This is a genomic window from Shewanella sp. 10N.286.52.B9, from assembly GCF_002873635.1.
GTDB lineage: Bacteria > Pseudomonadota > Gammaproteobacteria > Enterobacterales > Shewanellaceae > Shewanella.
On the sequence record NZ_MCTY01000136.1, the window covers coordinates 1 to 44,521 of the forward strand.

The following is a 44,521-nucleotide window of genomic DNA, read 5'->3' on the forward strand; positions in this document are numbered from 1 at the left end:
TCGCCCTAGTTTTATTTAATTATGTTAGTTGCTGTTTGATTATAAAAAATTAGTTAGTTACCAATCATTTTTTGTTGAGAATAAACTCGCTCGCCCAAGGTGTTAAGCACTGTGCACTCACCATCAAGCACGGCAATAATCGACTTACCCTCTCGAAACTCATCGGGCAATATTACCCTTCCAGCGGCACTGACATGCAACCCTTTCAGTACAGTGTTATTCATAGATAGACCTGCCGGAGCATCATAAAATAATACCGTTACTGTCGCTTTATTATCTTTATCAACTGTGGCTAACGGCTGCGTTACTTCTGTCATAAGTTCACTCTCATCCTTATAAAGCGGCTAACATGACTATTAGTTCCCTTATGATAAGTCTAGTCATGAATTATTGATTTATCGAGAAACTGAACAACATATTACTTACAAAGGTATTGTTAATTTGACCTAGCTCACTGCTTAATGATGATTTTGTTCAAAAATTAGGGGGAATTTTAATATCTACAGCGGTCATTTTTGTGCTGCTGGCAAGAAAATGAGCAAAAACCAGTAAAATTAACATTGAAACAGATACAGCCCCTAAACAGTTGCGATAATTTTTGCTAGAATCATCGACAATTTTTCGATATAAGACTGAGATTAAGATGGGAAGAGCATACCAAAACCGCAAAGAATCTATGGCTAAAACCGCTGGCCAAAAAACGCGTTTATACTCGCGCTACGGTAAAGAGATATATGTTTCAGCTAAAAATGGTGGTGTTGATCCTGACGGTAACTTAGCATTACGCAGCTTAATTGCACGAGCGAAAAAAGACCAAGTACCGACTCATGTTATCGAACGTGCCATTGAAAAAGCCAAAGGCGGTGGCGGTGAAGATTATGATACCGCGCGTTATGAAGGTTTTGGCCCTGGTGGATGTTCAGTCATCGTAGATTGCTTAACTGACAATGTGAAACGTACTTTCACTGAAGTGCGTCAAGCTTTCGTTAAAAATGATGCTAAGTTAGGTGGACCTGGTACTGTTGCTCACAGTTTTGACCACCAAGCCGTATTTGTATTTCCTGGTGATGACGATGAAGCCGTTTTAGAATTGCTGATGATGGCTGATGTGGACGTGACTGATGTTGAGTTAGAAGATGGCATGATCAGCGTTTTCTCACCAATCACTGAATACAATAAAGTCCGTGTGGCATTAACTGAAGATAATGCACACATCGAATTTGAAGTTGAACATATCACATTTGTACCTCAGGCCATGACCGAAGTGACCGGTGAAGATGTTGAAACCTTCGATAAATTTATTGCTGCTTTAGAAGACTGTGATGACGTACAAAACGTTTATCACAATGCTGAGATTAACGACTAACAGCAACAGCTCTTACGCCAGCCCTAAAGCGGATGAGCCCAATAAAAACGCAGTCAATAGACTGCGTTTTTTTATGGCTTACCTTTGTAGCTAAAATAAGGGCAAGTCGCTTATTTTAATTCCATTTCTTGAACTTTTTCATAAGCTATTTCAGGTGCTGTAACCTCGGGCTTCTGATGTAAATCTGCTTTTAATTGTCCTTTTCGATGCTTGAGTGCGGCATCAAGTTTTTTACCTGCTTGGGTAAGTGCTGGGTACATAACGGGATCTGACGCTTTGGCAGCGATTCGGCTACCTTCATAGTTCGTGGTAATTTCTACTTCAAACTCGCCGTGCTCTTTTGAAATAATAATATCGAGTGATATTAGCGTTGGGAAATGACTGGCTATTTTAGTGAATTTTTGATTGACGTGTTCTTTTACAGTATCAGTAACATCGACATGGTGACCCGAAAGATTTATTTTCATAGATAAATATCCTTTAATAATATAGCGACGCTATATACTTCACTTTCTTTAAGCAATTTTATTCTTACACCAGTATATTTGAGGACTTGTGTCCTAGAACTCAAGGGAAGTTGGATAAATTTTTGTTAACATTACAAAAATTTCTCACTACCACCTCATACTAGTGTTAATTATTTTGTTTGCAGCGATTCATTTGTCTTACAACTTCAGTATAGACATAAAATTAAAACAAAATCTGCAACTTTTGTCGTGTTTGCACTTTATTTGTGCATTTAGCTGTTTTTTAAGAAAATTAACCTTCAAAACAGTTTAAAAATCAGCCAAAAAAGCTAAATTAAGGCACAGTTCAAGCGTCCATGGCCTCAAGTTAATCTATGACTAAAAGTGATAATTCACGCTTTACACTCACTTTTAAGCACTGGAGTGGATTTCATAAAAAACCCAGCATAAGCTGGGTTTTGTTATATCGGTCATTTGAGATAAGTTTATCGTTAAAGTCAGTTAACTTTGGTTACCGACAAGGTGGGAGAGCTCACACTGGGGCCAGTTACCGTAAATCGATATGTGCCAGCATCTGCAGCATTAAAATTCTTATTAGCCCCTTTGGATGCCAATGACTTCATTTCACCTTCTAACACCGTTTCTTCGCCAGCAATAGCACCAAAATCAACAGTAGACCAATCTGCAGTAGCAATCTTAAATTCATGATTGCCCGCCTCTAAAGCGATATCAACATGGTAAACCGAAGAACCTTGGTAAGTTAGTGCATCAACTTCACCCCAGCCATTCATTCCGCCACGAATATACACAGTATTAGTGCCAAACATTTCTGTTTTATTGACAGTTAGCATTGGCTCTAAACGATTACTCATATTAAAAGTAAAAGTGTACATTTCTTCAGTTTCAAAGTTGAGACTCATATTCGTCCCTGCAACCGCTAACGCTTTGGCAGTATCTAAGGTCACTGCACCATTATCATCTAAACTGCCGTAATCAACTGTAGACCAATCACTTGAGGCAACTTTAAATTCATGGTTTGCTGCTGATACCAATATTTCTGCTTGGTAAATACTGCCACCCATGTAAACCAATTCATTGGTTTCGCCCCAACCATTCATGCCGCCACGAACATAAACACTAGTGCCAACGAAAGGCTCTTCGTTGTATACGGTTAGCACTGGGTTATCTTTATCTGCTGCATTAAGTGAGAACACATAAGTCCCATCAAGTGTTGCGGTAAAGCTTAAATTTGCGCCCGCTCTAGCAAGTGGCTCAGCTACGTCTTCATCAACTCCCGCTTCGGCATCTGACACGCCGCCAAAGTCCACAGTGCTCCAATCACTGGATGCCACTTTAAAGTCATAGCCACCCGCGGCTAAAGTAATTGCAACGCGATATTCACCACTACCAATATAGGTAAAGCTATCCACTTCACCCCAGCCATTCATGCCACCACGAACAAATACTTCAGTGCTGCCATATGGCACAACATCTGGCGCTCCCGCTGTAGCATTAGCACTTAAACCTGCACCTTGTGTATCACCTTGGTTTTTCACAAACACTGCTGTGGTATAAGCCGGTACAGTAAACGTGCCCTCTTCAGTCCCCTCACTAAAGTTGGCACTTTGCACTGTGGTGTCAATCGACATAGATAAACTTGGATGCAAACTAAACCCAGATGCAGTCGGCACTGTATGAGACTGCTCACTTTCACTGCCGTTGATCATCACCACCATGGCATCAACTGAAGGGTCTATATCAGTTAAATCAGCACCATCATCAATACTCATCACAATTACGCCCTGAGTTTGATTCTTGCCAATATTATGGAAACCAACACGGTCAATAATGTCTTGCTCAGTCGTTAAACGCAGTAGTGGGCTCGTTTTACGTATAGATAAAAACTCATTAAAGACGTTAGAAGCAAACTCAATTTCAGACATAGAGGCAGCTGAATTAGGATTACCCGCAAGCGCAATAATTTGCTCCATTTTGGCAGCATTATCTTGCTCTAACGGTAAGCCGACATTCCAGTTATTACTGCCTTTAGTAAAGTCGACCCAGTTAAACCAATCGCCGGAATCATAAGTATTTCGGTCTAATGATTTCGAGCGCAACATGTCGCCACCCATTTGTAAAAATGGAATACCTTGGCTCATTAATGGAATCGTAGCAGCAATATTTTGCACTCGTACGCGGCTATCTAACGATAAACCAATATCATTTGAATACTGTAAAATATCCCATAAGGTTTCGTTATCATGCTTTGATACATAGTTAATACTGTCTGCAGGATCTAAGGTGTAAGCTGTTGGCTGTGAGTTCCAGCTAAAGCTACTCCCTGTGGCAGTATTGCCGTTAAAGTCTTTTAAGACGTAGTTTTGTAAGTTACCTGCCATTGATAAGCGCAGCGTATCTTGGTCACGCAAATAATCATCTTTTTGCTCAGAAGCAAATAAAGCCCCCCCTCGAACGGCCTCACGAATACGGTCATTAAAGGTACCGACTTCACTGCCTGCCATATTGGCTTGAGTGGCCTGTTCAAACAATCGATTATCGGCGACTTCACCAAAGTTCCAACCTTCACCATAGAAGTAGTTATCAGCATCAACCGCTTGAACGGCATCACGGGCAGCTAAAATACTGCTCTTAGGCATATGACCCATCACGTCGAATCGGAAACCATCAAAACCATATTGCTCAGCTAAAATCACCATTGAATCAGAGACAAACTTATCCATCATTCGATGTTCAGTGGCGGTATTATCACAACAGGTGGATGATTCAATGTTACCGCTAATTTCGTTATAACGGTGGTAATAACCTGGCACGACTTTATCGAGCACTGAGTTATCCCAAAGCCCAGATGAACTGGTATGGTTATACACCACATCTAACACGACTCTTAGCCCTAACTCATGTAAAGCTAAGTTCATTTCACGCAGCTCTTTTACACGAGCAATGCCATCAGCGTCACTGGCATAGCTGCCTTCAGGTGCAATAAAGTGCTGTGGATCATAACCCCAGTTGAAGCTGTCGTAGCTGCGCATGGCATTAACCAATGCTTGTGCATCTTTAGAGCCGGGTTGACTGTTTTGAAGAATACTTTCAATAGTTGCTGACTGTTCTTGGGTTTGACAGGCATCAGCATTGTCTTCAATCTTGCTACAAAGCTTGCCTAAGGTATCAGTGATATCGATGAGTTCAGCGGCATCCTCATTGATAGTGGCAATATCTGTTGTTGGCAGCATATGAAAGTGGGTAACACCACTTTCTGCTAATTTACGCAGATGCTCAACAGGTGCACTACCCTCTTCAGTGAAGGCTAAATATTTACCGCGATTAGCAGCAGATGTGCTTTCATCGCGGGCACTAAAATCACGAACATGACCTTCGTAAATCACAGCATTTTCTGGGTTAACAACCCTTGCTACATCATGGTCGTCCCAACCTTCAGGCTTAAGATCATCATCTCCTAAATTAATAAACTGACTGTATCGACCGTTGGTTGATACGTTAAGTGAATAAGGGTCGGTTGATTCAAGGGTTTCAATGGCTTTAGTGACAGGATGAAATACCGTTAACTCATAACGGTAATACAGGCGGTCTAAGCTCATATCACCACTAAATGACCAGATACCTGTTGCGGTATCTAATGTCATTGCTTCAGTGCTAATGAGGGTTTTTGCAGCATCATAAACCTTGAGGTTTAATGACTGCGCTGTGGGTGCCCATACCTTTGCAACTATGTTACTGCCATCATAGATAATGCCTAAATCAGCTTCATCGGCGTCATTGTCACCTGCGGTATAAAGCGCATCAAGCACTTTGGCAGCCTGCACATGGGTTGCTGCTACCGGTTTATTGTCACTGTCGTATGCCACTAACACGAGCTGGTTTTTAGCCACCATTTTAGCTTCATCGGCGCTGAAGTTAGCTTCATAAGCAGGCCAATCAGCCAAATGAGGTACTAATGCTTTGTGCGCATCAGTTAACTCGGAATCTGCCAATTCTACCTGTGTGCCGTCTACGTTACTGTCGTTATCGGCAGCAATACCTGCTGTAGCGGAATGATGTAACACAATTTTAGCAATGCCATCTGGCGACTCATTCCACACAAAGGTGTTTTGATCTAACCAATGGGCACTGGCGCCCGCTATTGAAAAGCCAACATCTAGAATAGGATAGTCATAAACATCACTTTCACCATGAATGGTAAAGTTTGCTCGATTAAAGCTAGCTTCTGCTGCGGCGTCATCTTCAAACGGTTTAAGGTTTAAACTTAAGTCACCATCACCTAGCGCCTTACCTGAGCCTTCAGTACCAACATGAACAATAAAATTTGCACACTCGCCATAACCTTCTTTAAGATTAATAATCCAGTAAGCGCCATAATTTGGATCAATACCATCAAATGAATGTCCGTTTGCCCAATCGGTAGAATCGAATGGCGGCGCGTAGCTGTCACAGGTATCGTTATTCCACGTATGCAATTTATAACCAGGGTATTCGGTATTCGAATCTGTATTGTTATTATCTTTAATACGGTTGTAGTAGAGCACCGCTTGGTTTTCAGCAGCATAAACCACTGGTTCAGGTAAATCAGGGTTGTAACCTACAATACAACTTTCATTGTTAGCATCAGGGAACTTAGGTGCTGGACAACTTAACGGCGGTGGTGGAACACATTCAGTGCCTGCGGCATTAGGTATATTGGGTACATTACATGTCAGTAAAACGTCACCGGGCTCAGATGAATCACCACCACAGCCCGCAAGCGTTGCTAAACTAACTGCAACGGCAGATAATTTCATTATTCTAGAAATACTCATCATGAGTGACTTCTCCCCATTGAAGATTGATTTAATTGCGCCATCAGTTTTTTATTATTAATTTGATGACCCATCACAGGAAATAACTGGTTATTATTTTGATTACAGGGCATAAGTGAACCCCAAGTAATATTCACGGCCAAAGTATTGAATGGTGCCGGTCTTGCTTTCGGTGCCGAAGTAACTTTTAGTCGGCTCATCGGTTAAGTTATTCACTTGGAATAACACCCCTAGGCCATCGGTTACCTGGTATGACGCTTGGTAATCAACCACAGTTTCACCATCAAAGTTGACCACTTGCTCATTAATCGCCACTTGCTCTGAGACGAAATCATCACGGAAACGGCCGCTTAAACGGGTTTCAAAACCTTCATAGGAATAAAATAGCGTTGCACTTACGACGTTATTAGATAAACCAGGTAAGTCTTGAGTTGAGGTATCGCCACCTAAGTTGGTAATCGATTCAACTTCTGATTCGGTATAAGAGTAACTGGCGTTAAAGCCTAGGCCTGACCAACCCGCTGGCAGCGATGCAAATACATGGGTGTAAGCTAACTCTAAGCCACGAATATATCCGCCCTCAGCATTATTGACTGCTGTGGTATAAGTGCCGTTAGTGGTTTCAATCTGCTCACCGCTTTCTTCATCGATAATGTAATCTGGCACGTTGAAGCCATTGCCTTTAAAGTCAAAGTTCTCAATTGCCACAGTATCAATAAACGAGTCGATATTTTTGTAGAAAAGCGCTGCTACTATTGCGCCCTCATCAAAATAATACTCATATGATAAGTCGTATTGGTCTGCATAAAACGGCATTAGGAAGGGGTTATTGGAACTTGAACCATTTATCTCACCGTCATCAGAAACTGATGCACTGATGTCGCCAGCAAGGCGATTAATTGGAGGACGAGACATTACCTTGGCAGCGGCAAAACGCACTTGTGAATCGTCAGTCACTTTAAAGTTTAAGTTGATGGAAGGCAGGTAATCGGTGTAATCAACCCCCTGCACTATTGGGGCATAATTTTGGTTAATGATACCGATGTCATCAGTAATGTTTTGCGCGCCTAACTCTGGATTACCTTCGACATTTTGTAGCATGGTGGCTGATTGGTCGGTATTGACTACACGGACACCAAAGTTACCCGTGATAGGCAGACCACCAATTTCAGTATCAATATTAGCCATCACATAGCCAGATATTACTTCTTCGTAGACTTCACCACTTTGCAGTACAGACCATGAATAGTTAGTGGTATAGCCTTTTGAATCAATCACGCCACCAGCATTACCCCAGGTTTGTACTGGCTGCGGAGTGCCGTCAGGAAACCAAGCATTAAGAGCTTTATCTAAATCAATCGCAAGGTAAGACGGGAAATATGAGAAGTCTCCTTCCCAATCCACCACGGTGGTCATATCATCAGTTAATTGTAGCGGTGGCTCTGATTTTGAAAATGCACCATCGTTACCATATTCAAATACCGAGCGGTCATTGGAATAGGTGCGATCAGAATAACGGGCACCAAACTCAACGCTAGAGATAAAATCATTATCTAGCTCATAGGTAAAATCGAGTCTATACGCTTTAACTTCGTCTTCATTCTCAAACGGATAAATACCGTATTTACTGACCATGACTCTATCAATATCAGCAAAAGCATCAGCTTGATTAAAGCCCACATCGGGTAAATCTAAGCCATTTAATAAATAACTCATCGACACGTTTTCATCAAAGATAGGCGTATCGGCATTGGCATCAACTGCGACATTTGACCAAAGTAGGCCGTTTCTAAAGTCACTTTTAGCCGCAGATAAAGACACATCCACATTGACGTTTAATCTGTCAGTCACTTGCCAATCAGCATTGACACCGAAACTATCAACTTCATCAAAATCTTGGTTATCATCGTTAACGATTTCAACACGGGTATAACTCTTAGAGGTGCGGTTAAACGTGCCACCTACAACCGAATTACCATCAAAGCTTGGGTTAGAGACACTGGCGTCACGGCCGCCAAATTTTGCTCTAAATCCTCGCGCAAATGATTCGCTATCAAATCGCGACATAAACGCATCCGCTTTTAAAACAAAATTATCAACGGGCGCCCATTCAATTGCGGCCATATAGCCATTACGAATTTCGACGCCGCCCAGGTGCTGAACTTCAAAACCTTCACTGATGTATTCGTTTGCGGGGTTGTCTTCTGGGCCATTAATATCACCATCGATGCCATCGACATCTTTGGAGTCATTGTATGCAAGACCAATAAATTGCGTTGCTACACTGGGTTGCTCTAAACGGGCATAACCCACTGCAACACCCAAGGTGTCTTCAAGAAACTTACCTTGATATGAAAAGCTTAGACGAGAGCCAAAATCTTCAGCGCCGAACACTTCGTCAGCGCGGTCGTTATACATGCCACGTACATTGGCGGTAAAGCTATGTTGCTTATCTTTGCTTAATGGGCTCACTGTTGTAAGTTCAACCGTACCCGCTACACCACCTTCGATAAGTGATGCTTTTGGTGATTTATAAACGGCTGCTGAACTGATTAACTCTGAAGGGTATTGGTCAAACTCAATACTACGTGAACCGCTTGTCGATACCTGCTCTCGCCCATTTAAAGTTGAAAATACAAAGCCTCCAGACATACCACGAATATTGATTTCTGCCGCTTGGCCACCGGTACGTACCGCTGAAATACCCGGTAAACGGGTTAATGCATCCGCCATAGACACATCAGGTAATGCGCCTAAATCATCGGCAGACAATTGCTCAGAAACGGTATCCCCATAGCGTTTTGAGTTAAGAGAATCGATCAAACTACGGCTGTAGCCAGTAACACTGATCACTTCAATGTCAGTATCTTCTGCGACACTGTTTGCTTCAGCATTATCTGCAATAGCATTGCTAGCAATGCTGGTGTTATTTTTATTATTGACCGCATCAGCGACCTGGTTTTTTTCTGTATTGATTTCATCGGCAGCAAACGCAATATCGGATGAAAAAGCTAATCCGACCCCCGCAGCAGCTAGCGCTAGCGATAAAACACTAGGTTTACAATTGAACATTGAGTTTCCCTCACCATAGTGGCTTTTTAGTCACCCAACATTCAGTTATACCACTCAGACTAATGGAATATCAGGCATTATTATCCCGATATACTAGTCATGGATTTGCGCTAGCCTCAATTTACTGCATACGTATTCACAACATATTATTAACATACCAATTATTACAATAGTCGCTAAGTTGATGTAATCAAATGCTAAAATCGGTTTGCTAATTATGATTAATATTTACACTATCCGCGGCAATCCACTTTTGGCTATAGGCTAGTCATTAAATATCTAAGGGGAGGTAGATTTCGTCACTCACTCAGGTAGAATACTTTTCAGCAAAACCATTTGAGTAATGCTTCTAATCACAGTTTTAACCAGATTACTCACTAAGTGTTTGAAATTGTAAACAAAGGATAAATGATGGGTTTTAAGTTAACGGTAAAATGGCAAGCAGATCATTTTGATCATCAAGCGCCAGAGTTTAACCGGGATCACCAAATCGAATTTGGTACAGGCCAAGTTGTTCACGCCTCTTCTGCGCCTGAATATAAAGGTAATGAAGCCAAGGTTAATCCTGAAGAAAGTTTGCTTGCGGCCTTATCCTCTTGCCACATGCTAACCTTTTTAGCCATTGCCCATTTAAAACGCCTAACAGTTGAAACCTATGTTGATAATGCCAAAGCAGAACTAGGCAAAAATGATAACGGTAAGCTGTCAGTCACCAAAATGACCTTAAATCCAGTGGTAACTTTTGCAGAAGGCATTGAAGTCAGTCAGGAAGTGATAAATAAAATCCATGACAAAGCCCACGCCAATTGCTTTATCGCCAATAGTGTTAATTCTGAAGTAGCAATTAACGGCTGATAAATACCTACTAAAGGCTGTATTTACAAATAAAAAAACCGATATCAACTTGACTTGATATCGGTTTTTTTACACTTATTTACCAAGCTTAACTCAAGTTAGCGCCTTTAAAATTGCGCTTTAGTATCTGCCGCAAATCCGCTTGCAGGAATTGGCTTAGCTTTTAACGGCGCGATTGGCTTTTGGATCAGCTCATCTTTTAAATAACGAATGGCGGTTTCAAGTTGGGCATCTTGGCCCGAGAATGTGGCAAAAGGTAAGTTATCTACCTCAATATCCGGTTCAACTCCGTGGCCTTCAACAATCCAACTGCCATCAATAGCGTATTGTGGATACTCCGCCACTCTTGCCATACCTTTATCCGTTAGGCTGTTGCGCCCTGAAAGCCAAACCCCTGCACCCGCAGTTTGCTTACCAATTAACGGCGCTAACCCTAAGGCTTTAATGCCTGCTGAAAAGGTCTCGCCATCTGAATAAGTCATTTGATCCGCGAGCACCACTAAGTGACCCCTAAAGGTTTGCTGCATATTGGTATTAGCAGTGCCATGGGTGGGCTGCCAAAAAGCCCACGCACGGCGCAGTAACTTTTCAATAATCCAGCTATCGATATTACCGCCACGATTACGACGCACATCAATGATTAAACCGTCTTTGTCATAATTGGTATAAAACTCACGGGCAAAGCTTTCAATATCCCCAGCCCCCATGGCATACAAATGTAAATAACCAATGTTGCCTTTACTGGCACTGCTGACTTTAGCGGCATTATTGGTGACCCAGTCTAAATAACGCAGCTTGGCATCGGTGCGGTTATCATGGGGCACAACAATCGTTTGATGGCTTTTTTTACCACGAGTTAACTCCAACAACACTTGTTTATTGGTTTGATTACGCAGTAGTTGACTAACCTGAGCAAGACTGCTGACAGGCTTACCATTAATGGCTTTGATGATGTCGCCCTCTGCGGCGTCAACGTCAATACGGGCCAGCGGTGATGCCTGCGTTGGTAGCTCTGGGTCGTTACGATAAATATGGTTAATCAGCACCCCTTTTGAGGTTTGCGCTAACCGTGCCCCTAAACTTGCCCCTGTGGCAGTGTCGTTTTTAGCTATATCACCACCGCGCACTTGCGAGTGCAATGAATCAAGCTCGCCCATCATTTGCTTGAACAAATCATTAAGCTCATTTCTATCGGTTAAGCGGGCTAATAACGGCTGATATTTTTGCTTCACCTGCTGCCAATTAACCCCGCGCATATTCTTGTCGAAAAAGGAGTCACGGTGCATTAACCAGGCATCTTCAAATATCTGCTGCCACTCTTGCATTGGCGCTATAGATAACTGCCACTGGGCGGTATCAACCTGAGTGTTTTTAAGCTCTGTGGCTATTTTATCGCCAGCATCAACAATATGCAGCTCACTTGGATTAGCCTGTTTTCTTAGCAGTAATTTTTCACCATCATCTGAAAGTTGATAGTCGCTGATATCAGCGGAAAACTCGGTTACCTCAGGCGACAAGTTATCAAACTTCACCAGTTTTAAGCTGCTTTTATCTGCCACTGTATCGAGCAAATATAGCTTATCTTTACTGGCAGTTAAGCTGGAATAATTGCCTGATGCCACCGGAACTTGCCAGAGTCTTTGACTGATATTATCCCAATCCACTTTGACTTTTTGATTACTATCAGCCTGACTTCTAGCCTCTTTGGCATCAGCAATGATACTGCTATTGAGCTCGGTTGGTTTTACGAAGGGAAATACCGACTTTTCAGTTAAGGCGATGGCAAAGATTTCAGTGCGTTTATCAAAAACCGGCCCCATATTTCTATCACCCCAAGGCGAACCAGGAGTCGCTTTAAAGTGCCGCGCTGATAAAAAATATAACCATTGTCCGTCAGGGCTAAAGCTAGGTGAATGTGACTCGTATTTATCACTGGTAATGGATTGGGCTTTATTATCATTAACCGAATACAGCACGATTTGCGGGCGCTGTTGACCCATTTCCAATTTGGTTAAGGCAATAAATTGGCTATCACCAGACCAAACGATATCCGGATATTCTCCTAACCCTTCACCATGGGTGATGATTTTAGTATTTTTACCTTTGTTTAAATCCAGTAACCACACATTGCCATCGTAGTCATCATGGGCAATATAGCGGCCATTGGGTGATAAATGCAGACTGGTTCTTAAGCTACTGCCATCTTTAGTGAGTTGTTTTGCCCCTGCACTGCCATCAGCGGGGAATTGCCAGATCTCTTGCTCGCCTGATGCATCACTGATGCCATAAACCCAATCACCATCCGTACTTAATAACGCATTTCTAATGCGGGCGTTAGCGGGTGATTGCACTTGGATTAAGCGGCGGCCATCATGACTTGCTATGGCTACATGGCTTCTAGCGGTGATCACCGCTTTATCGCCACTGGCGGCTAACTCCACTGAGGTAGCAAATGCCATTGGATCTTTTAACCAATGTTCACGGCGATGGGGAAAATCTGAAGTCAGGCTAATATCGACTAAGGATGAACTGCCATCATTAATGCTAAAGACTTTAATATCTGCCCCATGCTGAAACACAACTCGACCATCATTTAACTGTGCATCTCTGACTTGCCAAGCACTAAATTGGGTATGTTGCTTAGCATCTTGACCATCAAGCGTCATCGACCAAATATTATCATTGCCAGATTGGTCGCTAATAAAATAAAGCCGATTTTGCCACAGCATGGGTTGTCTTACTGAGCCTTGATGAGCTGCTGTCAGCTTTTGCGCCTCTTGATTACTGCCCAATTTAAATCGCCAAATTTCACCTAAAGCGCCGCCACGATAAACTTTGGCGTTATCACCACTGGTTTGCAGGCCAAACTGAGTAAAATAAACATACTCGCCCGCATCATCAATGGTGCCTTCAATCGCATCTGCTAGGGGTAAATCCGTTAATTGCAGCGTCTGTGGATCTACCGTTTTAAGAACCCAGTAATTTGCCGGTCCATTAGCATTATCGGTGGCATACAAAATCTCCCCGCTGGCTGTCCAGCCTTGCAATCTGACGCGACTATTTTCAAAGCTTACTCGCTTGGCAACGCCGCCTTTGATCGGCATGACATACACTTCAGTAGCGCCATCATAGTTCGCGCTATAGGCAAGCCAATTACCATCTTTTGAAATCACAGCATCGATTTCTTCTGCTGCTTGGGTGGTTAATCGTGTTGCTGAAGTTTGATTTAACTGACTAAGCCAAAGATCGCCTTCGGCGGTAAATACCAAGGTTTGATCATGTAGCGCTGGCGCGCGGTAATAGCCTTGATTGTCTGAATTAACCGCAAGAGCGGATGTGCTTAACAGCCCAAGAGCTAATAAACAGGCGCTAACAGAATGGCGAAGTTTCATAGTCAGAAAAGTCCTTGTTAATATTATTATTTTCAAGCAATCAAACTAGCAAACTTGAGCTCATTTAGCAGTATAAAATCTGGTAATTGTCTCGGTAAAAGCTTAGCAAATTGTAACAACCAATTTACTTGCAAAAAAAAGGGTAACAACTTTTGTTGTTACCCTAAGTTCTCTGCTCGACTTGCTCGTCAACGCCCGCGTAAACGGAAAAATATCGCTGGCTCTATTGTTAAGCAGATTTAACTAATGTTGAACGGAGTGAAAACTGGCCGCTGTTTTCCGATTGAAACGTTTAATAGTGCTTAGTTCGCATAAAATACTCGTACTGATCGTGACCCGTAATAGAAAACCCGAGACGCTGATATAACCTGAAAGCGGGGTTGTCTTTCAATACTGTTAGCTCTACAAACTTAAACTTTGCCTCAGTCAATACTTGCTCTACAACCTGACGACCTAGTCCTTTGCCTTGAAAGTTAGGATGTATTTGCAGCTGCATTATTTCAATGCGGTCTTCAAACTCTCGGTACTTTAACGTGCCGATTAATTCGCTATTATGAATAATTAAATTTGAACAGCCATACGCATCGTTGAGCCTGAATTCATGCTCGTCATCAGATAAAAATTGCCCTGAGTTTTCTAAGTGCTCAACCATGGTTAATTTACGTAAATCTAACAGATAAGGTTTATCTTTTTCTAAAGCTTGAATGAACTCAAAACGCATCTTTACCTCGTTGGATCACTAATCAGTCGAATCTACTGCTCTCGTCAACAAATGTTGTCAACAATAGAGTCTATTTTTACTCTTGGTTTATGACTGCCATTATTGAATCGATTGTTGCGACCTTAAGCGCAGTTTTAATTGTTGGTATTGCTGATATTGAGGATGCTTTTCCTGAATAATCTCAGGAAATTGCTGCTCAATAACCTTCGAATATGCCTGCGCTTGTTCCAGTTGATGAGTATCTATCAGCTCGGCTAAATGTTTGATTGCATTGATGGAGTCAGTTGCCTTAGTTACCTTAGCAGCGTTAGTCGCGTTAGCAGCGTTAGTCGCGTTAGTCGCATTAGCTGCGTTAGTCGCGCTAGCACCATTAATGTCGTCAGCTAAATTAGGCGTAACGGCTAACCGAGTTTGGGCTGGCGTTGGTAATTTAACTTGAGACTGTGTTTGAGGCATAACTTTAGTTGTCACAGTTGGGACCACATCAGCGGCAGACTCAACTGTCGTTGCCGTCATTGGCGTTGGCGTTGCTGAAATAGTTGTTGGCGTTACTGTTGCTGAAATAGGCGTTTCAGTGGCTTTCGTTGCCATTGGCACACTGTCACCCGCATCTATATTGGCATGTTGGGTAAAGTTTGGATTAACTAATATCACGCTGGCAATGATCATTACAGATGCCGCGGTTGACAGCCCTAAACGATGCTTATGCCAAAAACTCACTTGCATGACATTTGTGGCTGCTGAATCACCTTGAGATGCTCTTGCCTGCTCAACAGGAGCGGCGCTCAATTTAGCTTGGGCTAAGATAGCCTTATCCATCGTTTTGGGGGGCGTTTCTAAATCCTGCTGATACAGGGTTTTAATTTCTTGCTGCAAAGCCACAAACTGTTCATCAGTCTTATCGTTGACTGAGCTTTTATCTTTAGAATCACTCATGATCCGCCCCTTGCCATTTCAGCGCTACACATTGCTTAATACTTTGATAGGCATAGCGAATGCGGCTTTTGGTGGCCTCTAAGGTTACATCGGCAATCTCACTGATTGCCGTAGCTGTTAAGCCCAATTCAATATTCAGCAAAAAAGCCTCTCGTTGTAATTGAGGCAATTTACTAATACAGGTCTTTAATAATTGCTCTTTTTGGCTATCAAGCAGTTGCTCATCAGGACGACTGCGATGAGAACTATCCAGTGTGCTGGCATCAAAGCTATACATGCCCTCTTCTGCGGTTTCAGCAAGCTTATCGAGTGGTTTCACCGCCCGCACATGATCGATCAGTAAGTTATGGGCAATGCGATAAATCCAAGTGGTAAACTTGGCTGTGACTTGATAACTGCTGGCGGCTTTTATCACCTTGCCCCACGTGTCTTGGTATAGATCTTCTGCTAATTGCTTATCGTTGATTTGGCGCACAAAATAGCGATACAAAGGCCCTTTATGTTTGCTATACAGCTGCTCAAAAGCAAGCGAGTCCCCTTGCTGATAATTCAACATTAATTGCTCATCTGATAATGCAGTTATTTTATCCTTCACCGCCGGCAACCTTGGTTTATAGACTGTTTTTAATCACTTTAAACAGTTTGCCCAGCGTAAATGCGATTGTCTATTAATACTCTGCAATTGAGCGATATTATTCACAGCACCTTATCATTAATACTCCTGTCGACAATGAGCTCGTTAATAATAGCCGAGTTAATAATAGGCTAGTTAAAAATAGCCTTGCCAATAATGCTGCCCTGCTTTGGCGGAGTATCATAAATAGGCTGCGGCATCGGATAAGCTTGTCGTTGATGGGGCTTTTTTATCCCGACATTGTTTGTAACAGAAACTAGCATCGCCTGCTTAACAAGGGCAATAAACTCGCTGCGCTCACCTTGGCTATCAGCTCCTTTAGCATCAAGGGCGATATTGATTAACTCAGGGTAATCAAAACGATGAACATAATTACTTTGATTAATTAATTGCCCTAAACCCGCCACCGCTGCAGCAAAACGAAACTCATCACTGGCTTGTTGAAAGAATTTGTTTTGTTGAGTAATGTCAATATCAAACTGGCCAAGCAAAGCTTGTTGGCTTGTTATACGCATGTCATGCAATGACAATGTGGCGAGGTTATCGGCACTAAAGCGCTGCTGAGCACTTGGTTTATGGGCTGGTGATTTATAAGCAGCTGAATCATCGATGCGCAACTCATACAAGGCACTATATTGGCCACTTGATTGAGCCTCCAATCGAGCATGGCCTTTGGACATTTGTTTATTAACGGGGTTGCCAAAATTTCGCTCAAAACCAATTAGTCGGTATTCCGTAATCAACCTTGGATTGAAGCTTAACTTGGCTTGTAAATAAGCTAAGCCTTGCTTTGCAGGCTCTGTGGCCTTGTCACTCTGTTTGATATTAATCAACAGCAGCAAGGTGTCATTATTATAAGGCGATGGCGCCAGTTCAGTATGTATCTGATAGTTTTCAGATAATGGCTGATATTGACTAAAGTCATATTGAAATGCGTTGAGTAAATTCTGGCTTTGGATGGTATTTTTTTCAGGCCAGATTTGCTGGCTTAGTAAGTGCTTTAGCCTGTTATAGTCGCTGATACAGCCGCTGCTATCCGTATTAAATGTCAGCAGGGATAATGGCGTTTCACCACTAACCATGTTGCCGCCATGACTCACAACAGCCTGCTGATCAGCCACGTAGTTTGGCTGTAATGTTAGAGTTTCAGCAACCCCATTAACGCTTACAAGCAGCAATAGGCTTAGTTTGCACGCCTGATAAATTGTACATTTACTCATCTATGACTCCGTAATAACCACAATACTATTATTAACGTGCTCAGATTAAAAAAGGGTTATTTATCTTTCACATTTAATCACCTCCAAAACAAAACAATATAAATCAATACCATAAACCAAAAAGCACATTAATTATGCGTAACGTTAACGGGTTAATTTTTACCTTATCAATAACCCAAAACTTGCAGTACACGATTGCTGTTCGATGTTTACCAAAAGCCAGTATAAGCATTCGTAATCACAAACTGAGTTTCAGCCCCAAAAAACACTGAAATGCAGCGAAATGTGAGCCAACATGATATTATCTAGCCCCTTTTTTATAGGCGCAAAAATGCAGCCTATAATGCCTGTACCCTATGCAGGTATAAGTAAAATTATTCTAATATAATAAGTGTGTTAAGGAGTTATCATGCAAGCCCTTGTTGCCGTAGTTATGGGATCTAAGAGTGATTGGCCGACCATGGAAGCCGCCGCAGAAATTATGGATAAGCTGCAGGTGCCATATCACGTTGAAGTTGTCTCAGCGCATCGTACTCCTGACAAACTCATGGACTTTGCTAGCACTGCTGCTGGTAAAGGCTTTAAAGTCATTATCGGCGGCGCCGGTGGTGCAGCACATTTACCCGGTATGATTGCCTCAAAAACCCGCCTTCCAGTGCTGGGTGTGCCTGTGCAAAGCAAAGCGTTATCAGGCATGGACAGCTTACTGTCTATCGTACAAATGCCTAAAGGTATTGCAGTTGGTACCCTTGCTATTGGTACTGCTGGGGCGTTTAATGCCGGCTTACTTGCTAGCCAAATTCTTGCGGTTGAAGACAGTGAACTTGCAGCGCGTTTGGATGCTTTTCGTGAAGAGCAAACTAATTCAATCCTTGAAAATCCAGATCCGAGGGAAGCTTAATGGCTAAGCAGGACGGTGAGCAAAAAAATCAAACCCACGCTACACAGCACAATGTATGGGTTTTAGGTGATGGTCAATTAGGCGCTATGTTGTCCCATGCTGGGCAGCCTTTAGCGATTAATGTTCGTCCGGTTGATATTATGACCCCATCAGATGAGCGTTTACCTCTTAACGATACTGACGTCATCACCGCAGAACGAGAGCAATGGCCTGAATCAAACTTAAGCTTGCAACTTAGCAAGCATAAGCATTTCATTAATGGCCCGGTTTTTGGCCTGCTGGCAGACCGTTTTACCCAAAAAAGCTTATTGGATGAGTTAGCTGTACCAACGTCACCTTGGGAGCTGGTTGACGATAATACTCAAACGGCGCAGTTGCATCAGCAATATGGCGAGCGAGTATTATTAAAGCGCCGCACCGGTGGCTACGACGGCAAAGGTCAACACTGGTTAAAACAAGCTGAATCAACCACCATCCCTGTTGATTGGCGTAATGAAGCCATTGCTGAGCAAGCGATTAATTTTGATGAAGAAGTGTCATTAGTGGGCGTACGAACCCAAACCGGCGAATGCTTATTTTACCCGCTAGCGTTAAATCTCCATCAAGACGGTATTTTAATGGCATCGATTGCGCCATTATCGCGCTTAAACCACTTACAAGCCCAAGCTGAAGCCATGCTAAGTAAAATTATGCATAAGCTTGAGTATGTTGGAGTGATGGCGATGGAATGTTTCCGGGTTGGTGATGAATTACTGATTAATGAGTTAGCCCCTCGGGTTCATAACTCTGGTCACTGGACTCAATCAGGTTGTCATATCAATCAGTTTGAATTGCACCTGCGTGCCTTGTGCGGATTACCTTTACATACCCCACAAGTGAATCATCAATGTGTGATGGTGAACTTAATTGGTGTTGATAAAGATGACCGCTGGTTAAGCTTACCCAACGCTGAGTTATTCTGGTACAACAAAGAAGTTCGCGTCGGTCGTAAAGTGGGTCACTTAAACTTATCGGTTCATAATAGCGCGATGCTAACCGACAGTATTGGTCAGCTACAACAATGGATGCCGCAGCTGTATCAAGCGCCATTAGCCTGGGTTTTAGATGAATTTAGCGCTGATTAAGATCAATGGCACTTAATCGTAACCCATAAAAAAGGAGCTAAGGCTCCTTTTTTATGGACTATTGATTTGCAAGTAATGATTTAGCTAGGGTTTAAATACACACTCGAGTGAGTACTTTCTCAAGATGCTCAGAGCTGGTTTGTTGCCTATAAGCGCGGTCTGAAATCGCTTTTAAGCTCTGCTGCACTTCATGACTCAAACGGGTAATTTCCAGCGCTCGACTACTGATACTGTTAGTGGAAGATTGCTGCCCTTGAATGCTGTAGGTCATATTACTGGCAACACTATCAAGTTGCTCAAATGCGCCGCCAATATCAGTAAATGCTTGGGTGACCCGCAGGCATTGTTGCACGCTTTCATTAGTCACTCTTTGACTGTCGCTAATAGCATTAACAGCATTACCCGCTTTGGCTTGCAGCTCTAAAACAATAGTTTGAATTTCTACCGTCGACTCCTGAGTGCGATGAGCTAATGCGCGAACCTCATCAGCCACAACCGCAAAACCGCGGCCTTGCTCACCGGCTCTAGCGGCCTCAATGGCAGCGTTTAGCGCCAATAGGTTGGTTTGCTCGGCAATACTTTTAATCACTTCTAAAACATTACCAATTTTCTGGCTGTCGCTGTTTAATAAATCTAAATCAGATACCAAACTTTCAATGCCATTGGCAAAGGTGGTCATGGCAGTTTGATTACTTAACGCATCATTATTACCGAGCTCAAGTAATTGCTTCACTTCCGTAGAGGTTGATTTAAATTCGTCGGCATTGATTGATAACTCATCTGCCGTTTTCACTATGTCTGCTAATGAGCTTGAAATAAGCTCGGTTTCAGCAGTGCTTTTGGCAACGGATGATTCAGCCGAATTCATTTGCTGCGCCAACTCCTGCGAGCCATGGTGAAAATTATTGGCATCTTGCTTAATGTCATCTAAAACCAATTTCAGTTCTTCAATAAAACCACTAAGGTCGTTGGTAATTTTCGCCAGTAAATCATTACCACTATCGATTAGCGGCTTTTTAGGGGCGGCTTTCGTACTAATAACTAAACTTAGATACTCAGCCAGTTGACTCAAGCGTGTGTGTAAAAACTGCTTAAATAAATACAGACCTACTATCGTTTGCGCCGCACCTAATAGCGCGACAATGAGTAACAGCGTGGTTTTATCAATTTGAGAAGGTAAAAATGCAATGATGACCAATGCCACCAGCACCAACGAGATTAACGGATAAAGCAGTGTTGCCTGTAATTTATTATTATTGTGAGATTGCATATACAGTTCCGAAAGTAGTGATTATATTTTTCTAGCAACTCGTCATGAGCTTTTAGCGCTAGCGGTGCTTAACATTGCTCCCCCCAAAAAGCCATATAGCCTCAAGGGTTACAAATTGTCACAAGCGGTTTTATTACTATCGGAATAAGCTGCAAAAAGTTTAGCGTTAATTGTTAAATATTTATGAACAAGGTTAAGTATAAAAACTGATCTAACCAAGAGAAAGTAAAAGCCCCGCGAATGCGAGGCTGATGAGAATGACAATAACTAATGCGTATTAACCGAAAAATAACCGCCATAACCAGGAAGAGTCGAGATCTTCTTTACAGGTATGATACTGAGCAGCGTAATTTCTGGCGCGAGCATCAACACGATTAGCAACAGGTCCAAGCCATGCTTTAGCTTTATAGCTGCCACGTTTATAGCCGCCCCAACCTTCGTGATAATTCAAATACTGATTTTTCGCATCCCATTTTGACACCCCATTAATGGCATGGGTTTTATAGATAAACCAGCCCATAAAATCCATCGCATCATCAAAATTACTGCGACTTGACCATGAATTACCGGTTTCACGTACATAGTCATCCCATGTCATGGTTTTTGCTTGAGCATAGCCATAGGCATCACTGGCGCGGCCAATAGGAATAAAGCCCCAAAAGTATTCCATTGGTGGCGCGGCATTATGTTTAAACGAGCTTTCTTGGAACATCATAGCTAAAGGCACATGTACTGGTACGCCCCACTTTTCGCGCGTTTTTACCGCCGATTTATACCAAGAGCGATTTTCTTGAAATATTGAGCATAAATTATCAGGCTCTTTAGGTGGCGGAGTTGCACAGCCCGTAAGCTGTAAAAGAAACATTGCGCCCAAAGCACGAAAAAACCACGTCATAAATGCCCTTAAAGTAATCAATATCAGGAGTTAACTAAAGCGATTCGATTTTCACATCAAAATAAACTAGATGCAAACCACGGCGTTAAAAAATAGAACTTAATCTGTCGCTAGAATGCGACCATTGGTATTAGTCAAAAAATACTTGAACTCAAGTCTGACAATAAAGCTGGGCTAGAGGGAGGTTCAGCGGCTAAGGTTTTCTAAAAAGACTATCAAGGTAACATTTAATATCGGAATAAATGAGTAACTAAACCATTAAATTATTGCCTAATTGGGGACACTTATCGCGCCTAAGCGGCACATTAATTATCGGGGTTGGCAAACTCACATTCATGGGGCTCTTGCTGCCATATGACGGGTTGCCAGTAATCGGTATTCTCGCCAGTATAAATTCTATCTTGATTAAATTCAGCCGCTAAATGAAGCTGCAGGTGCGCTTTCACATCAACATCAATATTTTTAGGCTTACGGGCAGCAAGCTTAACTTTTAACTCAGGCGACTCAATGAGCTCTGCCACGGTAAACTCATGTTTTCCAGCGGTTAATTTATAATAAGGCCTTGAGATAACAGGCTTACCATCAAGATGAGTCACCACCACGCGATAAAGACTCTGCGAGGTCGGTGGGGTTATATAACTCGCCACCGAGCCACAGATAGCTTGCTCATCCACTGATGATGCACAGCCTTGTAATAGACCCAGCACCACCACAGATAAAGCTAGCCTTTTCATTAACGACACGCTGCGGCAGGTTTGGATAAGTCAGCAAAATAATCAGCTAAAAACTCATCAAAGCCGACACTCGGTAACGCTTCCGCCATATGCTGTTGAGCAAGTGATAGTGCCGCCTCTTCAACATAGCCAGCTTCCACCTCAGCGGATAATGGGTAGTCAGATAAATATTGCTGATAATCTAGCGCCAGTTTTTTCACCCAACTGCTATGATCTTGACCTTGATTAACCACATCGTCCAGCACGCGACCCGATAGGGTTAAACTTGGATCGTCGATAGCGGCTTGCCATTGCGATAATGCCTGTTGGTATGCATTACCAGAATCACCATCTAACAACTTAGCGAGGCGAGACAGAGGTTCAAATATGTCATTCAGCCATTGAGTGCGGCTAATTGACTGACCATTTTTAATTAGCTCAAGCCCAGGCTTTCGACCTTCAACTACCACAGCTTGCAAGTTAGCGGCGATTTCCTGCTCTGCAGCGCAATCACTTTTTTCTGATGACGACAGCAAGCAGTACAGCAAGAATAAGTCTAAAAATCTTACCTGACTGGCATCAATACCAATTGGGCTATAAGGGTTTACATCTAATGCACGCACTTCAATGTATTCAACTCCAGCGCGAGACAATGCCTCTGAAGGTTTCTCACCTGCTTTGGTGACTCGCTTGGCACGAATTGGCGAGTAAAACTCATTCTCAATTTGCAGCACATTGCTATTGAGCTGACGATATTCACCATCGACTTTAACGCCGATTTTCTCAAAACTGGCAGAAGGCATGCGAATGGCTTCGCCCACCCCTTGTAAATATTCAGGCAGTGAGTTGTAACTGATGTTTAAGCGTTCTTGCTCTTTATTGGTGTAACCTAAATCGCTCATACGAAGTGAAGTCGCATATGGCAGGTATAAGGTGCCCTTACCGGTTTTCTTAAAATCAAATCCGACGTTTTTATCTTTAATGAACGAGCCACACAGCGCAGGAGATGAACCAAAGAAATACGGTAATACCCAAACTAAACGGCGATAATTACGGATCATGCCAAAGTAAGACTCTGAGATGAACTCACAGCGCGACACTGACTTATCAGTGCGTTCATATAAGCTATCCCACAATTGTTCAGAGACTGAAAAATTGAAATGCACCCCTGCAATAATTTGCATGAGTGCGCCGTATCTATGGGTTAAGCCTTTACGGTATAAGGTTTTCATTTGACCGTTATTAGAACTGCCATAACGGGCAATAGGAATATCTTTTTCATCGCCGACATAACACGGCATGCTCACAGGCCATAGCGTCTGGCCATTCATGTTTTTAACACTGTAGGCGTGAGTTTGAGTTAACCCTTCAAGTAAGGTGTCAATATTAGTATTCACCGGGGTAATGAACTCAAGTAAAGACTCACTATAATCAGTGGTAATACGAGAATGCGTTAAGGCTGAGCCGAGCTTTTGCGGATGGCTATCCATCGCGAGGTGGCCAGTGCTTTCGATGCGCAGCGCTTCGCGCTCAATGCCTCGTACCATGCCGAGTAAAGATTCACGCCCTTGGGCATTTGATAGATAATCGACTGTTTCATTGAATGAATTCAATTTGCTGTTCTCTTGTAGTGACTCGCTTATGCGACATTCAAACTGCTAGACCTGATATTTAGCACTAACATTTCTTTAAACCAATTAAAAGCATGTTATTAAACACATATGAGCTCACAGTAAAAAGCATTTTCAGCCATTCTACACTCACTATGTTTTACAAATAAAAAACGGTAACAGTTAACCTGTCACCGTTAATTACTAAATTCTAGCATTTTTAAATGGCTATCAAACCCTATATCTGATCTATATAAGGTTTTTTATCCTAAAAACAACTGCGATGCTTATTTTATTTCAACTATAGGATAGTCCAAAGCTTGCAACTTAGGCAGAATAGCAGCTTTATCGCCCACAATCAGCATCACCATCTGTGATAAGTCTAATTGCGTGGCAGCTAACTCATTTAGCTCAGCACGCGAAACTTGTTGAACAATATTTGCCTGCTGCTCAGTAAAGTTGTCATCAAGTTGGTAACGCTGAATCATCCGCATGAAGCCCGCTTTTTGATAAGGCGTTTCGTAGTCTAATGCTTTACCTTGTGAAATTGAGCTACGTAAAAAAGTTAACTCCTCTTCGCTCATACCTTGCTGCTGATATAGATTAATCTCGTTAATAAACTCAATAAGTGACTCTGCAGTCACATCAGTGCGGACACTGGCTGAAGCCATAAATCGCCCCACTAAGCTATCACCATTAAAACCACTGCGAGCACCATAGGTATAACCTTTGTCTTCCCGCAAATTGAGGTTTATCCGACTGTTAAATGCGCCACCTAATGGGTAATTCATTAAGTAAGACTTAAAGTAGTCGCCTGTTGCATCATAGGTTAACGCCCGCTTACCAATATTAATAACCGACTGCGCCGCATCTGGTTTATCAATAATGTAAATGGTGCCACCAGCAAGCTCTGGTAATTGCGGTAATACAAATGGCGAGCTGGCACTGCCTTGCCAAGCTGCAAACGGGCTTAATAACGGCAGCACTTGTTGCTTGCTTAAATCAGATACCAGCACCATTTTGGCATTACCCGCTCGATACTGCTGCTGATAAAACTGTTTAACATCCTCAAGGGTTAATCCGGCAACACTTTCTAAGGTGCCAGAAGCATTGACGCTTAACGGGCTGTTTTCACCATAAAGTAACGATGAAAAGCCTTGGCGCGCTAAAAAGTTAGGATCTGACTCTTGATGCTGTAAACCTTGTAATTGCTGCTGTTTAAGGCGCTGAAAGTCAGCCTCAACAAAACCTGGGGTAAATAGCTTCTCTTGTAATATCGCTAAAGTCGGCGCGAGATTTTCAGTCAAACTTGAAAGCTGAATATAGCTTTGTGAGCCCGATGCACCAAAGGACACACTACTGCCAAGCATTTCTAATGCGCCAGCTAGTTCTTCAGTTGAACGTTTAGCGCTTGATTCATTGAGCATAGATGCCGTTAATGACGCCACGCCCGCTTTACCTTGGGGCGCAACGCGGTGGCCGCCTTCAAGATAAATCAGTAATTCAACGGTTGGAGTTTCATGGCTCTCAGTACCCATGACTTCAATACCATTGGTCAGTGAAGCATTCCATAACTCAGGCACTTTTAGTACTGGCGCATCACCCACCTTTGGCATAATAGTACGATCAAAGTTTGAGGTAATTTGTCTGACGTTATCGACGCCGCTCACGGCTTCTGGCGCTACCGGCATCATGGTTGGGGTAAAGTTATCTTCAGCGGCAATTAATTGTTTTGCCCCTTCAGGTACAACGCTCATGACCACCATAGGTTTGTCTTTGATATACGTATTAAACACCCGCATTACATCATCTTTGGTGACACTGGCATAACGGGCCAAGTCACTGGCTACCATGTCAGGGTTGTCAAAAAAGGTTTGATTGTAGGCCAGAGTTGATACCTTACCTTTTACACTTTGCATGCCAAAAATAGTATCGGCTTCAAACTGTACTTTAACCTTTTGTAAGTCATCATCTGTCACGCCACGCTGCTCAAACTCCTTAATAGAGTCATTAATTTTCTGCTCAAGCGTCGCAAGCGTTGCCCCCGAAGCGGGATTAGCCAGTGCATACAAGGTTAAGCTACAAGCTAACTCTTGGCATGGATGACCTACCGAGGCTTGTACTGCATAACCATCTTTGACTAAGTTTTTGTATAGCAGTGAGGTTTTACCGCCACCGAGAATATTGGCTAATAAATCCAGCGCGGCCTCATCTTTATGTCGAGCGTATACTGTGGGGAAACCCATATAAATCAGCGGCAAATGAACTTTATCTTCCATTGAAATATAACGGGTTTTATCTAAGACTACTGGGGTTTTAGGATCTGCTGACACCTCTGGACCACGTTTTAGCTCACCAAAATACTTATTCACCATGGCTAGTGTTTGCATTTCATCGAAATCACCACCAATGGTTAAGGTAGCGTTATTAGGGCCATACCAGCGCTTAAAGAAATTACGCACATCATCAACACTGGCACGTTCTAAATCTTCTGGCCAACCTATCACTGGCCACGAATACGGATGCCCAGCAGGATACATTGCTTGGTTAAAGCGCTCATTCAAACGGCCATAAGGTTGATTATCAATTCGCTGAGCGCGTTCATTTTTAACTGTCTCACGCTGGACTTCAAATTTTTCACTGGTCAATGCTGGCAATAAAAAGCCCATACGATCAGATTCAAGCCAGAGCATTTTTTCCAGCTGGTTGCTGGGTACAGTCTCAAAATAATTGGTTCTATCGGTATTGGTGGTGCCATTTAAGGTGCCACCAGCCTCAGTAACGACTTTGAAATGCTGCTCATCGCCGACATTTTGCGAGCCCTGAAACATCATGTGCTCAAATAAATGGGCAAAGCCACTGCGCCCCGCCACTTCACGAGCTGAGCCCACATGATAAGTGACGTCAACATGAACGAGAGGGTCTGAGGTATCTTGATGTAAAATCACCGTAAGACCATTTTCTAGCTGATATTTCTTATAAGGAATACCCACAGAGTCACTTTGAGCGACGGTTTCAACTAATGTGACCCCTTGAGGTAACGCAGGGGAAATTGTTGCTTCATGTGCGCAGCCACTAATGGCGATAGAGATCGCTGCTGCCAAGATCCATTTCTTCACTTATATACTCCTTGAAATCTAGCCAATGAAATCAGTCAATGTGATGCTATGAGTCGTTTTATACCTTGTTGGTTCAATCGCATATAAAAATATCCTCTCCAATCAGATAGCTAACAACAGTGATCACGATAGGGTTTTATAAAAAAAACCAATAACAGTTGTTTTACCATGCCAACATAAAGGCAGCCACTATTAATGAGTAACGAATCGTTTTACCGATTAACATCATGACAGTAGACGGGATAATAGGTAGCTTTAACCAGCCAGCGAGTAAACATAGAATATCGCCAATTAATGGCAACCAAGAAAGCAGCAACGCCCAATAGCCATATTTTTCAATTAATTTTAATCCATGTTGGTATTTCTTACTCGCTAGATCCTCTGGCGTCTTAGCAAAGCGACCTAAATAGCCTAAATAGTAACTGCTTATTGCTCCTAAGGTGTTACCAACACTGGCAGCCACCAGCAGCGCAAGCCAGGTTTCTGGTTGATCCGTAAGTAAGGCTACAAGTAAAACTTCTGAACCTCCTGGTAACAAAGTTGCCGCTAAAAAAGCCCCGCTGAACATTAACCACAATGCAGTCATTTACTTTACCTAATGATATCTATAGTGTTTTAGCAGTTAAACTCGTAATATAAAAACGAGTTAACAAGCTGTTGAATTTCAATATGTAATTAACAAATTGAAAAAATGATATAAGTTATATTAAAAACGGTTTGTCCCGACGATATTCGCTGAATACAATTCGAAAAATATTACCTAAAAGACTCTAATTAGGCTGGCTTAAAATAGCCTGAAGTCAATGGCTAAACTCAGTTTATACCGCTAACGTAATACATAGCTACAATGACTATTCAATGGCCTTTTGTGTGATTGTATAAGGTTATTGAAATAATAATCCTCTTGCTGGTAACGACTGGCAAGCATAATAAATAGTTGGAACCTTGATGATTTTTCAAACCTTGAAACGCATTCCTTTTTGGCAAAAAGTACTCGCAGGCTTTGCCTTAGGTATCCTTGCAGGTGTAGCTTTAGGCGAAAGTGCAGTAATACTAAAACCTTTAGGTGATTTATTTATTAGCGCCATCAAAATGTTGGTTGCACCTTTAGTTTTTTGCGCCATCGTTGTCAGTATTACCTCATTAGGCTCACAAGCTAATTTAAAGCGCTTAAGCTTTAAAACCTTAGGCATGTTCATGTTTACTGGCACCATGGCATCGTTTATTGGTTTAGCCATTGGTAGCTCATTTGATATGGGCGGCAGTTTAGAACTAGCGACCTCAGAAGTGCGCGACCGTGATATCCCAGGGTTTGCCCAAGTGTTACTTAATATGATCCCAGTAAACCCTTTTGCATCATTAGCTGAAGGTAAAGTCCTGCAAATTATTGTGTTTGCAGCGCTCGTTGGTATTGCAATTAACGCCGTTGGTGAAAAGGCAGAGCCACTTAAGCGCACCATTGAAGCAGGTTCAGAAGTAATGTTTGAACTAACCCGTATGGTATTAAAGCTTACCCCTATCGGCGTGTTCGGCTTGATGGCATGGGTTGTTGGTGAATACGGCCTGTCAACTTTACTGCCATTAGGTAAGTTTATTGTGGCTATTTATGTGGCTGCATTAATTCATATTATTTTTGTTTATGGTGGTTTAGTGAAGTTTGCTGCCGGCCTAAGCCCTGTACAATTTTTCCGTAAAGCAATGCCTGCTCAACTAGTGGCATTTAGCACCGCATCAAGTTTTGGCACCTTACCAGCAAGTAGTAAATGTACTGAGTCTATGGGTGTATCAAAGCGCTATAGCGCCTTTGTATTGCCGTTAGGCGCTACCATGAACATGGATGGCTGTGGCGGTATTTACCCTGCTATTGCGGCGATATTTATTGCGCAAATTTACGGTATTCCACTGGATATGACCGACTACATGCTCATTGCGGTAACGGCAACTGTGGCGTCAGTAGGTACAGCAGGTGTTCCAGGTAGTGCGATGGTGATGCTAACAGTGACCTTGGGCGTGGTTGGTTTACCCCTTGAAGGCATTGCCTTTATCGCCGCCATTGACCGCGTTATTGATATGATCCGCACCGCAACCAATGTCACTGGTGACATGATGACAGCTGTGGTTGTTGGCAAAAGCGAAGGCCAATTCGATGAGCAACAGTTTTATTCAGATGAAAAAGCGCTAAATCAAGCGGCTTAAATCGAGTCGCTCAGCAGCGAAAATTTATTAAAAAACGGCTAACTCAAACTGAGTTAGCCGTTTTTATTTAAGCGTTAACTGTTCAGACCAACTGCTTAAAAGCTACGGCTAGAACTTAGCATTAGCCCATAACCACAGTTTATCAGTATCGACTTTACCTGCAGCAGTATCGCCTTTTGAATACGCGGCGTATTTAACCCCTAAGGTATAATTTTTTGTCACCGGCACGCTGAAGACTGCATTAATTTCAGACCCTAAATCATCCACTAAAGCCGATGATTCATCAGCCTCAAAATCGTGATATACCAGCGCCCATTTACCGCCAATCACCTTACCGCCAATTGAGGCGTAAAGATCGGCTAAGCCTTGTTTAGGGGTTGATAAAAACTGATCTGACCAACCATTAAAGCCATGCAAGGTCGCTAAAGGTGTTTGGAAACCATAGTCGCCGCCGTCTGATCCCAATACTTCATAACCCACTTTAATAGTAATCGCCGAAAAACCGACTCCAGCCTCAACGCTCATATAATCAGCTGAATAGGACAAGTCTGCGTTATCAGAATCCTGGGTGGCATACTCTGCTGAATACAATACTTTGATATCACCCACATCGGTATTACCAGCAAAGCGTAAACCATAGGTATCAAGGCCGTTATCAATGGCGCTATCTTCTTCTAGTAAATACCCATAACCACTTAAGGTACCAAAATCGGTTTTTAGTGAAGCATTTATCAGGTTATCTTTTGAATCGATATCTTTTTCCTGTGCAAAGATACGATTACGCTGGCTGATATAGCCGTAGTCAATTTTAAATACATCGTTAAATTTGTACTCTAACATCACCCCATCGAAGGTCTGTCTATCTTGACGCCAGCCCACATGACCCACAAAGCGTTGGTTATCAAAGGTAATGACTTGGCGACCACCTTTAACGGTAAAGCCTTCATAGTTATATTTTAAAAAGAATTGATCAAACTCGGTGGTTTCTGGATCGGCAATCACTGAATATTGCGGATTTTTACCTAAGGTATTGTTGTAATCATCAACGCCGGCAACCACACGTGAATCTTCAAACTCAAGGGTGGACGAAAAACCATAGTAATCAGCTGTGGCATAAGTCAGACGAGTGCGAAGGGTTAAACCATCAGCATCTTTTAAGGCATTATCTTGATCAACCATTTCATAACGCAAATTCAAGTCGACCTTAACGCTGCCTTGGGTGACCGCATCAGCAACGGACTGGGTCGTTTCAGCATGAGCCGAGCCCATGGCCAACAAGGTTAATGATAGCGGCGCCGCAAGGCTTACTATCGATTTGGTTAATTTGCTATTAATCAGTGCAGCGAGTTGCTTCTGTTTCATCATCTTTCCTTTTATATTTATAACTAAACTGTTCCATGCATCAGTGTTAAACCGCTTCAGCCTGTTCATCTGATGTAGTTAATGACTTACTAATATTAATAGGCTCAACTTTGCGCTGTTTCTCATAAAGAAACTTCAGTACTTCGGCCCGCAAACGGTTGTATTCAGGATCTTCTGCTAGCGCCAGACGATCTCTTGGGCGGGGTAAATCAACTGCAAGAATTTCACCCACGGTTGCTTCTGGGCCATTGGTCATCATCACAATGTTGTCTGACAGCAATACCGCTTCATCCACGTCATGGGTGATCATGATGACGGTATTATTAAGCTCCAGTTGAATTTCCATCAGCGAGTCTTGCATATGGGCTCGGGTCAAAGCATCGAGCGCCCCAAAAGGCTCATCCATCAATAGCACTTCAGGTTCCATTGCCAAGGCTCTGGCGATGCCCACTCGTTGTTTCATGCCGCCTGATATTTCACTGGGCAGTTTGTGCATCGCATGATCCATATGCACTAGGCTCAGGTTGTATTCAATCCATTGCTTCATTTCAGCTTTTGACTTAGTGCCTTTAAACACCTGCTTTACTGCTAATTCCACATTTTGATATGAGGTTAACCAAGGCAATAAAGAGTGGTTTTGAAACACCACAGCTCGCTCAGGGCCGGGCTCTGAGACTTCAGTACTATTTAAAATCACCCCACCTTTAGTGGCTTGATATAGCCCCGCCACAATATTGAGTACGGTTGATTTACCACACCCCGAGTGACCAATAAGCGAGACAAACTCGCCTTTATTAATTTTTAAATTGACTTCCTTTAGCGCCTTAAACGGCCCATTTGGGGTTGGGAAGTCCATGTCGATATTACTAATATCTAAAAATACACTCATAAGATTTATCCTTATTCCTCAACGAACTCTTCAACCAGTTAGTGACTTTTATCCCAAGAGAACCAACGCTGTAGTGCCAGTACGCCACGGTCTAACAAAAAGCCAATAAAGCCAATCACAATCACTGCCGCCATTATTCGTGACAGAGATTCTGAACTGCCGTTTTGGAACTCATCCCAAACAAACTTTCCAAGCCCAGGGTTTTGCGCCAACATTTCTGCGGCAATTAACACCATCCATGCCACTCCTAGGGATAAACGCATGCCAGTAAAAATCAGTGGTATTGATGCTGGTAGCACGATTTTTTGTACGTGGGTTAACGGTGATAAGCGCAGCACCCGGCTGACATTGAGTAAGTCAGAATCAATGGATGCCACCCCTATTGAGGTATTGATGACCATCGGCCACAGACTACAGAGGGTGACGGTTAACATGGAGTTGATAAATGATTTAGAGAACATAGGATCTGGTGACACATATAACGCGCTCACCACCATGGTCACCAACGGCAACCATGCCAGTGGTGACACAGGTTTGAATATTTGCACTATCGGATTAACCGCTGCATTAACGGTTTTACTTAACCCCATCCAGATCCCCATGGGGATAGCAATAATGGCGGCTAGTATAAACCCAGACATAACCGTGATAAGTGAGGTCACTATCTGATCGAAGAAGGTTTCCTTACCGGTATACGTTCTGGTTTTCGCTTGATAACTGGGATCGGCAGCCAGCCTTGCATTATTGCGAACTTGTTGGCGCTCATAAAAAGCCACCGCCTTTTCTCGCTCGGCATTATGCTCTTGGTAAAGCCCATCGAACTGACCTATAACAGCCACAGGACCAGGAAACTTACCTAGGGATGTATTAATATTATTGGCTGTAATTGACCAAATAACCAAAAACACGGTAATACCGATGAGCGGTAATAATAATGCTTTGCTCATTGCCGCTGATTTGGCTAACAACGAAGTTACAGCCGACTTATCCATAGGGAGTCTCTGCGCTAATCTTGCAATGGTTGTCATAGGTCTATCCTCACTTCGATAGCTCTTACTTGCATAAAATCTGAATCAAACTCGACATAAAACTCGAGATAAAGTACTTAAGCTCAGGCTTACAGTTTGTCGCCTTGTTTTAATCCGATACTGAACTTGTTGATATAGGCATTCGGTGCACTACCGTCATACACAATGTCATCAATAAAATGTTGCTGCGGCTTTTTAAAGCCCGTTTCAGTAGCAAAGTCAGGGAAGTGTTTGGCATCAATACTTTTATCATCAATTAACGATTGCGCCGCTTTGGCATAGATATCTGGACGGTAAACCTTGGCAGCTATCTCTTTGTACCAAGTATCAGGCTTATCATCTGAAATCTGTCCCCAACGACGCATTTGGGTTAAGTACCAAATCGCATCTGAGTAATATGGGTAGGTTGCGTTATAACGAAAGAACACGTTGAAATCAGGCACCGCGCGCTTATCACCTTTCTCATATTCAAAGGTGCCCGTCATGCTATTGGCAATCACATCGTAATCAGCGCCAACATAGTTAGATTGAGATAAGATTTTCACAGCTGCTGGGCGGTTAGCATTGTTGTTTTCGTCTAACCATTTAGCCGCTTTAATTAATGCTCTAGTTAAGCGAATAGTGGTGTTTGGATACTTTTCAGCAAATTCTGCAGTAATACCAAATACTTTTTCAGGGTTATCTTTCCAAATTTCATAATCGGTAACCACTGGCACCCCGATGCCTTTAAATACCGCTTGTTGGTTCCAAGGCTCACCAACGCAGTAGCCATAGATAGTGCCAGCTTCAAGGGTTGATGGCATTTGTGGTGGCGGCGTAACAGATAAGTAAGCTTCAGCGTCAAGTTGCCCTGAAGTATCACCTTTGTGAGGCGCATAAAAACCGGGGTGAATACCACCAGCGGCTAACCAATAACGTAGTTCATAGTTGTGGGTAGAGACTGGAAATACCATGCCCATTTTAAAGGGCTTACCTTGCTCGTTATATTTATCTACCACAGGTTTGAGCGAGTCTGCTTTAATGGGATGAACCGGTTTACCATCAGCATTTTTAGCGATGTTAGGCTTCATTTGCGCCCAAATATCATTGGATACAGTAATAGCATTACCATTTAAATCCATTGAAAAAGGCGTAATGATATGGGCTTTGGTACCATAACCAATCGTGGCTGCAATAGGCTGACCTGCTAGCATATGCGCCCCATCTAAGCGGCCATCAATCACGCCGTCCAGTAACACTTTCCAGTTAGCTTGAGCTTCGATGGTGACGTATAAGCCTTCTTCTTCGAAATAACCATTTTCATAAGCGATAGCGATAGGCGCCATATCGGTCAGTTTAATAAAACCAAATGTCAGCTCTTCTTTTTCAGGAAAGCCTACTTCTGCAGTGGCAACATTAACTTGCATCGCTGCACCAATACTTAGCGCGACCGCAAGCTGTTTAAAAGACGTTTTCCAGTTCATCGTTTATCCCTTTTAAGTTTAAAATGACTTAAAACAAAAAAGGCGCTTTAATTATCCCTAAGGAATAATTAAAGCGCCTTTGCTTTATCGTTAATGTGTTCCATCTTGTCGCTCTGCATAAATATTCAACAAACTGCAGATTAAACCAATAAATAGTCTCAATGACGAGTATTGTTGTCATAGTCCATTCAGTAACCATGCCATAAATGTAAACCTCTGTTATAAATGATTAAATGTGTTTGCAACTGAAAAACCTATTGCCCCTAAGCGTCCATAACGGTGCAAGATAAAATACTGTTGCACTTTTTTGGGCAGCATTTAACTTTAGACTAGCACCGGAACTTGGGGTTTAGTTGCTGACTGTGTAGGTGATTGCGTATGTGATTGTGATTGTGATTGTGATTGTGATTGTGTTAGTCGCAGAGTAAATGATTAAGTCATGGCTGTGTCGATAACTAAACCGATAGATAAGCAAATGAAATTGAGCTACCGATATAAAAAAGCCACTTAATCTGGTGATTAAGTGGCTTTTATTTAGCAACTAATGCGAGTAACTAATCTGAATCACTAACTTAAGCTAATTGAGACGCATTAGCTGATGGTTACTCTTGTTGAAACAACTCTGGTTAGCCTAATACCGCAAGTAGTACACCTGCAGCAACAGCACTACCTAATACACCAGCCACGTTTGGCCCCATAGCATGCATCAGCAAGAAGTTTTGGTTATTAGCTTCAAGACCTACCTTGTTAACAACGCGCGCCGCCATCGGCACTGCAGAAACTCCTGCTGCGCCAATCAATGGGTTAACTTTGCCACCAGATAGCTTAGACATGAACTTCGCCATTAATACCCCTGAAGCAGTACCAATACTAAATGCCACGGCACCTAAAATAAGAATACCCAAGGTTTCAATGCGTAAGAACTGTTCTGCCTGTAATTTAGAGCCTACAGCTAAACCTAAAAAGATAGTCACAATATTGATAAGCTCGTTTTGCGCGGTAGAAGATAGTCTATCAACCACGCCAGACTCACGCATTAAGTTACCTAAACAGAACATGCCCACTAAAGGCGACGCCGCTGGTAGGAACAAAATCGTTAGACCGACAACCATCAAGGGAAAGATAATTTTCTCTTTCTTACTGACTTCACGTAGCTGCTCCATTTTGATGCTACGCTCTGACTCATTGGTTAATAGACGCATAATTGGCGGCTGAATTAACGGCACTAATGCCATGTATGAATAAGCTGCAACAGCAATCGCACCTAATAAATCAGGGGCTAGTTTTGAGGCTAAGAAAATCGCAGTTGGACCATCTGCACCACCAATAATCGCAATGGCTGCGGCGTCAGTCATGCTGAACTCAAAACCCGGCACCACATTAAGAGCAATTGCACCTAATAAAGTCGCAAATATCCCGAATTGGGCTGCAGCGCCCAACAATAAGGTTTTTGGGTTAGCGATTAATGCACCAAAATCGGTTAATGCCCCCACGCCCATGAAAATCAGTAATGGAAATATGCCGGTCTCAATGCCCACATGGTAGGCGTACCAAAGTAAGCCGCCTTCTTCAGTGAAACCCGCATTTGGAATATTCGCCAGTATGGCACCAAACCCAATAGGCAATAATAGTAATGGCTCGAAGCCTTTTGCTATTGCGAGATACAGTAATAAACCGCCTATTGCCATCATAAATAATTGATCAAGAGCGAAGTTAGCAATGCCTGTCTCAGACCAAAAGGCCAGTAATCCTTCCATGCTATCTCCTACGCTAATGCTAACAATGGTGAACCAACCGAAACGGCATCACCTTGCTTAACTGAAATATTTTTGATGAAACCTGTTATTGCTGCGCGCACTTCAGTTTCCATTTTCATTGCTTCAAGGATTAACACCACATCACCTTCATTGACGTGATCGCCATCGTTTACCAATACTTTAAAAATATTACCCGACAGCGGTGCATTCATGGTGGCTTTCACTTCATCGCTCACAGGTGCAGCAGCAACAGTTGGAGCAACGGCAGCAGGTGCTGCTGATGTCGGCACGATCTGGCTGATATCGCCTCCTTCGCTTACCTCAACCACAAAGCTTTGTCCTTGCACATTAACAGTGTAGGTTTCAGCGCCTTTTTCAGCTTTAGCCGCAGGCACGGCCATATCATCAGCACTTGGCACTGGCTCAAAGGCATCTGGGTTACCGCGATTAGTCAGGAACTTAAGACCAATTTGATTAAATAGGGCATAGGTCATTACATCATCATCAGTTTCTGCGGCTAATGTAATACCGTCTTTCTTAGCGATGTCAGCAAGCTCGCTGCGAAGCTTATCTAATTCAGGTTCAATTAAATCTGCAGGGCGACAAGTAATAGCCTCTGCGCCATTTAATACCCGTGCTTGCAGCTCGGCATTAACCGGAGCCGGCGTTGCACCGTATTCGCCTTTCAGTACACCTTCGGTTTCTTTAGCTAAGGTTTTATAACGCTCGCCCATTAAGACATTAATCACTGACTGGGTGCCGACAATTTGCGAGGTTGGTGTAACCAATGGCAAAAAGCCAAGATCTTCACGCACACGAGGGATCTCTTCTAACACCTCATCCATTTTATCTGCAGCGCCCTGCTCTTTGAGCTGGTTTTCCATGTTAGTTAACATGCCACCTGGCACTTGTGCACGAAGAATACGTGAATCAATGCCTTTAAGCGCCCCTTCAAAACGGGCATATTTCTTACGTACTTCTCTAAAGTAAGCGGCAATTTCTTCTAATGCTGCCATGTCGTAACCCGTGGCGCGGCCCGAGTCTTCTGCCATAGCAACTAATGTTTCAGTAGCTGAATGGCCATAGGTTTGGCTCATGGTTGAAATCGCGGTATCAAGAATATCAACACCAGCCTCAATGGCTTTTTGATAGGTTGCAGTACTTAAACCCGTTGTAGCATGACAATGCATAGAAACGGTTAAGTCAGTTTGAGATTTTAAACGGCTGATAAGGTCATAAGCTTGCATTGGCTTAAGTAAGCCTGCCATATCCTTGATGCACAGTGAGTCACAGCCCATGTCTTCTAGGTTTTTAGCCATATCAACCCAAGTATCCACGTTATGAACTGGGCTACTAGTAAATGAAATCGTACCTTGTGCATGACCGCCGACTTGCTTAACTGCTTTAACCGCAGTTTCTAAGTTACGCACATCATTCATGGCATCGAAAATTCTGAAAACATCAACACCATTGGTATGGGCACGCTCAACAAAGCGGGTCACCACATCATCGGCGTAATGACGATAGCCTAATAAATTCTGACCACGCAATAGCATTTGCTGTGGTGTATTTGGCATCGCCTTTTTCAGCTCTCTGATACGATCCCAAGGGTCTTCGCCTAAATAACGAATACAAGAATCAAACGTAGCACCGCCCCAAGACTCTAAAGACCAAAAACCAATTTTATCCAGTAAAGGTGCAATAGGTAACATATCGTCTAAACGTAACCGCGTGGCTAAAATAGATTGATGGGCGTCTCGTAATACTACATCTGTTAACGCTAAAGGCTTGCTCATGATAACTCCTAAACGATTTAATCTTTGGCACGATACTGGTGAATAGCAGAAGTGATAGCTGCTATTAACTTAGGATCAATTGATGTCGCAGCTGCGGGTACAGGTGTAGGCGCATTAGCAACAACAGGCTGAATGTCTGACTGACATAATCTAGCTACAAGATTAATGCCGATAATTAATATGCTTAAAAATATAAAAACTAAGCTCATCCCCATTATCATCATGCCCAAGGCATCCAATAATTGCTCGGATATTGATGATGTCATAAACCCTCTCTTGTCATTATGTGCAATTAAAAATTGCCCACAGGATCAGTTCCAATGTTTACACGTCAATAACGTCTGCTGAATAAATTGCACCAAAACGATGCGGCATCAACAAAAGGAATAATTATTCATTCAGCATAAGCTGTTTTTATTCCATTAAAATCCACCAGTTCAGCGATTAAACTACCCTGTGATTTTTTACCGACGAAAAATATAACCAATCTATAACAATTAATCCAACACCTTGTAAATTGGTCAGACCAAAATTAATAAGATTAAGCCCACCTTGGTGATAATTCGATAAAAATAGTTCACATATAATGAAGAATCTTCATTTTTGATTACTTTATCAGGAAAATGATAAGGTCATGACAAGATCTATATAAAAAGAGATATCAGAAATAAGAACAGCTATATTCACCAAAATTGTGCAGATGCTCTATTTAGCATAAATATGTAGTGGTTTTTGTAATTTATGGCTCATCATCAAGTTGTAGTTAAAATAAAAGCATACAAAACTAATTAACCAAGCTAAGTACAATTAATCAACTAGAGTGAACGTACTAACCAGCATGACTGAAGGATTTATCCAAATTTTGATGTGGTTCATTTTGACTTAAGATCTAAAGCAGGTTAGCGACATTTGAGTGAGTGTGAAGTAGGTATATTGGCAGGAAAACTTAAAGTCACTTTATATGACTGACTGGATTTTAGGCATAAAAAAAGCCCTGTAGATAACTACAGGGCTTTTTCTAATACTGGTGCGGATGGGAGGATTCGAACCTCCGACCGCCTGGTTCGTAGCCAGGTACTCTATCCAGCTGAGCTACATCCGCAAAATTTTTACTGCCAATCTTTACTCAGTGCTAATTGAGCTTAGTTGCATATTTAAAATATGCAAATAATGGCGGAGAGGGAGGGATTCGAACCCTCGATGGGAGTTAAAGCCCATACTCCCTTAGCAGGGGAGCGCCTTCGGCCACTCGGCCACCTCTCCGAATTATGGTGCGGATGGGAGGATTCGAACCTCCGACCGCCTGGTTCGTAGCCAGGTACTCTATCCAGCTGAGCTACATCCGCATAATTAGGTACTATTTTATATGGTGCGGATGGGAGGATTCGAACCTCCGACCGCCTGGTTCGTAGCCAGGTACTCTATCCAGCTGAGCTACATCCGCATATATAAAATTTACAGCTTTTAAATTATTTAATGGTGCGGATGGGAGGATTCGAACCTCCGACCGCCTGGTTCGTAGCCAGGTACTCTATCCAGCTGAGCTACATCCGCTCATTAAAAAATTTAAACACAACAATAGAAAATGGTGCGGATGGGAGGATTCGAACCTCCGACCGCCTGGTTCGTAGCCAGGTACTCTATCCAGCTGAGCTACATCCGCATCGTTTACTATTTTAAGAAATGGCGGAGAGGGAGGGATTCGAACCCTCGATGGGAGTTAAAGCCCATACTCCCTTAGCAGGGGAGCGCCTTCGGCCACTCGGCCACCTCTCCGTTTCTTGGCGCACATATTACTGTTTGCCGAAAATAAGTCAAACCTTTTTCAGCATCTTATATTCATTTGAACTGTTTTTGAGCACATTGATGAGTTAAGCCACAATTATCATCAATTCATTTAAAAAAATTTGTATTTTTTTTAGCAAACAATCTTAAATAGTCTAAAAACAATAAAGCCAGCTTTCGCTGGCTTTATTGGTAAATCGCAAACAATGTCTGATATATCAGAAATTGCCACCATCTTCAGGTGTAACGTTGCCAGATTTTTCAGACTGGATACGTTGATAAATTTCTTCGCGATGAACTGATACTTCTTTAGGTGCATTCACACCGATACGTACTTGGTTACCTTTTACACCTAGTACAGTAACAGTCACTTCATCACCTATCATTAATGTTTCGCCAACACGGCGAGTCAAAATCAGCATTCGATTGCTCCTTTAGTCCAATCAGCATACACCAGCTTCTATCCGTAATATGCGCGTTTAATAATGTTAGCTTAATACAAATCATTAGTGACGACACTAAATCAATAAAACTTTTAAGCTTTTTACCCCAAAAAAAAGAAAAAACGTATTCCTGCGGCCTGATTATTTCAAGTTGATAACATTTAAAGGCTATTCTTTAAACAAAAGCAAAACAGGTAATTTAATAAATTGCTGCTTATGCGTACAAAAAAAGCATAAAAGTTGCTTCAATTTAGAATTATAGTAGCTTGAGTCAAAAAAGCGTAAAAAATGATACCTAAGAATGCTTTATAAGCTTGCCGAACCACTATCTCAAAGCTCAACCTAATACTCAAGCCATAAAATGCCGTAAACACCTTATGGCTTAAGTTGTCAGTTAGCCTAAACGTTCGCTGAGCCATGGTTGAACTAAGGCTAATGCTGCATCTAAGTTCTCTGGTTGTGTTCCGCCAGCTTGGGCCATATCAGGGCGCCCACCACCTTTACCGCCAACCTGCTGTGCTACCATAGCCACAAGTTCACCAGCTTTAACCTTACCGACAAGATCTTTGCTCACACCAGCAATCAAGTTAACCTTTGCATCGCCAGCAATACCGAGCACGATAATTGATGACGGTAACTTTTGCTTCAGCTCATCTTGCAAGCCTCGTAAAGATTTAGGGTCCACACCTTCAAGCTTTTTAACTAATACCTTGATGCCGTTCATCTCAACAGCTTCACCAGCAATATCGGCACTGGCTGCTGCAGCTAACTTATCTTTTAGCTGCGACATTTCTTTCTCAAGGGATTTTACTTTATCAAGCTGTGCTTTTAATTTCGCTACAACAGAGGCTGAATCTGACTTAAGCAAACTTGCCGCTTGTTCAAGTTGAGATTGCTGCTCAGCAACATAAGCCATTGCTGCGGCACCCGTTACCGCTTCAATACGGCGAATACCTGCTGCAATACCACCTTCTGAAGTGATTTTGAATAAACCAATATCACCAGTACGGCCAACATGAGTACCACCACAAAGCTCGATAGAGAAGTCACCCATGGTAACCACACGCACTTCGCTGTCATACTTTTCGCCAAACAACGCCATTGCGCCCTGCTCTTTGGCTTCATCAATCCCCATAACCGCAGTTTTTAATTCATGGTTACGACGAATTTGAGTATTAACCATGTCTTCAACTTGCTTAAGTTCTGCTGCGGTGACCGCTTCAAAGTGAGCAAAGTCAAAACGTAAACGCTCAGGGTTAACTAATGACCCTTTTTGATTTACATGGCTACCCAGTACATTACGTAGTGCTGCATGTAATAAATGGGTCACTGAATGGTTAAGCTGAGTACGATGACGAAGTTTTTTATCGACTTCAGCGCTAACGCTATCACCAACATTTAAAACACCAGCAACTAACTTGCCTTGATGACCGAAAGCTTGACCAAAAATTTGAGTATCGGTCACAGCAAAATTAGCATCATTAACTGTTAAATGGCCTTTGTCGCCAACTTGACCGCCAGACTCAGCGTAAAACGGCGTATTATCTAATACAATGACCGCTTCTTGATCTGCCGTTAATGAATCAACTGCATTACCTTCTACATATATAGCTGTAATTTTACCTTGACCATTTAGCTCGCTATAACCGCAAAACTCGGTTTCACCTTCAATTTTAAGGCCTGCATTGTAATCAGTGCCAAAATTGCCAGCCGCTTGTGCTCGGCTGCGCTGCTCAGCCATTGCCGCTTCAAATCCTGCTTCATCAACGGTGATATCACGCTCACGACATACATCCGCGGTTAAGTCGACAGGGAAGCCATAGGTGTCATAAAGTTTAAATGCTGTTTCACCATCTAAAATATTAGCTTCAAGTGCATTAAGGGCTGCATCTAAAATACCTAGGCCACGCTCTAGCGTTCTAGCAAACTGCTCTTCTTCGGCTTTTAAAGACTTTTCAACAATTGCTTTAGCATCAACAAGGCCTTTAGCTGCATCGCCCATCACTTCAATTAATGTTGGCACTAATTTGTAGAAGAAGGTATCTGTCGCGCCAAGCTTGTTACCATGACGCACTGCGCGGCGAATAATACGGCGTAGTACATAGCCGCGGCCTTCATTTGACGGCATTACACCGTCAGCAATTAAAAATGCACAAGAGCGAATATGATCGGCAATAACCCGTAAAGATTTATTTTCTAAATCTTGGACACCAATGATTTCAGCCGTTTTAGCAATAAGCTGTTTGAAAATATCGATTTCATAGTTTGAATGTACGCCTTGCATAATCGCAGCAATACGCTCAATACCCATACCAGTATCAACAGAAGGTTTTGGTAATGGCTTCATTTCGCCGTCAGCTTGACGGTTGTATTGCATGAATACGATATTCCAGATTTCAATGAAACGATCGCCATCTTCTTCTGGAGTACCAGGGCGACCGCCCCAGATATGCTCGCCATGATCATAAAATATTTCAGAACATGGGCCACAAGGACCTGTGTCACCCATTTGCCAGAAGTTATCAGACGCATAAGGTGCACCTTTATTATCACCAATGCGGATAATATTTTCAGGGGCGACACCAATTTTGTTAGTCCAGATATCAAACGCTTCATCATCAGTTTCATAGATGGTGACGCATAAACGCTCGGTTGGAAGCTTTAATGTTTCAGTTAAAAAGCGCCATGCATAGCTAATGGCTTCTTCTTTGAAGTAATCACCAAAACTGAAGTTACCTAACATTTCAAAGAAGGTATGGTGACGAGCGGTGTAACCTACATTATCAAGGTCGTTATGTTTACCACCAGCACGTACACAGCGTTGCGATGTTGTCGCTCGGGTATAGCTACGCTTTTCTTGACCTAAAAAACAGTCTTTAAACTGATTCATACCGGCATTGGTGAATAGTAAAGTTGGGTCATTGTGAGGTACTAAAGAGCTACTATCGACAACTTGATGTTCGTTGTGACGAAAAAACTCTAGGAAAGCACTTCTTAGTTCTGCGGTAGTTTGAAACATGAAATCGCCCTAAAATGGATAAATCGTATTTATCAGGAAGCTGTTAGTCAGCGCTAAATTGCCAACATTATATACTTAAACAAACTATAGGTGCGACATTCTAGGGCAATAGATTGGCTATTTTAGGCTGGAATTTAACGATTTTGATCATCGAATATTTGATTGATTGTGCAATATAGCCATATTTATGGGTAATCAAAAAATTACCGCAACTAAAACAGCTAACAAAACGGCTAACAAGAGTGGCTATAAAGCTAATTGATAGGCGCTGTTAAGCTTCATTAGCGTAACAGCAAAATATAGCCTCTGACAGATATGAGTTACATACTGAGCAAAATTGGATAAAAAAAAGCGGCGAGCATATAGCTCACCGCGATTTAATAATTCTAACTACTAATACCTAGCAAAGGCTTAAAACACTTCACCGGTTTCTAAATCGATGTTTTCATCGGGTTTAGCAGGGGCGGCATCTTTTTCTTTATCTTTACTAAGCAATAATTCACGTAATGCAGTTTCGATCTCTTCAGCCGCAGCAGGGTTTTCAATTAGGTACTTACCGGCATTTGCACGGCCTTGACCAATCTTGCCGCCTTTGTAGCTATACCAAGCACCAGCTTTTTCAACAAGCTTATGCGTCACACCTAAATCAACTAGCTCACCAGTACGGTTAATACCCTTACCGTACAAGATTTGGAATTCAGCTTGCCTAAATGGCGCTGCAATTTTGTTTTTAACCACTTTAACTCGGGTTTCGTTACCAACCACCTGATCGCCATCTTTGATTGCACCTGTACGGCGAATATCCAAACGCACTGAGGCGTAAAACTTAAGTGCATTACCACCTGTTGTAGTTTCTGGGTTACCGAACATCACACCAATTTTCATACGAATTTGGTTAATGAAAATCAATAGCGTGTTTGATTGCTTAAGGTTACCAGCAAGTTTACGCATTGCTTGGCTCATCATACGAGCAGCAAGGCCCATGTGTGAGTCACCAATTTCACCTTCAATTTCAGCTTTTGGTGTTAATGCCGCCACTGAATCGACAATGATCACATCAACGGCGCCAGAGCGAGTTAAGGCATCACAAATCTCTAGTGCTTGTTCACCCGTATCTGGTTGCGAACAAAGTAGGTTATCAATATCAACACCAAGGTTTTTAGCATAGATAGGATCAAGAGCATGCTCAGCATCGATAAACGCACAGGTTTTACCTTGACGCTGTGCTGCTGCAATCACTTCTAAGGTTAAGGTTGTTTTACCTGATGACTCAGGACCGTAGATTTCTACGATTCGCCCCATAGGTAAACCACCAGCACCCAAGGCAACATCCAATGAAAGTGAGCCAGTAGAAATGGTTTCAACATCCATTGTGCGGTCTGCGCCCAACTTCATGATTGAACCTTTACCAAATTGCTTCTCAATTTGACCTAACACGGCATTCAGTGCTTTCTCTTTATTTGGATCTGCTTTCATTGTGATTATCCCTCTAAGCGAACTCATCTCATTGGCGAGATTGATAACGAATAAATTTGTCTGTTTCTTAATATGAGCTCAGTATACTGTATAATCATACAGTATCAATAGTTACTCAAAAAAAAATTGCAAAACCACTAATAAACAAGGTTTTTCAATATAAATATCAATACCTTATAA

30 protein-coding genes and 7 tRNA genes are annotated in these 44,521 nt (G+C 42.5%); 5 read left to right on the forward strand and 32 right to left on the reverse strand.

What is annotated here, in order from left to right; genetic code table 11:
* Window positions 1–53: 53 nt before the first annotated feature.
* Entirely contained in the window at window positions 54–317 is a 264-nt protein-coding gene (locus BCU91_RS07950) for a TIGR02922 family protein (RefSeq protein WP_102438134.1), read from the reverse strand.
* A gap of 326 nt (window positions 318–643) precedes the next feature.
* Here BCU91_RS07950 and BCU91_RS07955 point away from each other — a divergent pair, with 326 nt between their 5' ends.
* Window positions 644–1,366: a YebC/PmpR family DNA-binding transcriptional regulator gene (locus BCU91_RS07955; RefSeq protein ID WP_102531245.1), complete on the forward strand. Its 723-nt coding sequence runs from the start codon at window positions 644–646 to the stop codon at window positions 1,364–1,366.
* Window positions 1,367–1,476: 110 nt separating this feature from the next.
* On the opposite strand, the gene raiA is transcribed toward BCU91_RS07955, so the two are convergent.
* The 3 genes from raiA to BCU91_RS07970 form a co-directional block, all read right to left on the reverse strand.
* On the reverse strand, window positions 1,477–1,833 hold the full coding sequence (gene raiA / locus BCU91_RS07960) for a ribosome-associated translation inhibitor RaiA (protein ID WP_102477203.1): 357 nt from the start codon (window positions 1,831–1,833) through the stop codon (window positions 1,477–1,479).
* Window positions 1,834–2,330: 497 nt separating this feature from the next.
* Window positions 2,331–6,668, reverse strand: coding sequence for a pullulanase-type alpha-1,6-glucosidase (gene pulA / locus BCU91_RS07965; protein ID WP_102531246.1), 4,338 nt, complete (start codon window positions 6,666–6,668; stop codon window positions 2,331–2,333).
* Between the two features lie 99 nt (window positions 6,669–6,767).
* Window positions 6,768–9,737, reverse strand: a complete 2,970-nt coding sequence (locus tag BCU91_RS07970; protein ID WP_102531247.1) for a TonB-dependent receptor — start codon at window positions 9,735–9,737, stop codon at window positions 6,768–6,770.
* A 411-nt stretch (window positions 9,738–10,148) separates the two neighbouring features.
* Between BCU91_RS07970 and BCU91_RS07975 the strand changes: the two genes are divergently transcribed.
* Window positions 10,149–10,592, forward strand: a complete 444-nt coding sequence (locus BCU91_RS07975; RefSeq protein WP_102438126.1) for an OsmC family protein — start codon at window positions 10,149–10,151, stop codon at window positions 10,590–10,592.
* Between the two features lie 107 nt (window positions 10,593–10,699).
* On the opposite strand, the gene BCU91_RS07980 is transcribed toward BCU91_RS07975, so the two are convergent.
* The 5 genes from BCU91_RS07980 to BCU91_RS08000 form a co-directional block, all read right to left on the reverse strand.
* On the reverse strand, window positions 10,700–13,984 hold the full coding sequence (locus BCU91_RS07980; protein ID WP_102477199.1) for a S41 family peptidase: 3,285 nt from the start codon (window positions 13,982–13,984) through the stop codon (window positions 10,700–10,702).
* 292 nt (window positions 13,985–14,276) lie between these two features.
* Window positions 14,277–14,705 (reverse strand): GNAT family N-acetyltransferase, encoded by a 429-nt coding sequence (locus BCU91_RS07985; RefSeq protein WP_102438122.1) that lies wholly within the window; start codon window positions 14,703–14,705, stop codon window positions 14,277–14,279.
* 99 nt (window positions 14,706–14,804) lie between these two features.
* Window positions 14,805–15,641 (reverse strand): hypothetical protein, encoded by an 837-nt coding sequence (locus tag BCU91_RS07990; RefSeq protein ID WP_102531248.1) that lies wholly within the window; start codon window positions 15,639–15,641, stop codon window positions 14,805–14,807.
* Window positions 15,634–16,197 carry a sigma-70 family RNA polymerase sigma factor gene (locus BCU91_RS07995; protein ID WP_102531253.1) on the reverse strand — a complete coding sequence of 188 codons (564 nt, stop codon included), beginning with the start codon at window positions 16,195–16,197 and terminating at the stop codon, window positions 15,634–15,636. The genes BCU91_RS07990 and BCU91_RS07995 overlap by 8 nt, the downstream gene beginning before the upstream one ends.
* 209 nt (window positions 16,198–16,406) lie before the next feature.
* Complete coding sequence (locus BCU91_RS08000) at window positions 16,407–17,495, reverse strand: von Willebrand factor type A domain-containing protein (RefSeq protein ID WP_102531249.1); 1,089 nt, start codon at window positions 17,493–17,495, stop codon at window positions 16,407–16,409.
* A gap of 409 nt (window positions 17,496–17,904) precedes the next feature.
* Here BCU91_RS08000 and purE point away from each other — a divergent pair, with 409 nt between their 5' ends.
* Window positions 17,905–18,396, forward strand: a complete 492-nt coding sequence (purE, locus tag BCU91_RS08005) for a 5-(carboxyamino)imidazole ribonucleotide mutase (RefSeq protein WP_076542981.1) — start codon at window positions 17,905–17,907, stop codon at window positions 18,394–18,396.
* Window positions 18,396–19,520, forward strand: a complete 1,125-nt coding sequence (purK, locus tag BCU91_RS08010; RefSeq protein WP_102477196.1) for a 5-(carboxyamino)imidazole ribonucleotide synthase — start codon at window positions 18,396–18,398, stop codon at window positions 19,518–19,520. Before purE ends, purK begins: the two co-directional genes overlap by 1 nt.
* A gap of 91 nt (window positions 19,521–19,611) precedes the next feature.
* Here the strand turns inward: purK and BCU91_RS08015 are convergent, their stop codons facing one another.
* The 6 genes from BCU91_RS08015 to BCU91_RS08040 form a co-directional block, all read right to left on the reverse strand.
* A complete protein-coding gene (locus BCU91_RS08015; protein ID WP_102477195.1) occupies window positions 19,612–20,790 on the reverse strand; it encodes a methyl-accepting chemotaxis protein in 1,179 nt (392 codons plus the stop codon).
* Window positions 20,791–21,067: 277 nt separating this feature from the next.
* Window positions 21,068–21,685, reverse strand: coding sequence for a hypothetical protein (locus tag BCU91_RS08020; RefSeq protein WP_102438112.1), 618 nt, complete (start codon window positions 21,683–21,685; stop codon window positions 21,068–21,070).
* Window positions 21,686–21,990: 305 nt separating this feature from the next.
* The gene (locus BCU91_RS08025; RefSeq protein WP_102438110.1) at window positions 21,991–22,419 is read right to left on the reverse strand and encodes a hypothetical protein; all 429 of its coding nucleotides are present in this window, start codon (window positions 22,417–22,419) and stop codon (window positions 21,991–21,993) included.
* A complete protein-coding gene (gshA, locus tag BCU91_RS08030) occupies window positions 22,419–24,041 on the reverse strand; it encodes a glutamate--cysteine ligase (protein ID WP_277869089.1) in 1,623 nt (540 codons plus the stop codon). Before gshA ends, BCU91_RS08025 begins: the two co-directional genes overlap by 1 nt.
* A gap of 254 nt (window positions 24,042–24,295) precedes the next feature.
* On the reverse strand, window positions 24,296–27,127 hold the full coding sequence (locus BCU91_RS08035) for a pitrilysin family protein (RefSeq protein WP_102438107.1): 2,832 nt from the start codon (window positions 27,125–27,127) through the stop codon (window positions 24,296–24,298).
* Window positions 27,128–27,290: 163 nt separating this feature from the next.
* Complete coding sequence (locus BCU91_RS08040) at window positions 27,291–27,713, reverse strand: YqaA family protein (RefSeq protein ID WP_102438105.1); 423 nt, start codon at window positions 27,711–27,713, stop codon at window positions 27,291–27,293.
* A gap of 362 nt (window positions 27,714–28,075) precedes the next feature.
* Between BCU91_RS08040 and BCU91_RS08045 the strand changes: the two genes are divergently transcribed.
* The gene (locus BCU91_RS08045) at window positions 28,076–29,323 is read left to right on the forward strand and encodes a dicarboxylate/amino acid:cation symporter (protein ID WP_102438103.1); all 1,248 of its coding nucleotides are present in this window, start codon (window positions 28,076–28,078) and stop codon (window positions 29,321–29,323) included.
* A 108-nt stretch (window positions 29,324–29,431) separates the two neighbouring features.
* Here BCU91_RS08045 and BCU91_RS08050 read toward each other — a convergent pair whose 3' ends face one another.
* The 17 genes from BCU91_RS08050 to recA all read right to left on the reverse strand — a co-directional run bounded on the left by BCU91_RS08050 (window position 29,432) and on the right by recA (window position 44,341).
* On the reverse strand, window positions 29,432–30,592 hold the full coding sequence (locus tag BCU91_RS08050) for an alginate export family protein (protein WP_198590450.1): 1,161 nt from the start codon (window positions 30,590–30,592) through the stop codon (window positions 29,432–29,434).
* Between the two features lie 139 nt (window positions 30,593–30,731).
* Window positions 30,732–31,574, reverse strand: a complete 843-nt coding sequence (locus BCU91_RS08055; RefSeq protein ID WP_102438100.1) for an ABC transporter ATP-binding protein — start codon at window positions 31,572–31,574, stop codon at window positions 30,732–30,734.
* A gap of 38 nt (window positions 31,575–31,612) precedes the next feature.
* The gene (locus BCU91_RS08060) at window positions 31,613–32,521 is read right to left on the reverse strand and encodes an ABC transporter permease (protein ID WP_241904053.1); all 909 of its coding nucleotides are present in this window, start codon (window positions 32,519–32,521) and stop codon (window positions 31,613–31,615) included.
* Between the two features lie 170 nt (window positions 32,522–32,691).
* Window positions 32,692–34,008: a CmpA/NrtA family ABC transporter substrate-binding protein gene (locus BCU91_RS08065; protein WP_227006757.1), complete on the reverse strand. Its 1,317-nt coding sequence runs from the start codon at window positions 34,006–34,008 to the stop codon at window positions 32,692–32,694.
* A gap of 683 nt (window positions 34,009–34,691) precedes the next feature.
* On the reverse strand, window positions 34,692–35,822 hold the full coding sequence (locus tag BCU91_RS08070) for a sodium ion-translocating decarboxylase subunit beta (RefSeq protein ID WP_102438094.1): 1,131 nt from the start codon (window positions 35,820–35,822) through the stop codon (window positions 34,692–34,694).
* Window positions 35,823–35,830: 8 nt separating this feature from the next.
* Window positions 35,831–37,618: a sodium-extruding oxaloacetate decarboxylase subunit alpha gene (gene oadA / locus BCU91_RS08075; RefSeq protein ID WP_102438092.1), complete on the reverse strand. Its 1,788-nt coding sequence runs from the start codon at window positions 37,616–37,618 to the stop codon at window positions 35,831–35,833.
* A 17-nt stretch (window positions 37,619–37,635) separates the two neighbouring features.
* Complete coding sequence (locus BCU91_RS08080) at window positions 37,636–37,884, reverse strand: OadG family transporter subunit (RefSeq protein WP_076542995.1); 249 nt, start codon at window positions 37,882–37,884, stop codon at window positions 37,636–37,638.
* 759 nt (window positions 37,885–38,643) lie between these two features.
* A tRNA-Arg gene (locus BCU91_RS08085) sits at window positions 38,644–38,720 on the reverse strand.
* Between the two features lie 69 nt (window positions 38,721–38,789).
* Window positions 38,790–38,881: transfer RNA gene (locus BCU91_RS08090), tRNA-Ser, on the reverse strand.
* Window positions 38,882–38,887: 6 nt separating this feature from the next.
* A tRNA-Arg gene (locus BCU91_RS08095) sits at window positions 38,888–38,964 on the reverse strand.
* Window positions 38,965–38,985: 21 nt separating this feature from the next.
* Window positions 38,986–39,062 (reverse strand) — tRNA-Arg (locus BCU91_RS08100).
* Between the two features lie 33 nt (window positions 39,063–39,095).
* Window positions 39,096–39,172 (reverse strand) — tRNA-Arg (locus tag BCU91_RS08105).
* Window positions 39,173–39,204: 32 nt separating this feature from the next.
* Window positions 39,205–39,281, reverse strand: a tRNA-Arg gene (locus BCU91_RS08110).
* A 21-nt stretch (window positions 39,282–39,302) separates the two neighbouring features.
* Window positions 39,303–39,394 (reverse strand) — tRNA-Ser (locus BCU91_RS08115).
* A gap of 227 nt (window positions 39,395–39,621) precedes the next feature.
* Complete coding sequence (csrA, locus tag BCU91_RS08120; RefSeq protein ID WP_076542996.1) at window positions 39,622–39,825, reverse strand: carbon storage regulator CsrA; 204 nt, start codon at window positions 39,823–39,825, stop codon at window positions 39,622–39,624.
* 415 nt (window positions 39,826–40,240) lie between these two features.
* Window positions 40,241–42,865: an alanine--tRNA ligase gene (alaS, locus tag BCU91_RS08125; protein WP_102438090.1), complete on the reverse strand. Its 2,625-nt coding sequence runs from the start codon at window positions 42,863–42,865 to the stop codon at window positions 40,241–40,243.
* Window positions 42,866–43,276: 411 nt separating this feature from the next.
* Window positions 43,277–44,341, reverse strand: coding sequence for a recombinase RecA (gene recA / locus BCU91_RS08130; protein WP_102531252.1), 1,065 nt, complete (start codon window positions 44,339–44,341; stop codon window positions 43,277–43,279).
* Window positions 44,342–44,521 lie beyond the last annotated feature (180 nt).

What these genes read in the sequence shown, in the direction of transcription:
- BCU91_RS07950 (WP_102438134.1), bottom strand. Translation starts at nt 317, where the DNA reads ATGACAGAAGTAACGCAGCCGTTAGCCACAGTTGATAAAGATAATAAA.
- BCU91_RS07955 (WP_102531245.1), top strand. Translation starts at nt 644, where the DNA reads ATGGGAAGAGCATACCAAAACCGCAAAGAATCTATGGCTAAAACCGCT.
- raiA (WP_102477203.1), bottom strand. Translation starts at nt 1,833, where the DNA reads ATGAAAATAAATCTTTCGGGTCACCATGTCGATGTTACTGATACTGTA.
- pulA (WP_102531246.1), bottom strand. Translation starts at nt 6,668, where the DNA reads ATGATGAGTATTTCTAGAATAATGAAATTATCTGCCGTTGCAGTTAGT.
- BCU91_RS07970 (WP_102531247.1), bottom strand. Translation starts at nt 9,737, where the DNA reads ATGTTCAATTGTAAACCTAGTGTTTTATCGCTAGCGCTAGCTGCTGCG.
- BCU91_RS07975 (WP_102438126.1), top strand. Translation starts at nt 10,149, where the DNA reads ATGGGTTTTAAGTTAACGGTAAAATGGCAAGCAGATCATTTTGATCAT.
- BCU91_RS07980 (WP_102477199.1), bottom strand. Translation starts at nt 13,984, where the DNA reads ATGAAACTTCGCCATTCTGTTAGCGCCTGTTTATTAGCTCTTGGGCTG.
- BCU91_RS07985 (WP_102438122.1), bottom strand. Translation starts at nt 14,705, where the DNA reads ATGCGTTTTGAGTTCATTCAAGCTTTAGAAAAAGATAAACCTTATCTG.
- BCU91_RS07990 (WP_102531248.1), bottom strand. Translation starts at nt 15,641, where the DNA reads ATGAGTGATTCTAAAGATAAAAGCTCAGTCAACGATAAGACTGATGAA.
- BCU91_RS07995 (WP_102531253.1), bottom strand. Translation starts at nt 16,197, where the DNA reads ATGTTGAATTATCAGCAAGGGGACTCGCTTGCTTTTGAGCAGCTGTAT.
- BCU91_RS08000 (WP_102531249.1), bottom strand. Translation starts at nt 17,495, where the DNA reads ATGAGTAAATGTACAATTTATCAGGCGTGCAAACTAAGCCTATTGCTG.
- purE (WP_076542981.1), top strand. Translation starts at nt 17,905, where the DNA reads ATGCAAGCCCTTGTTGCCGTAGTTATGGGATCTAAGAGTGATTGGCCG.
- purK (WP_102477196.1), top strand. Translation starts at nt 18,396, where the DNA reads ATGGCTAAGCAGGACGGTGAGCAAAAAAATCAAACCCACGCTACACAG.
- BCU91_RS08015 (WP_102477195.1), bottom strand. Translation starts at nt 20,790, where the DNA reads ATGCAATCTCACAATAATAATAAATTACAGGCAACACTGCTTTATCCG.
- BCU91_RS08020 (WP_102438112.1), bottom strand. Translation starts at nt 21,685, where the DNA reads ATGACGTGGTTTTTTCGTGCTTTGGGCGCAATGTTTCTTTTACAGCTT.
- BCU91_RS08025 (WP_102438110.1), bottom strand. Translation starts at nt 22,419, where the DNA reads ATGAAAAGGCTAGCTTTATCTGTGGTGGTGCTGGGTCTATTACAAGGC.
- BCU91_RS08040 (WP_102438105.1), bottom strand. Translation starts at nt 27,713, where the DNA reads ATGACTGCATTGTGGTTAATGTTCAGCGGGGCTTTTTTAGCGGCAACT.
- BCU91_RS08045 (WP_102438103.1), top strand. Translation starts at nt 28,076, where the DNA reads ATGATTTTTCAAACCTTGAAACGCATTCCTTTTTGGCAAAAAGTACTC.
- BCU91_RS08050 (WP_198590450.1), bottom strand. Translation starts at nt 30,592, where the DNA reads ATGGGCTCGGCTCATGCTGAAACGACCCAGTCCGTTGCTGATGCGGTC.
- BCU91_RS08055 (WP_102438100.1), bottom strand. Translation starts at nt 31,574, where the DNA reads ATGAGTGTATTTTTAGATATTAGTAATATCGACATGGACTTCCCAACC.
- BCU91_RS08060 (WP_241904053.1), bottom strand. Translation starts at nt 32,521, where the DNA reads ATGAGCAAAGCATTATTATTACCGCTCATCGGTATTACCGTGTTTTTG.
- BCU91_RS08065 (WP_227006757.1), bottom strand. Translation starts at nt 34,008, where the DNA reads ATGCAAGTTAATGTTGCCACTGCAGAAGTAGGCTTTCCTGAAAAAGAA.
- BCU91_RS08070 (WP_102438094.1), bottom strand. Translation starts at nt 35,822, where the DNA reads ATGGAAGGATTACTGGCCTTTTGGTCTGAGACAGGCATTGCTAACTTC.
- oadA (WP_102438092.1), bottom strand. Translation starts at nt 37,618, where the DNA reads ATGAGCAAGCCTTTAGCGTTAACAGATGTAGTATTACGAGACGCCCAT.
- BCU91_RS08080 (WP_076542995.1), bottom strand. Translation starts at nt 37,884, where the DNA reads ATGACATCATCAATATCCGAGCAATTATTGGATGCCTTGGGCATGATG.
- csrA (WP_076542996.1), bottom strand. Translation starts at nt 39,825, where the DNA reads ATGCTGATTTTGACTCGCCGTGTTGGCGAAACATTAATGATAGGTGAT.
- alaS (WP_102438090.1), bottom strand. Translation starts at nt 42,865, where the DNA reads ATGTTTCAAACTACCGCAGAACTAAGAAGTGCTTTCCTAGAGTTTTTT.
- recA (WP_102531252.1), bottom strand. Translation starts at nt 44,341, where the DNA reads ATGAAAGCAGATCCAAATAAAGAGAAAGCACTGAATGCCGTGTTAGGT.